General features: G+C 62.9%; 56 protein-coding genes, 6 tRNA genes and 1 pseudogene (2 of these 63 running past the window's edge). 31 read left to right on the top strand and 32 right to left on the bottom strand.

The genetic code is table 11. The features are described 5' to 3' along the window. On the top strand, positions 1-848 hold the 3' portion of the coding sequence (locus CKW22_RS28125; RefSeq protein ID WP_371856412.1) for a methyl-accepting chemotaxis protein. The gene continues 16 nt to the left of window position 1, outside the view; the window shows 848 of its 864 coding nt (coding positions 17-864); the start codon falls outside the window, past its left edge; its stop codon occupies positions 846-848. Positions 849-965: 117 nt separating this feature from the next. Here CKW22_RS28125 and CKW22_RS11540 read toward each other — a convergent pair whose 3' ends face one another. Next, a complete protein-coding gene (locus tag CKW22_RS11540; protein WP_095064140.1) occupies positions 966-2,156 on the bottom strand; it encodes a benzoate/H(+) symporter BenE family transporter in 1,191 nt (396 codons plus the stop codon). A 144-nt stretch (positions 2,157-2,300) separates the two neighbouring features. Between CKW22_RS11540 and CKW22_RS11545 the strand changes: the two genes are divergently transcribed. After that, on the top strand, positions 2,301-2,903 hold the full coding sequence (locus CKW22_RS11545) for a glutathione S-transferase family protein (protein WP_033700660.1): 603 nt from the start codon (positions 2,301-2,303) through the stop codon (positions 2,901-2,903). Positions 2,904-2,922: 19 nt separating this feature from the next. Here CKW22_RS11545 and CKW22_RS11550 read toward each other — a convergent pair whose 3' ends face one another. The 5 genes from CKW22_RS11550 to CKW22_RS11570 all read right to left on the bottom strand — a co-directional run bounded on the left by CKW22_RS11550 (position 2,923) and on the right by CKW22_RS11570 (position 5,621). Further along, complete coding sequence (locus CKW22_RS11550) at positions 2,923-3,288, bottom strand: glutaredoxin (RefSeq protein ID WP_033700658.1); 366 nt, start codon at positions 3,286-3,288, stop codon at positions 2,923-2,925. Positions 3,289-3,347: 59 nt separating this feature from the next. Next, a complete protein-coding gene (gene folE / locus CKW22_RS11555; RefSeq protein ID WP_033700657.1) occupies positions 3,348-3,893 on the bottom strand; it encodes a GTP cyclohydrolase I FolE in 546 nt (181 codons plus the stop codon). A 69-nt stretch (positions 3,894-3,962) separates the two neighbouring features. Next, entirely contained in the window at positions 3,963-4,523 is a 561-nt protein-coding gene (locus CKW22_RS11560) for a Smr/MutS family protein (protein ID WP_033700655.1), read from the bottom strand. A 96-nt stretch (positions 4,524-4,619) separates the two neighbouring features. Continuing rightward, positions 4,620-4,940 carry a hypothetical protein gene (locus CKW22_RS11565; RefSeq protein ID WP_033700654.1) on the bottom strand — a complete coding sequence of 107 codons (321 nt, stop codon included), beginning with the start codon at positions 4,938-4,940 and terminating at the stop codon, positions 4,620-4,622. Between the two features lie 90 nt (positions 4,941-5,030). Beyond that, positions 5,031-5,621, bottom strand: coding sequence for a cysteine hydrolase family protein (locus CKW22_RS11570; RefSeq protein ID WP_033700653.1), 591 nt, complete (start codon positions 5,619-5,621; stop codon positions 5,031-5,033). A gap of 179 nt (positions 5,622-5,800) precedes the next feature. On the opposite strand from CKW22_RS11570, the gene prmB reads away from it, so the two are divergent. After that, entirely contained in the window at positions 5,801-6,709 is a 909-nt protein-coding gene (gene prmB, locus CKW22_RS11575) for a 50S ribosomal protein L3 N(5)-glutamine methyltransferase (protein WP_033700652.1), read from the top strand. Between the two features lie 21 nt (positions 6,710-6,730). On the opposite strand, the gene CKW22_RS11580 is transcribed toward prmB, so the two are convergent. Continuing rightward, on the bottom strand, positions 6,731-7,519 hold the full coding sequence (locus CKW22_RS11580) for a hypothetical protein (RefSeq protein WP_033700651.1): 789 nt from the start codon (positions 7,517-7,519) through the stop codon (positions 6,731-6,733). A 191-nt stretch (positions 7,520-7,710) separates the two neighbouring features. Beyond that, positions 7,711-8,673: an alpha/beta hydrolase gene (locus tag CKW22_RS11585; RefSeq protein WP_033700650.1), complete on the bottom strand. Its 963-nt coding sequence runs from the start codon at positions 8,671-8,673 to the stop codon at positions 7,711-7,713. Between the two features lie 140 nt (positions 8,674-8,813). On the opposite strand from CKW22_RS11585, the gene aroC reads away from it, so the two are divergent. The 3 genes from aroC (at position 8,814) to CKW22_RS11600 (ending at position 11,673) form a co-directional block, all read left to right on the top strand. After that, a complete protein-coding gene (gene aroC / locus CKW22_RS11590; RefSeq protein WP_033700649.1) occupies positions 8,814-9,905 on the top strand; it encodes a chorismate synthase in 1,092 nt (363 codons plus the stop codon). Positions 9,906-9,982: 77 nt separating this feature from the next. Further along, entirely contained in the window at positions 9,983-11,137 is a 1,155-nt protein-coding gene (locus tag CKW22_RS11595) for an MFS transporter (RefSeq protein ID WP_047583834.1), read from the top strand. Continuing rightward, positions 11,137-11,673 (top strand): oxidase, encoded by a 537-nt coding sequence (locus CKW22_RS11600; protein WP_095064141.1) that lies wholly within the window; start codon positions 11,137-11,139, stop codon positions 11,671-11,673. Before CKW22_RS11595 ends, CKW22_RS11600 begins: the two co-directional genes overlap by 1 nt. Positions 11,674-11,731: 58 nt before the next feature. Here CKW22_RS11600 and CKW22_RS11605 read toward each other — a convergent pair whose 3' ends face one another. Next, positions 11,732-12,004 (bottom strand): DUF3509 domain-containing protein, encoded by a 273-nt coding sequence (locus tag CKW22_RS11605; RefSeq protein ID WP_033700646.1) that lies wholly within the window; start codon positions 12,002-12,004, stop codon positions 11,732-11,734. Positions 12,005-12,270: 266 nt separating this feature from the next. On the opposite strand from CKW22_RS11605, the gene CKW22_RS11610 reads away from it, so the two are divergent. Then, complete coding sequence (locus CKW22_RS11610) at positions 12,271-12,795, top strand: ankyrin repeat domain-containing protein (RefSeq protein WP_033700645.1); 525 nt, start codon at positions 12,271-12,273, stop codon at positions 12,793-12,795. 59 nt (positions 12,796-12,854) lie between these two features. Continuing rightward, on the top strand, positions 12,855-13,385 hold the full coding sequence (locus CKW22_RS11615; RefSeq protein ID WP_033700644.1) for a hypothetical protein: 531 nt from the start codon (positions 12,855-12,857) through the stop codon (positions 13,383-13,385). 122 nt (positions 13,386-13,507) lie between these two features. Here CKW22_RS11615 and CKW22_RS11620 read toward each other — a convergent pair whose 3' ends face one another. After that, entirely contained in the window at positions 13,508-14,446 is a 939-nt protein-coding gene (locus tag CKW22_RS11620; protein ID WP_095064142.1) for a ZIP family metal transporter, read from the bottom strand. Between the two features lie 127 nt (positions 14,447-14,573). On the opposite strand from CKW22_RS11620, the gene CKW22_RS11625 reads away from it, so the two are divergent. The 4 genes from CKW22_RS11625 (at position 14,574) to CKW22_RS11640 (ending at position 18,034) form a co-directional block, all read left to right on the top strand. Beyond that, on the top strand, positions 14,574-14,765 hold the full coding sequence (locus CKW22_RS11625) for a PLDc N-terminal domain-containing protein (protein ID WP_033700642.1): 192 nt from the start codon (positions 14,574-14,576) through the stop codon (positions 14,763-14,765). A 286-nt stretch (positions 14,766-15,051) separates the two neighbouring features. Then, a complete protein-coding gene (locus tag CKW22_RS11630; protein ID WP_033700640.1) occupies positions 15,052-17,124 on the top strand; it encodes an LTA synthase family protein in 2,073 nt (690 codons plus the stop codon). A 158-nt stretch (positions 17,125-17,282) separates the two neighbouring features. Continuing rightward, positions 17,283-17,519 (top strand): hypothetical protein, encoded by a 237-nt coding sequence (locus tag CKW22_RS11635; RefSeq protein WP_033700639.1) that lies wholly within the window; start codon positions 17,283-17,285, stop codon positions 17,517-17,519. A 182-nt stretch (positions 17,520-17,701) separates the two neighbouring features. Continuing rightward, entirely contained in the window at positions 17,702-18,034 is a 333-nt protein-coding gene (locus CKW22_RS11640) for a ribonuclease E inhibitor RraB (RefSeq protein WP_033700638.1), read from the top strand. A 38-nt stretch (positions 18,035-18,072) separates the two neighbouring features. Here CKW22_RS11640 and CKW22_RS11645 read toward each other — a convergent pair whose 3' ends face one another. Further along, entirely contained in the window at positions 18,073-18,873 is an 801-nt protein-coding gene (locus tag CKW22_RS11645; protein WP_095064143.1) for a c-type cytochrome, read from the bottom strand. A 528-nt stretch (positions 18,874-19,401) separates the two neighbouring features. On the opposite strand from CKW22_RS11645, the gene CKW22_RS11650 reads away from it, so the two are divergent. Continuing rightward, positions 19,402-20,133 (top strand): amidotransferase, encoded by a 732-nt coding sequence (locus tag CKW22_RS11650; RefSeq protein ID WP_033700636.1) that lies wholly within the window; start codon positions 19,402-19,404, stop codon positions 20,131-20,133. A 33-nt stretch (positions 20,134-20,166) separates the two neighbouring features. On the opposite strand, the gene CKW22_RS11655 is transcribed toward CKW22_RS11650, so the two are convergent. The 3 genes from CKW22_RS11655 to CKW22_RS11665 all read right to left on the bottom strand — a co-directional run bounded on the left by CKW22_RS11655 (position 20,167) and on the right by CKW22_RS11665 (position 22,691). Next, complete coding sequence (locus CKW22_RS11655) at positions 20,167-21,138, bottom strand: magnesium and cobalt transport protein CorA (RefSeq protein ID WP_033700634.1); 972 nt, start codon at positions 21,136-21,138, stop codon at positions 20,167-20,169. A gap of 63 nt (positions 21,139-21,201) precedes the next feature. After that, positions 21,202-21,921: a 1-acyl-sn-glycerol-3-phosphate acyltransferase gene (locus CKW22_RS11660; protein ID WP_033700632.1), complete on the bottom strand. Its 720-nt coding sequence runs from the start codon at positions 21,919-21,921 to the stop codon at positions 21,202-21,204. Positions 21,922-22,001: 80 nt separating this feature from the next. Further along, positions 22,002-22,691 (bottom strand): crotonase/enoyl-CoA hydratase family protein, encoded by a 690-nt coding sequence (locus CKW22_RS11665; RefSeq protein WP_047583832.1) that lies wholly within the window; start codon positions 22,689-22,691, stop codon positions 22,002-22,004. 289 nt (positions 22,692-22,980) lie between these two features. Between CKW22_RS11665 and CKW22_RS11670 the strand changes: the two genes are divergently transcribed. Further along, positions 22,981-23,070, top strand: a tRNA-Ser gene (locus CKW22_RS11670). Positions 23,071-23,196: 126 nt separating this feature from the next. On the opposite strand, the gene CKW22_RS11675 is transcribed toward CKW22_RS11670, so the two are convergent. The 4 genes from CKW22_RS11675 to CKW22_RS11690 all read right to left on the bottom strand — a co-directional run bounded on the left by CKW22_RS11675 (position 23,197) and on the right by CKW22_RS11690 (position 27,913). Continuing rightward, the gene (locus CKW22_RS11675) at positions 23,197-25,329 is read right to left on the bottom strand and encodes a TonB-dependent siderophore receptor (RefSeq protein ID WP_095064144.1); all 2,133 of its coding nucleotides are present in this window, start codon (positions 25,327-25,329) and stop codon (positions 23,197-23,199) included. Positions 25,330-25,418: 89 nt separating this feature from the next. Beyond that, positions 25,419-25,799, bottom strand: a complete 381-nt coding sequence (locus CKW22_RS11680; RefSeq protein ID WP_033700629.1) for a hypothetical protein — start codon at positions 25,797-25,799, stop codon at positions 25,419-25,421. Between the two features lie 61 nt (positions 25,800-25,860). After that, a complete protein-coding gene (locus CKW22_RS11685; RefSeq protein ID WP_095064145.1) occupies positions 25,861-27,072 on the bottom strand; it encodes an MFS transporter in 1,212 nt (403 codons plus the stop codon). A gap of 91 nt (positions 27,073-27,163) precedes the next feature. After that, entirely contained in the window at positions 27,164-27,913 is a 750-nt protein-coding gene (locus CKW22_RS11690) for a 3-oxoacyl-ACP reductase family protein (protein WP_033700627.1), read from the bottom strand. 118 nt (positions 27,914-28,031) lie between these two features. Here CKW22_RS11690 and CKW22_RS11695 point away from each other — a divergent pair, with 118 nt between their 5' ends. Further along, a complete protein-coding gene (locus tag CKW22_RS11695; protein ID WP_047583830.1) occupies positions 28,032-28,970 on the top strand; it encodes a LysR family transcriptional regulator in 939 nt (312 codons plus the stop codon). A 120-nt stretch (positions 28,971-29,090) separates the two neighbouring features. Here CKW22_RS11695 and CKW22_RS11700 read toward each other — a convergent pair whose 3' ends face one another. Both CKW22_RS11700 and CKW22_RS11705 read right to left on the bottom strand, forming a co-directional pair. After that, positions 29,091-29,561 carry a GreA/GreB family elongation factor gene (locus CKW22_RS11700; RefSeq protein ID WP_095064146.1) on the bottom strand — a complete coding sequence of 157 codons (471 nt, stop codon included), beginning with the start codon at positions 29,559-29,561 and terminating at the stop codon, positions 29,091-29,093. A gap of 2 nt (positions 29,562-29,563) precedes the next feature. Continuing rightward, on the bottom strand, positions 29,564-29,947 hold the full coding sequence (locus tag CKW22_RS11705; RefSeq protein WP_095064147.1) for a hypothetical protein: 384 nt from the start codon (positions 29,945-29,947) through the stop codon (positions 29,564-29,566). 131 nt (positions 29,948-30,078) lie between these two features. On the opposite strand from CKW22_RS11705, the gene earP reads away from it, so the two are divergent. Together earP and CKW22_RS11715 are read left to right on the top strand one after the other, a co-directional pair. Further along, a complete protein-coding gene (earP, locus tag CKW22_RS11710) occupies positions 30,079-31,212 on the top strand; it encodes an elongation factor P maturation arginine rhamnosyltransferase EarP (protein WP_095064148.1) in 1,134 nt (377 codons plus the stop codon). A gap of 48 nt (positions 31,213-31,260) precedes the next feature. Next, complete coding sequence (locus tag CKW22_RS11715) at positions 31,261-31,833, top strand: elongation factor P (RefSeq protein WP_095064149.1); 573 nt, start codon at positions 31,261-31,263, stop codon at positions 31,831-31,833. 57 nt (positions 31,834-31,890) lie between these two features. On the opposite strand, the gene CKW22_RS11720 is transcribed toward CKW22_RS11715, so the two are convergent. From CKW22_RS11720 to CKW22_RS11730, 3 genes are all read right to left on the bottom strand, one after another. Then, positions 31,891-32,319: an organic hydroperoxide resistance protein gene (locus tag CKW22_RS11720; protein WP_033700621.1), complete on the bottom strand. Its 429-nt coding sequence runs from the start codon at positions 32,317-32,319 to the stop codon at positions 31,891-31,893. 141 nt (positions 32,320-32,460) lie between these two features. Beyond that, positions 32,461-32,916 (bottom strand): MarR family winged helix-turn-helix transcriptional regulator, encoded by a 456-nt coding sequence (locus CKW22_RS11725; protein ID WP_033700620.1) that lies wholly within the window; start codon positions 32,914-32,916, stop codon positions 32,461-32,463. Between the two features lie 54 nt (positions 32,917-32,970). Then, on the bottom strand, positions 32,971-33,927 hold the full coding sequence (locus CKW22_RS11730; protein WP_047583828.1) for a LysR family transcriptional regulator: 957 nt from the start codon (positions 33,925-33,927) through the stop codon (positions 32,971-32,973). 113 nt (positions 33,928-34,040) lie between these two features. On the opposite strand from CKW22_RS11730, the gene CKW22_RS11735 reads away from it, so the two are divergent. Continuing rightward, the gene (locus CKW22_RS11735) at positions 34,041-34,790 is read left to right on the top strand and encodes a sulfite exporter TauE/SafE family protein (protein WP_033700618.1); all 750 of its coding nucleotides are present in this window, start codon (positions 34,041-34,043) and stop codon (positions 34,788-34,790) included. Between the two features lie 45 nt (positions 34,791-34,835). Here CKW22_RS11735 and CKW22_RS11740 read toward each other — a convergent pair whose 3' ends face one another. Then, a complete protein-coding gene (locus tag CKW22_RS11740; protein WP_033701497.1) occupies positions 34,836-35,687 on the bottom strand; it encodes a LysR substrate-binding domain-containing protein in 852 nt (283 codons plus the stop codon). 96 nt (positions 35,688-35,783) lie between these two features. Here CKW22_RS11740 and CKW22_RS11745 point away from each other — a divergent pair, with 96 nt between their 5' ends. Next, positions 35,784-36,002, top strand: coding sequence for a DUF1127 domain-containing protein (locus CKW22_RS11745; protein WP_033700617.1), 219 nt, complete (start codon positions 35,784-35,786; stop codon positions 36,000-36,002). 13 nt (positions 36,003-36,015) lie between these two features. Here CKW22_RS11745 and CKW22_RS11750 read toward each other — a convergent pair whose 3' ends face one another. After that, positions 36,016-37,362 (bottom strand): class II 3-deoxy-7-phosphoheptulonate synthase, encoded by a 1,347-nt coding sequence (locus CKW22_RS11750; protein ID WP_033700615.1) that lies wholly within the window; start codon positions 37,360-37,362, stop codon positions 36,016-36,018. Between the two features lie 116 nt (positions 37,363-37,478). Between CKW22_RS11750 and CKW22_RS11755 the strand changes: the two genes are divergently transcribed. Both CKW22_RS11755 and CKW22_RS11760 read left to right on the top strand, forming a co-directional pair. Next, complete coding sequence (locus tag CKW22_RS11755; protein WP_033700614.1) at positions 37,479-38,234, top strand: spermidine synthase; 756 nt, start codon at positions 37,479-37,481, stop codon at positions 38,232-38,234. A gap of 298 nt (positions 38,235-38,532) precedes the next feature. Beyond that, positions 38,533-40,249: pseudogene (locus CKW22_RS11760) on the top strand (DEAD/DEAH box helicase). Positions 40,250-40,402: 153 nt separating this feature from the next. Here the strand turns inward: CKW22_RS11760 and CKW22_RS11765 are convergent. Next, positions 40,403-41,170 (bottom strand): class III extradiol ring-cleavage dioxygenase, encoded by a 768-nt coding sequence (locus tag CKW22_RS11765; RefSeq protein WP_033700611.1) that lies wholly within the window; start codon positions 41,168-41,170, stop codon positions 40,403-40,405. A 111-nt stretch (positions 41,171-41,281) separates the two neighbouring features. Here CKW22_RS11765 and CKW22_RS11770 point away from each other — a divergent pair, with 111 nt between their 5' ends. Continuing rightward, complete coding sequence (locus CKW22_RS11770) at positions 41,282-41,932, top strand: thiopurine S-methyltransferase (protein ID WP_033700609.1); 651 nt, start codon at positions 41,282-41,284, stop codon at positions 41,930-41,932. Positions 41,933-41,989: 57 nt separating this feature from the next. Here CKW22_RS11770 and htpX read toward each other — a convergent pair whose 3' ends face one another. Together htpX and CKW22_RS11780 are read right to left on the bottom strand one after the other, a co-directional pair. Next, positions 41,990-42,877, bottom strand: coding sequence for a protease HtpX (gene htpX / locus CKW22_RS11775; RefSeq protein WP_016715101.1), 888 nt, complete (start codon positions 42,875-42,877; stop codon positions 41,990-41,992). A 308-nt stretch (positions 42,878-43,185) separates the two neighbouring features. Then, on the bottom strand, positions 43,186-44,397 hold the full coding sequence (locus tag CKW22_RS11780) for a pyridoxal phosphate-dependent aminotransferase (protein WP_033700608.1): 1,212 nt from the start codon (positions 44,395-44,397) through the stop codon (positions 43,186-43,188). Positions 44,398-44,564: 167 nt separating this feature from the next. Here CKW22_RS11780 and msrB point away from each other — a divergent pair, with 167 nt between their 5' ends. Continuing rightward, positions 44,565-44,960, top strand: coding sequence for a peptide-methionine (R)-S-oxide reductase MsrB (gene msrB / locus CKW22_RS11785; RefSeq protein ID WP_033700607.1), 396 nt, complete (start codon positions 44,565-44,567; stop codon positions 44,958-44,960). 13 nt (positions 44,961-44,973) lie between these two features. After that, positions 44,974-45,462 (top strand): glutathione peroxidase, encoded by a 489-nt coding sequence (locus tag CKW22_RS11790; protein ID WP_033700606.1) that lies wholly within the window; start codon positions 44,974-44,976, stop codon positions 45,460-45,462. Here the strand turns inward: CKW22_RS11790 and CKW22_RS11795 are convergent. Then, positions 45,452-47,809, bottom strand: coding sequence for a response regulator (locus CKW22_RS11795; RefSeq protein WP_047583825.1), 2,358 nt, complete (start codon positions 47,807-47,809; stop codon positions 45,452-45,454). The two genes, CKW22_RS11790 and CKW22_RS11795, sit on opposite strands and share 11 nt — an antisense overlap. A gap of 63 nt (positions 47,810-47,872) precedes the next feature. On the opposite strand from CKW22_RS11795, the gene CKW22_RS11800 reads away from it, so the two are divergent. Together CKW22_RS11800 and CKW22_RS11805 are read left to right on the top strand one after the other, a co-directional pair. Further along, positions 47,873-48,760, top strand: a complete 888-nt coding sequence (locus CKW22_RS11800; RefSeq protein WP_033700604.1) for an ATP-binding protein — start codon at positions 47,873-47,875, stop codon at positions 48,758-48,760. Next, positions 48,761-49,243, top strand: a complete 483-nt coding sequence (locus CKW22_RS11805; RefSeq protein WP_033700602.1) for a GAF domain-containing protein — start codon at positions 48,761-48,763, stop codon at positions 49,241-49,243. A 49-nt stretch (positions 49,244-49,292) separates the two neighbouring features. Here the strand turns inward: CKW22_RS11805 and CKW22_RS11810 are convergent, their stop codons facing one another. Beyond that, positions 49,293-50,060, bottom strand: a complete 768-nt coding sequence (locus CKW22_RS11810) for a hypothetical protein (protein WP_033700600.1) — start codon at positions 50,058-50,060, stop codon at positions 49,293-49,295. A gap of 354 nt (positions 50,061-50,414) precedes the next feature. On the opposite strand from CKW22_RS11810, the gene CKW22_RS11815 reads away from it, so the two are divergent. The 5 genes from CKW22_RS11815 to CKW22_RS11835 all read left to right on the top strand — a co-directional run bounded on the left by CKW22_RS11815 (position 50,415) and on the right by CKW22_RS11835 (position 50,976). Then, a tRNA-Glu gene (locus CKW22_RS11815) sits at positions 50,415-50,490 on the top strand. A gap of 3 nt (positions 50,491-50,493) precedes the next feature. Then, positions 50,494-50,569 (top strand) — tRNA-Gly (locus tag CKW22_RS11820). Between the two features lie 92 nt (positions 50,570-50,661). After that, positions 50,662-50,737: transfer RNA gene (locus tag CKW22_RS11825), tRNA-Glu, on the top strand. Between the two features lie 3 nt (positions 50,738-50,740). Further along, a tRNA-Gly gene (locus CKW22_RS11830) sits at positions 50,741-50,816 on the top strand. Between the two features lie 84 nt (positions 50,817-50,900). Then, a tRNA-Gly gene (locus CKW22_RS11835) sits at positions 50,901-50,976 on the top strand. Positions 50,977-51,079: 103 nt separating this feature from the next. On the opposite strand, the gene CKW22_RS11840 is transcribed toward CKW22_RS11835, so the two are convergent. Then, entirely contained in the window at positions 51,080-52,165 is a 1,086-nt protein-coding gene (locus CKW22_RS11840; RefSeq protein ID WP_033700598.1) for a fimbrial protein, read from the bottom strand. A 28-nt stretch (positions 52,166-52,193) separates the two neighbouring features. After that, positions 52,194-54,355, bottom strand: partial view of a fimbria/pilus outer membrane usher protein gene (locus CKW22_RS11845; protein WP_047583823.1) — the 3' portion only. The gene runs 355 nt beyond the window's last position; 2,162 of the gene's 2,517 nt are visible here — the last part of the coding sequence; its start codon lies off the right edge, out of view; its stop codon occupies positions 52,194-52,196.

Consider the following 54,355-nt stretch of genomic DNA (forward strand, 5'->3'; position numbering starts at 1 on the left):
CGGGCATTGTCAGCGGGTTGCAGCAGGGCATCGAGCAACTGGCCGGCAGCGCCCAGGCGTTGTCAGCGGTGACCGAGCAGACCAACCGCGAGGTGGGCAGCCAGAAGGAGGAGACCGAGCAGGTGGCGACCGCCATGCAGCAGATGACTGCCACTGTGCACGATGTGGCGCGCAATGCCGAGGAGGCAGCGCAGGCGGCCCAGTCGGCCGACGACAGGGTCGAGTCCGGGCAGCAGGTGGTGCGTCAGAGCATGCAGCGTATCGAACAGTTGGCGACAGCCGCAGAGGCGGCCAGTGCCGGCATCGACAGCCTCAGCGCAGAGATCCATACCATTGGTGATGTGCTCGAAGTGATCAAGAGCGTCGCTGAGCAGACCAACCTGCTGGCGCTCAACGCCGCGATCGAGGCGGCTCGTGCCGGCGAGCAGGGGCGTGGGTTCGCGGTAGTGGCTGACGAGGTTCGGGCGCTGGCCCGACGTACCCGGCAATCGACCGAGCAGATCGAAAGCCTGGTCGCCAGCCTGCGCGGCAATGCCCAGCAGTCGGTGGCACAGATCCGCGGCAGCACCGAGCTGGTGCGCCTGGCGGTGGCCGATGCGTTGCAGACCGAAAGCGCGCTGGGCAGCATCGCCGTGGCGGTTTCATTGATTCAGCAGATGAACCAGCAGATTGCGGCGGCGGCCGAGCAGCAGAGCTCGGTAGCCGAAGAGATCAGCCGCAGCGTCACGCAGATCCGCGGCAGTGCCGATCAGGCGGCGTTGGCGATGCAGGACAACGCCAGGTCGAGTGTCGAGCTGGCGCAGTTGGGCACTGATTTGAAAGGGATGGTGGGGCATTTCAGGTTGTGAGCCTGGCCCCTATCTCTGTTGCCTGTACTGGCCTCTTCGCGGGGCAAGCCCGCTCCCACAGGTGCCTGTGGGAGCGGGCTTGCCCCGCGAAGAGGCCGGCACAGGCTACAAAAACCTTCAGGCTCTACGTGGGTTGAGGATCAGCAAGGTCAACACCCCCGCCACGATCCCCCAGACCGCCGAGCCAATGGAGAACAGCGTCAACCCTGAAGCCGTGACCATGAAGGTGATCAACGCCGCCTCACGCTCACGCGCCTCACCCATGGCTACGGTCAACCCGTTCATGATCGAGCCGAACAACGCCAAGGCCGCAATTGACAGCACCAGCTCTTTCGGCAGCGCGGCAAACAATGCCGCCAAGGTCGCCCCGAATACCCCGGCAATGCCATAGAAAATCCCGCACCACACTGCCGCGGTATAACGCTTGCTCGGGTCTTCATGGGCGTGCGGCCCGGTGCAGATCGCCGCGCTGATCGCCGCCAGGTTGACCCCGTGCGAGCCGAACGGTGCCAGCAGCAACGAGGCAAACCCGGTAGCCGAGATCAGCGGCGAGGCGGGCACCTGGTAGCCGTCGGCACGCAGCACGGCCACGCCGGGCATGTTCTGCGAGGTCATGGCCACCACGAACAGCGGAATACCGATGCTGATGGTCGCCGCCAGCGAGAAGCTCGGCGTTGTCCATACCGGCGTTGCTACTTCCAGGCTGAACCCGCTGAAGTCCAGCAGGCCAAGGGCGCCGGACAGCGCGGTGCCGACCAGCAGCGCAGCCAGCACGCAGTAGCGCGGTGACAGACGTTTGACCAGCAGGTAGCTGAAGAACATGCCAAGCACCAGCAGCGTGCGGTGCTGGGCGGCGACGAAGATCTCGCTGCCGATCTTGAACAGGATGCCGGCCAGCAGCGCCGAGGCCAACGAGGCCGGAATACGCTTGACCAGCCGCTCGAAACTGCCAGTCAGGCCGCAGATCAGCACCAGCACGGCGCAGGTGATGTAGGCGCCGATGGCCTCACCATAACTCACCCCGCCCAGGCTTGTGATCAGCAGCGCGGCGCCGGGGGTCGACCAGGCCACGGTGATCGGCGTGCGATAGCGCAGCGACAGGCCAATGCTGCACACCGCCATGCCGATCGACAGCGCCCAGATCCAGGACGAAATCTGCGCGCTGGTCAGCCCTGCCGCCTGGCCGGCCTGGAACATCAGCACCAGTGAGCTGGTATAGCCGGTGAGCATGGCAATGAAGCCGGCGACAACCGCCGACGGGGAGCTGTCTGCCAGGGGCCGCAGGCGGGCGGAGGTGGCATCGGTCATGAAAAAAATCCTTGTAAAGGTGTAAGCAGTTTTTTCAGACTAACGCGAGCAAGGTTGATCCTTGCCATACAGCGGCCATTGCTTTTAGCCGTACAGTCGCCAACTATTGGGCACGAATGCACAACTGCATGGGAGGGGAGGGCGATGTACAAGGTCTATGGGGACTACCAGTCGGGCAACTGCTACAAGGTCAAGCTGATGTTGAGCCTGCTGGGTCGGCCGTATGAGTGGCACCCGGTGGATATTCTCAAGGGGGAGACCGAGACCCCCGAGTTCCTGGCGATGAACCCCAATGGCAAGGTGCCGGTGCTGGAGCTGGAAGACGGCACGTACCTGTGGGAGTCCAACGCCATCCTCAACTTCCTTGCCGACGGCAGTGACTTCCTGCCTACCGAGCCGCGCTTGCGCACGCAGGTGTTGCAGTGGCAGTTCTTCGAGCAGTACAGCCATGAGCCTTACATCGCCGTGGCGCGGTTCATTCAGTTCTACCTGGGGCTGCCGGATGACCGGCTGGAGGAATACCGCAAGCTGCACAAAGGTGGCTACAAGGCGCTCAAGGTCATGGAGCGGCAGTTGCAGATGACGCCGTACCTGGTCGGCGAGCGCTATTCGATTGCCGATGTGGCGCTGTATGCCTATACCCATGTGGCCCAGCAGGGTGGGTTCGACCTGGCGGACTACCCGGCGGTCAGGGCCTGGCTGGAGCGGGTGGCCAGCCACCCTCGGCATGTGCCGATGGTGGGCTGAGCCGGCCCGTGCCTAGAGGTCAGGCGAAGCGCTTGTCCAGGTAGGCAATGATCGCCTTGGACTCGTACATCCAGCTCACCTTGCCGTCTTCCTCGATGCGCAGGCACGGCACTTTGACCCGGCCTCCGCCTTCGAGCAGCGCCTGGCGATGCACCGGGTCGTTCTTGGCGTCACGCAACGCCATCGGCACATTCAGGCGGTGCAGGGTGCGGCGGGTCTTGACGCAGAATGGGCAGGCATGGAACTGGTACAGCGCGAGGCTACTGGCCGCTTGCTCGACGCGCGCCTGGGCGGCGGCATCGCGCTTGCGCTTGGCTGGGCGGCTGATCCAGTCGCCGAACACGATGAGCTGGCCGAGGCCAACCCGTAGGGCTTTGACGATCATGGGCAACTCCTGAAAAGAAAAAGCCGACCCCGCAGGGTCGGCTCGGGATCACCAGCCGATCACTTGATCAGGCTGAGGAACTCGCTGCGGGTGGCCGCGTTTTCGCGGAACTCGCCCAGCATCACCGAGGTGATCATGCTCGAGTTCTGCTTCTCGACACCGCGCATCATCATGCACATGTGCTTGGCTTCGATCACCACGGCCACGCCAGCGGCGCCGGTCACCTTCTCGACAGCTTCGGCGACCTGGCGGCTGAGGTTTTCCTGTATCTGCAGGCGACGGGCGTACATGTCGACGATGCGGGCAACTTTCGACAGGCCCAGAACCTTGCCCTTGGGCAGGTAGGCAACGTGAGCTTTGCCGATGAAAGGCAGCATGTGGTGCTCGCACATCGAGTACAGCTCGATGTCCCGGACCAGCACCATCTCGCTGTTATCGGAGGTGAACAGCGCGCCGTTGGTGACTTCTTCCAGCGTCTGCTCATAACCGCGGCAAAGGTACTTCATGGCCTTTGCAGCCCGCTTGGGCGTGTCGAGCAGGCCCTCACGGGAGACGTCCTCGCCGATCTGGCTGAGAATCTCGGTGTAGTTCTGTTCCAGGGACATGTATCTACCTGTGGGAAAAATCGCAAAAACGAAGGGTACGGCGGCAAGGGCGGCGCTGCAAGCGCGGCGTTACTCGTCGCGTCCTTCAAGCATGGTTCGTTTGAGCATCACGTAGACTGCGCCGGTGCCCCCATGGCGCGCATTGCACGAGGCAAAACCGAGCACTTGCGGGTGCTGACGCAGCCAGGTGTTGACGTGACTCTTGATCATCGGGCGCTTGCCGTCGAGGCGTGCGGCCTTGCCGTGGGTGACGCGCACGCAGCGCACTTCCAGCTTGGTGGCCTCGGCGATGAAGTCCCAGAGGGTCTCACGGGCTTTCTCGACGGTCATGCCGTGCAGGTCGAGGCTGCCCTCGAAGGCGATCTGGCCGAGTTTGAGTTTGCGCAGCTGGGTTTCTTGCACGCCGTCACGGCGCCACATCAACTCGTCTTCGGCGCCGACGTCGATGACGAACTGGTCGGACATGCCATCGATCACCAGTGCCTTGTCGCTGCGCACGGTGGCCGCCTGCCGCAGGCCGGCCAGTTGCTTGCGGTCGGCCTTGGGTTTGCCGACCTCGGCACGGTCGTGCTTGATCGGCTTGACGCCGCGCACTTCGGCATGGAACAGGGAAAAGTCGTTGTCTTGCATGATGCCTCCACGTGGGCGGCGTAGTTTACGCGACTGTGGGCGGCTGTGCAGCCATGTGTAGTCTGCGCGGGCTTCTTCGCGGCATCAGTGGAAACGTCAGTCGTGCTTTTTCATCAAATGCGGCGACAGGTTCAGCTCACGGCCACGGCGCAGGCGAATGCGGCTACGCCGCCAAAACCTCACGCCCAGCCACAGCAATAACAACCCCCCTGCCGTGAGGGTGGCCGACAGCGGCCGGTTGGCATTGAGTTCGGCCAGGGCCGGGTAATTGCCCAGCAGGCCGGCGATGCCGGCCATGGCCAGCAGCACACCCAGCGTTGCCAGCAGGGCCGACAGGCCGGCGGCCAGGCGAGCGCCCCAGTTGCGTGGTTCGCGCGGGCGCAGGCGCTTGGCGTCGAAACTGCCTTTGAGCTTCATTCCGATTTCCTCTGTGGATATCCGGAATTCGACCTGCGCTCGCCCGTTGGGTTCCGCCCGGCTGCCGGGCGGTAATTACCGGCCTTTGGATCAGATCAGGCTGGCGGTAGGGGCGACACAGGCGAAGTTGTCGGCCATCACGGCCATTTCACACTGGTGGATCTGCGCGGCCGGGATCACTCCGTCCTTGAACGCCAGGTCGCGGGTCGCCGAGGCGTCCTCCACCAGGGTGCACCGATAACCATAGTCCTTGGCGCGGCGCACGGTGGTGCTGACGCTGGAATGGCTCATGAAACCGCAGACGATCAGGTCCAGGTGGCCAAGCTCCTGCAAAGTGTCGTGCAGCTTGGTGTTCTTGAACGCGTTGGGCATGCGCTTTTCAATAACGATTTCGCCATCGTGCGGCTCCAGCCCGGGGATGAACTGGCCGCCGCTGCCTTGTGGGTCGAAGCGGCCACCGACAGTGCCCAGGTGGCGGACGTGGATGATCGGGCGGCCGCTCTTGCGCGCAGCGTCGAGCAACCGGGCGATGTTGGCCACGGCCTCGTCCATGCCCGACAGCGCCAGGGGACCACTCAGGTACTCCTTCTGCGCATCGATGATGATCAGGCTGGCGTGGCTCAACTTGGCCGGCGGGTAGTCGCGGCCAGTGAGGCGGAACATCGTGGTTGGAACGGACATCAAGGGCTCCTTGGAAGGGCTTTTGTATACCTATTGTCCCTTGCCTTGGCGTCAATGGGAATGGTTGACATCGCAAGCGGCGTAGTTACTGGCCTGTGGCTAGCCTTTGAGCGACCCGAAGGAACATTTGTGCGGGTTGGGCTGTTAGACTTTTGTACGGTCTGAATTAGGAGTACCCCGTGATCACATCCCGTCTGCGCACGCTGCGCGACTACATCCGCTGGGCGGTCAGCCGCTTCCACGAGCGCGAGCTGTTCTTCGGCCACGGTGCCGACAACGCCTGGGACGAAGCCCGCTTGCTGGTGCTGGGCGCCGTGCACCTGCCGTGGGAGGTGGCCGACAGCTACCTGGACTGCATGCTCGAGGACGACGAGCGCGTGCGCCTGCAGCACCTGTTGAAGCGGCGCATCGAAGAGCGTGTGCCAACCGCCTACTTGTTGGGCGAGGCGTGGTTTTGCGGCATGTCGTTCATCGTCGACGAGCGGGTGCTGGTGCCCCGTTCGCCCATTGGCGAGCTGATCGAAAAACGTTTCGAGCCGTGGCTGGCGTCAGAGCCTGCGCGCATTCTCGACCTGTGCACAGGCTCCGGTTGCATCGGCATCGTGGCGGCCGAAGTGTTCCCCGAGGCTGAAGTGGTGCTGGGTGACCTGTCGTTCGATGCCCTTGAGGTGGCGAACCAGAACATCGAACGGCATGGCCTGGACATGCGCGTCTACACCGTGCAGGGCGACGGCTTCGATGGCCTTCCAGGGCAGCGTTTCGACCTGATCCTGTCCAACCCGCCGTACGTCGACGCCGAAGACTTCGATGACATGCCGGCCGAGTACCACCACGAGCCCGAACTGGGCCTGGCCTGCGGTAACGATGGCCTGGACCTGGTGCGGCGCATGCTTGCCGAGGCGGCAGACCACCTCAACGACAAGGGTTTGTTGATCGTCGAAGTGGGCAACAGCCAGGTGCATGTCGAGTCGCTGTACCCCGAGGTGGATTTTGCCTGGCTGGAGTTCGAGCGTGGCGGGCATGGGGTGTTCATGCTGACGGCCGAGCAGTGCCGCCAGCATCAGGAGCTGTTCAAAGCCCGCGTTTGACTTGGGGCTGCAGCCACCCTTTCAGCGGGTTGCAATCCAGATCAGCAACCCGGCCTGAAACACCGCAAAGGCCACCAGGCAGGTGATGGTAAAACGCAACCCGCCGTCTTCGCGCCGGTACTTGGCCACCCGCTCATCCCGCTCACGCAGTTGGCCTTCCTTCTCTTGCAACTGCTGGTCGGCCTGCTGCAGCAGGTTGGCCGCGTCGAGAATCTCGACCCGCTGCAGCCGCTCGTTGCTCCAGGCGGCCTTGAGCTGGCCCACCGTGATTTCCACGGTGCGGCCCTTCAGGTGCTGAGGGTCTTCATATTCGACCTTGATGCCAACCCCATGCAGGAACTGGTCGCGGCGCAGGCGTGAATCCTCGCTCAGGGCATCCTTGTTCGGCAGTGCCATGCCTTCGACCTGGTAATGCGACCACTTGCGCTGCAACCATTGCACGGCCTGGGCCAGCATGAAGCGGCCGATGCCGCGGTTCAGCGGCTCCAGTTGCAGGCCCTGGTCGCTGCCAATGCGCACCCGGCGCTCGGCGTGGTCGACGCGGATGTCCAGGTGGTTCTGCTCTTTGCGCACTTTTTGCCCAGGCAGCTGGATTTCCATACGCAGCAGGCTGTGCGCCTTGTCGTGGCGCTCGGCATAGCCGAACTGCACGAACCGCAGCGGGCGGGCGCCGGTGGCGCGGTCGGTGGGCAGGGGCGCCAGGCGCAACAGCTGGAAGTGTTCGACGGCAAGGTCTGCCCAAGGCAGCGTGGCGCCGTCCTCGGGTTGTGGCTGTTCGGCCGGGTCTACGGCGGTAGGGGCAATGGTCATCAGGGCTGTCCTTATGTACGTGCTGGCAGCCTGAGGGGGCACTGCGTGCCCCTTTCGCGACGCAAGGCCACCCCTACAGGGCATCGCGTGCTTTTTTGTAGGAGCGGCCTTGCGTCGCGAAAGGGCTGCGCAGCGGCCCCGGATTCTCGCCACCACCCACGTTATCGGCAGCGGCGTTCAAGACCTGAGGGTCAGGCCGATGGCAAATGCTGGATGAACGTCACGATTCGCTCCCCCAGTTCGCGAGCCAGAGGCAGCTCTGGGTTGAGGTAGCTGTCACGTTGCTGGCTCATGCCCTTGGGGCTGATGCGCAGCATGTGGTTCATGCCATCGATCAAGACCAGTTGCGCATCAGGTTTAGCTGCCTTCAGGCGTTCGGCATCGGTCACGTCGACCTGCACGTCATTACGGCCCTGGACAATCAGCGCCGGCATCGGCAGTTGCGCGAACGCCGCCGCCGGGTTCTGCCGGAACAGCGAAATCAGGTAGGGCTGCACGCTGGGGCGGAACACCTGGCGCAGCGGAGCGGGTACGTCCAGGCTGGTCTGCCCAGCCTGCAGGCGGTCGAGCAAGGCACTGCCACGGGCCAGTTGGGCGGGCGGCAGGCGCTGGGCCAGCTGTTCGCGCAGCACCTCAGCCAGCGGCCGGCCGCTGCCGGCCAGGGTGATCACCGCGCTGGCGCCGGCCTGCTCGGCAGCCAGGCTGGCGATCAGCGCGCCTTCGCTGTGGCCGACCAGAATCAGTGGGCCGAAACGCGGGTCGGCCTTGAGCTTGCGGCTCCAGGCCACCACATCGGCGACATAGCGCTCGACGCTGAGGTCACGTTCGTCGGGCGTCGCCGGTTGGCTGGCGGCCACGCCACGTTTGTCGAAGCGCACGCTGGCAATGTGGTCGCCGGCCAGCAACAGGGCCAGCCGCTTGAGGTTGTCGATACGCCCCGAGGCCGGGTTGTTGCCGTCGCGGTCCGTCGGGCCGGAACCAGCGATGATCAACACCACGGGGGGCGGGGTGGCCTGCTGCGGCAACAGCAGGCTGCCGTGCAGCACGCCCTGGCCGGTGTCCAGGTCGATGGGGCGTTGCAGGACGGTGGGGGAGGCGGCCTGGGCGAGGCTGGCACAGAGCATGAAAAGCAGGGCGACGAGGCGCGGCATCATGGGGTACTACGGTGGGGAGGTGATGAATATGACCTAATGTTTGCGTGAAGGTTCGCAAGGCCAGTACAGACGACCATTCCTGTTGAAATTTTCCGTATACTGCCGCTTTCGTTCATCTCAGGCAGACTCGCGGAGCGTCCATGTCCGGCAATACCTACGGCAAGCTGTTCACTGTCACCACCGCTGGCGAAAGCCATGGCCCGGCGTTGGTCGCCATTGTCGATGGATGCCCACCGGGCCTGGAGATCTCCCTGGCCGACCTGCAGCATGACCTCGACCGGCGCAAGCCCGGCACCAGCCGGCACACCACCCAGCGCCAGGAGCCGGACGAGGTGGAAATCCTCTCCGGTGTGTTCGAAGGCCGTACCACGGGCTGCTCGATCGGCCTGCTGATCCGCAACACCGACCAGAAGTCCAAGGACTATTCGGCGATCAAGGACCTGTTCCGCCCGGCGCACGCCGACTACACCTACCACCACAAGTACGGTGAGCGAGATTACCGCGGCGGCGGGCGCAGCTCGGCCCGCGAAACCGCCATGCGCGTGGCGGCGGGGGCCATCGCCAAGAAGTACCTGGCCACCCAGGGCATCACCGTGCGCGGCTACATGAGCCAGCTCGGCCCGATCGAGATCCCGTTCAAGACCTGGGCATCGGTAGAGCAGAACGCCTTCTTCAGCCCCGACCCGGACAAGGTGCCGGAGCTCGAGGCCTACATGGACCAGCTGCGCCGCGACCAGGATTCGGTTGGGGCCAAGATCACCGTGGTCGCCGAAGGGGTGATGCCGGGCCTGGGCGAGCCCATCTTCGACCGCCTCGACGCGGAACTTGCCCATGCGCTGATGAGCATCAACGCGGTCAAGGGTGTGGAAATCGGCGCGGGCTTTGCCAGTGTCGCCCAGCGTGGCACCGAGCACCGTGACGAAATGACCCCGGAAGGCTTCCTCAGCAACAACGCTGGCGGCATTCTTGGCGGTATTTCCTCGGGGCAGCCTATCGTTGCGCACCTGGCGCTGAAACCGACGTCGAGCATCACGGTGCCGGGCCGCTCGATCGATGTGAATGGTAATCCGGTCGAAGTGATCACCAAGGGGCGTCATGACCCGTGTGTCGGCATCCGCGCCACGCCGATCGCCGAGGCGATGATGGCCATTGCGCTGATGGACCACCTGCTGCGTCACCGTGCGCAGAATGCCGAGGTCAAGGTCAGTACCCCGGTGCTGGGCCAGCTCTGATTCGTCGGTACCAGCCTCTTCGCGGGTTTAGCCGCGAAGAGGCTGGCACCGGCAACAACAAAACTGGCTGAGCCACCATGCCCCCGATTCCCTACTGGCGCCTGTCCAGCTTCTACCTTTTCTACTTCGCCCTGCTGGGCTCCACCGCCCCCTTCCTGGCGTTGTATTTCGACCACCTGGGTTTCTCCCCGGCGCGTATCGGCGAGCTGGTGGCCATCCCCATGCTGATGCGCTGCATCGCCCCCAACCTGTGGGGCTGGCTGGGCGACCGTACCGGCCAGCGCCTGCTGATCGTGCGCCTGGGGGCGTTGTCCACCCTGGCCAGCTTCGCCCTGATCTTCTTCGGCAAGAGCTACGCCTGGCTGGCGCTGGTCATGGCCTTGCATGCGTTTTTCTGGCACGCGGTGCTGCCGCAGTTCGAGGTCATCACCCTGGCCCACCTGCACGGGCAGACGTCCCGCTACAGCCAGGTACGCCTGTGGGGCTCGATCGGTTTCATCCTGACCGTGGTCGGCTTGGGCCGGTTGTTCGAGTGGCTGAGCCTGGACATTTACCCGGTAGCCCTCGTCACGATCATGGCCGGTATCGTCGCCGCCAGCCTGTGGGTGCCCAATGCCCAGCCGGTGGAGCAGGGCGAGCGCAGCGGCACGGGGGGCTTCGTGCAGCAGCTACGGGCGCCTGGGGTTATCGCGTTCTATGTGTGCGTGGCGCTGATGCAGCTCAGCCACGGGCCGTACTACACCTTCCTCACCCTGCACCTGGAGCACCTGGGCTACAGCCGTGGCGCCATCGGCCTGTTGTGGGCGCTGGGGGTGGTGGCCGAGGTGCTGGTGTTCATGGCCATGAGCCGGGTCTTCGCGCGGTTTTCCGTGCAGCGGGTGCTGCTGGCCAGCTTCCTGTTGGCCGCCGTGCGCTGGCTGTTGCTTGGCACCTTGGCGGATGACCCGGCAGTGCTCGTGCTGGCCCAGGTGATGCACGCGGCTACTTTCGGTTGCTTTCATGCCGCTTGCATTGCGTTCGTCCAGGCCAGCTTCGGCGCGCGCCAGCAAGGCCAGGGCCAGGCGTTGTACGCAGCACTGTCGGGCACCGGCGGTGCGCTTGGCGCCTTGTACTCGGGCTACAGCTGGAACCTGCTGGGGCCAGCCTTCACCTTTGGTATGGCCAGTGCCGCAGCCTTGGCCGCAGCCGTTATCATTGCCCTTTGTTCGCAATCGACCAGGACCCGCCACTGATGAGTATCCTCAGCGTTTTCCACCCGTCCAGCCCGGAGCTGCCGAACAAGCTGCTGACCCACCACGACGATATACAGGTCACGCTGGCCGAGCAGGGCGTGCGTTTCGTCCACCGCCCGCTTGAGCTAAGGGTTCGCCCCGGCAGCGCCACAGACGAGGTCATGGCCGCGTGCGGCGACTACCTCGATCAACTGATGACCGGCCATGGCAGTACGGTCTTCGCGGTACTCAACCGTGACGGCGCGGACCCGCTGCAGGCCGATGTGCGTGATGAACACGTGCATGACGCCGAAGAGGTGTTTGCGGTCGTCAGCGGGCGGGCGCAGGTGGGCTTGCGCCTGGGTGGGTTCGTGTATTCGGTGCTGTGCGAGAAGGGTGACCAGCTGGTGGTCCCGGCCGGCACGCGGCGCTGGGTAGAGCTGGGGGAGACGCCGTTCTGCGTGGCGTTGCGGTTGTTTGGCAGTGAGCAGGGGATGCAGGCGAGGCTTACTGGGGACGAGACTGCCCGAGCGTTCTTGGGCATCGACGAGCTGTGATACGTGTACCGGTTTCTTCGCGGAGCAAGTCTGCCCCGCGAAGAAATCGGCAAAAGAATCAGCGATAGGTCGGCAATGCAAACCGTTGCTGGCTCTGCAGCATGGTAATGACGGGCAGTTCGCTCGCCTGTTCAGCCAGGTCACGGCGAATGGCGCTGATCGCCCAGGACAGCTGCTCGGCGCTGTGCAGTTGCCCGTAGGTCAACACGCGGCGGGTAACCTTGCCATCAGCGGCACGCAGGGTCAGCAAGACACCACCATCGGGGCGGGGCTGGGTAGCGACCTGGTAGGCCGAAAACACCGAGACGAACTTTTCCTGGATGAGGTCCATATCAACTCCTGACTGTTGTGTGGCAGACGTGAGTTGATGGTTGCAGCGACCGTGCCAAAAAACTTTCTAGCTAAAAGTCCTTTAAAATCAATGTTTTGAGCTTATTTCGCCAAGGCTGCCTCGTGCAACCTGCATGGTCGTGCATTTTGCACAGTGCATTTTGCACGAGCCCTGAGTTAACTATCGGCTCGATAGAATCTGAACCTTTGACCCGCCGGGCTTGCCTGACAAAAAATTAGGCAATCATTTCTGCCAGGAGGTTCAACATGTCCACCCAACCCGCGCCCGCCGCCATGACCGATGACGAAACAGCGGCCTTTGCCGAGCAGGTCTTCGAGCGTGCCCGCCAAGGCGATGCCGACATGCTCGGGCGCTTGCTTGCCAGCGGTCTGCCGGCCAACCTGCGCAATCACAAGGGTGACACCCTGCTGATGTTGGCCAGCTATCACGGCCACCACGACGCGGTTCGCGTGCTGCTGGAACACAGCGCCGACCCGCTGCTTGCCAATGACAATGGGCAACTGCCGATTGCCGGCGCTGCGTTCAAAGGCGACCTGGCGATGATCCGCCTGCTGCTGGAGCATGGCGTGCCGGTGGATGCCGCCGCCCAGGACGGGCGCACCGCGCTGATGCTGGCGGCCATGTTCAACCGCCGCGAGATCATCGACTACTTGCTGGCCCAAGGTGCCGACCCGGCGCGCCAGGATGCCCGTGGCGCCACCGCGCTGATGGCCGCGCAAACCATGGGCGCAGTCGATGCGGTAGCGCGCTTGCAAGCGCTGGCCGGCTAACCCTGAGGGGGCGTTTGCGGCTATCCTTGGCGACTTTTCACCCGCCGCAGGCCCCCTACATGAAAAACCAGTTGCTCGAACTCATCACCCTCATTGGCGCCGGCTGCATGCGCGAGGAAGACATCGAGCGCATCGCCGACGAGGCCGCACAGGCCTACGCCGACCCTGCCGCCTTCCTGGCGGCCAATCCGGACATCAACTACGACGACAGCTTCCCCATTGCCTTGGGTGAGTGGGTCGTGCTCGGCAGCCTGCCGGACACCGTGTTGTTCCAAGCAGACAGCTACCAAGAGCTGTTCCAGAACATCACCGATTCGTTCGACAAGAGCGTGCCATTCACCCTCAAAGCCAAGCAGCTGGCGCGCACCGAGCCGCTGACCGCACTCAATCGTATCCAGGTGCAGATGGGGGCCTTGAACAAGGAGGCTGGTGGTTATGTGCTGCTCAATTTCAGCCAGTTGCTGGATGATGAGTTGCAGATGGTGATGGTGGGCCAGCACGACTTGGCACGGGTGCAGGAGCTGGGGGCCGAAGTCGGGATCAAGGTCGAGCCGGCTTTGGAGGCTTTGAAGGTCGCGGTTCACGTTTGACCTGATCGCTTGCTGTACCGGCCTCTTCGCGGGACAAGCCCGCTCCCACAGGTTTAGTGCACCTTCAGACTTGTGGGAGCGGGCTTGTCCCGCGAAGAGGCCGGCACAGACAACCGAGCGCTTCAGCCCAGCGCGGTATCCAGGAACATCATCACCCCGAACCCGCCCATCAACCCCAGGGTCGCCGCCGTCTGGTGGCCGTTGCGGTGGGTTTCTGGAATCACCTCGTGGGACACCACGAAGATCATCGCCCCCGCCGCCAACCCCATGCTAATCGGGTAGGCCAAGGCGAAGCCGGTGGAAATGCCCAGGCCGATGACTGCGCCCAGCGGCTCCATCAAGCCCGAACCGATCGCCACCAGCGCCGCCTTCATGTTCGACAGCCCCGTGGCCCGCAGGGCCAAGGCCACGGCCAGGCCTTCAGGGATGTCCTGGATGGCGATTGCGCTGGTCAGCGGCAGGCCGATGTTCATGTCGCCATTGGCGAAGCTCACACCAATTGCCATGCCCTCGGGCAGGTTGTGCAAGGTAATTGCCAGCACGAACAGCCACACCCGGTTGATGTGTTCTGCCTCTGGGCCGCATCGGCCAGTGCTTTCATGTTCGTGCGGGGTGAAACGGTCCAGGCCCAGCATCAGCAGCACGCCCAGGCCCATGCCCAGCACCACGGTGAAGGCCGCCGCCGGGCCGTTGCCGGTGATCTCGCGGGCGGCGTCCAGGCCCGGCAGAATCAGCGAGAATGAACTGGCTGCCAGCATCATGCCCGCAGCAAAACCGAGCATCACATCCTGGGTGCGCGCGCTGACATCGCGCAGCACCACGGCCAGGACTGCCCCCAGGGCGGTGGCAGCAAAACCGGACAGGCCGCCCAGCAACGCCAGGTGCAGGTTGTCGGCATGGTCACCGCTGACCGCGTTCCACAGGCTCGCCGCCAGCAGCACGACGACCGCTAGCAGGCTCAAGCCCAGGCCGGCGCTGAGCCAGGGGGTGTTCACCACCTGTTGTCGCCAGGCGCTCAGCAACGAAGGGGAAGTGGCCGTTTCGGTATGGGCGGGTGGCATGCGAACCTCGAATCAGTGAATACAGGCAGTCTAAGCAAGGACCCGCGCAATCGGCCAAGGATTCCCTTCTATCGACGTGATAGCTGGCTATGCTGTGCTGCAACGTCTTTGCAGGGGAGTAACGGGCATGGGGTCCACATTCAATGGCCTGGTTGGGCTGATCATTCTGGCGCTCGATATCTGGGCGATCCTCAATGTGATCAAGAGCGGCAGCGAAGTGGGGGTCAAGGTGCTGTGGATTTTGCTGATCGCGCTGCTGCCGGTGATCGGGCTGGTGATCTGGGCGATTGCCGGGCCCAGGGGCAATATACGCATCTGACGCCCTGTGTGTAGGAGCGGCCTTGCGTCGCGAACGGGTCGCGCAGCGGCCCCTGATATGTGCGGCACCGCCGAAATCGAGGGGCCGCTGCGCAGCCCGTTCGCGACACAAGGCCGCTCCTACACACACACACACACACACACAGGCAACGGTTGTGAAATAAGCAGAAATGCGGCCGTGACAAAATTTTCACATTGGTTTAAACAGAATCCGCACCCGCACAATGCTGCGTTGGTATAAGCCAGCGCCATCTCCGCAAACCCGCAATCCTAGGACCTTCCCATTCATGGCTAACACGGATGCCTTGAGACAGGGCGCGCGAGCGTCGTTCGCGCCGACCCTGAAATCCCACCTGGCCTACACGCTGCTCAGCGCCCTGGTCATCATGCTGATGCTCAGCCTCGTGCGCCTGGCGCTGTTGGTTTACAACAGCGACATGATCGGCGATACGCCCTATGCGACCGTCGCCGAAGGCTTCCTCAACGGGTTGCGCTTCGACCTGCGGGTGGTGGTGTACATCAGCATTCCGCTGCTGCTGGCCATTCTCAGCCCTTGGGCCATGGCCCGCCGTGGCGTGTTCCGGCTGTGGCTGACCATCGCCTCGAGCGTGGTGATGTTCCTCGGCCTGATGGAGCTGGACTTCTACCGCGAGTTCCACCAGCGCCTCAACGGGCTGGTGTTCCAGTACATCAAGGAAGACCCCAAGACCGTCATGAGCATGCTCTGGTACGGCTTCCCGGTGGTCCGCTACCTGCTGGCCTGGGTCGTTGGTACCTGGCTGCTGAGCCTGCTGTTCAAGGGCGTCGACCGCATGACCCGTGGCAGCCAGTCGGCCGGCGCTACCCTGCAGCGCCCTGCAGCAAAGTGGTACAACCGGCTGGCGGTGTTCATGGTGATCCTGCTGGTGGCCGTGGTTGCTGCCCGTGGCACCCTGCGCCAGGGCCCGCCGATGCGTTGGGGTGATGCCTTTACCACCGACTCCAACTTCGTCAACCAGCTTGGCCTGAACGGCACCCTGACCCTGATTGACGCAGCCAAGAGCCGCTTCGGCGAAGACCGCGCCAATATCTGGAAGCCTGTGCTGGACCAGCCGCTGGCCACGCAGACCGTGCGCGAGCAACTGCTGACCGCCCACGATACCCTGGTCGACGCCGACGAGGCTGCGATCCGCCGTGACTTCGTACCGCCAGCCGAGCGCACCCTGCCGATCAAAAACGTCGTGGTGATCCTCATGGAGAGCTTCGCCGGCCACTCGGTAGGCGCCCTGGGCAGCCCCAACAATATCACCCCGTACTTTGACAAGCTGGCCAAAGAAGGGTTGTTGTTCGACCGCTTCTTCTCCAACGGCACCCATACCCACCAGGGCATGTTCGCCACCATGGCTTGCTTCCCCAACCTGCCAGGCTTCGAATACCTGATGCAGACCCCGGAAGGCGGCCACAAGCTGTCTGGCCTGCCGGCACTGCTCAGCGCCCGCGACTACGACGATGTGTACGTCTACAACGGTGACTTCGCCTGGGACAACCAGTCCGGTTTCTTCGGCAACCAGGGCATGACCACCTTCATTGGCCGTAACGACTTCGTCAACCCGGTGTTCTCCGACCCGACCTGGGGTGTGTCCGACCAGGACATGTTCGACCGTGGCGCCGAGGAACTGGCCAAGCACGACGGCAAGAAGCCGATCTATGCGCTGCTGCAGACCCTGTCCAACCACACCCCGTACGCGCTGCCCAAGGACCTGCCGGTAGAGCCGGTCACCGGCCAGGGCCGCCTGGACGAGCACCTGACCGCCATGCGTTACTCCGACTGGGCTCTGGGCCAGTTCTTCGAGAAGGCGCGCAAACAGCCGTACTTCAAGGAGACGCTGTTCGTCATCGTCGGTGACCACGGCTTCGGCAACCACCAGCAGGTCACCGAACTGGACCTAGGCCGCTTCAACGTGCCGCTGCTGCTGATTGCCCCGGGCATCCAGGAGAAGTTCGGTGCGGTCGACCACACCGTCGGTACCCAGGTCGACATCGTACCGACCATCATGGGCCGCCTGGGTGGCCAGACCCGCCATCAGTGCTGGGGCCGCGACCTGCTCAACCTGCCTGAGGGCGACCAGGGCGTTGGCATGATCAAGCCGTCGGGCAGCGAGCAGATCGTTGGCCTGGTGCAGGGTGACCGCATCCTCATCGAGTCCAAGGACATGAGCCCGCGCATGTACCGCTACCAACTGGGCAGCGAGTTCAAGGCCGAGCTGATCGAAAGCCCGGACCAGCCGGAAATGCTGAAAAAGCTTGAAGCGTACATCCAGACCGCGACCAAGAGCCTGTTGGACAACACCGCAGGTGTCGTGCACGGCACACCGAAGTAACGCTGCAACAGGGGCCGCCGTGCGGCCCCTCGTCGGCAAGTGTGGAAGCGGCCCGAACGCCACCACAGAGTCCTGCCAACTGAACAATTGCCCCCGCCCAAGGTCAAGCTATACAGACGTCACACACCCGGCGTTGTTTGATTGAGAGGGCTCGTCCAATGAAAGAGTGGGAAGTCATCTTTGCCGACCAGAAAGGCGAACCGACGTCATTGAAGCTGCGGGCCGAGCAGTGCCCCAGCGAAGAAGACGCGGCCCGTGCTATTCGCTCGCAGCTGTTTCCGGTCATGGATGAGCTGGACCTCAACGACTTCCAGGACCGCACAGTATCCCCCACGGCACGCTGGCTCAAGGAGCAAACTGGCGTGACCATCACCGATATTCACGAAGCGCCCTGATCCGTGCGTTGACGTGGTGCCTGCCCAGGCACTACGCTGGAGCCAGGTGCCAGCCTTTTCTGCGGGCCGGCACCTTTCAATTCGCGTCTTGCATCAGCTCTATACAACTCGATCTGCCCGGCACCGCCGGCAGGTACGTAGTGCCCGGAAAGTCTATCCATTGCTTTGCAGGAGGACGATTCATGAGCAGCCAGAACGACGATATCAGCAGCAATGTCCTGCGCCAGATGAAAGCTGGCGGTTTCGATTTCACCCGTATCCATCCCATCGAGTTCTACGCAGTATTCCCAGACGAAGCCGGCGCACGTCGTGCAGCCGGGCAATTTCGTGGCGAGTCCCTCAACGCCCAGGTGCGCGAAATGAAAGACGGCGCCTGGTACCTTGAACTGAGCAAGGTCATGTATGCCACTTATGGAGGGATTGGCGACTTCGAAGATACGTTCGAGCAGCTCGTGTCACCCTACGGCGGCGAAGTCGAAGGGTGGGGTGTCAAGCACGAGCGGTTGTGCGCCTGACACTCATGGACCGGGGGCTGCCAAGCAGCCCCAGCATCTCAGCGCTTGCGCCCTGCCATATGCCCCAGATAAGCCAATAGCGCATCCAGCTCCTGGTCGCTCAGCACACCCTCTGTAAACCCCGGCATCTTCGCCTGTGGCCAGCGCCGCAGGCTCTGTGGGTCACGTATCAGCTGGCGCAGAAACGCCGGTTGGAAGTACTCGGTAGGGTTGTGCGGCAGGTTCAGGTCCGGCCCCAGCTGGGCGTCACCTGCACCATTGAGGCGGTGGCAGGCCAGGCAGTTCTGCTGGAACAGCGCAAAGCCCTGGCGCACCGGGTGCTCGACCGGCAGCTTCGGGTCTGGCAATAGCGCGGGGAAACGCTGTTCGACCGAGGCCAGGCGGCGGATGGTGGCGATCTGAAACGGCCATTGTTCCGGGCGTATGCTACTGGCTTGCGGTGCCGTCCATACCAGATAGAACGGCCCGGCACTCGGTTTGCCTTTGCCCAGCCCTGGCCACGGTTTGGCGGGGTCTTCGATCGCCAGCCAGGCACGTGCCGGCCCTTCCTGCAGCAGTGGGGCGGCGGGCATTTCGGCAGCAAAACCATCCAGGGCCACGGCTTGCAGGTGGGCGCTGGCGCCTACCCCCTGCAGCAACGCAGCCAGGGGTACGGCCCGATAGTGCATGGGGCGCTTATAGGAGACGTCCTGCTCGATGCGGATGTCCTGGGCCTGCGGGTGGCCAAGCAGTTCAGCGCTGCTCCACTGGCGCGAGTGTGCACCCAGCTCCAGGTGCAGCTGCGCCGCCGACAGTGGCAGGCTCAGTAGCAAGGCGAGTAGGGCAAGGCATTGGCGCATGGTTAATCTCCGACCATCAAGGCCGGCAGGTTACCTGTGCGTTGCCTGTTGGCGCCACAGCCGCCGTCAGCCGAACAAACGTGTCAGGTTCGGCAGGATCAGCAGTAAAGTCGTGGCAAAGACAATGAGCCCCGCTTGGCGTATTTTTGATTGTCTGAACATGGCGGACCGCCTTCTTGTTGTTATTCCTGAATACCCGTTGGCTTCCTTGTCGCGTCTCGGGTCGATCGCAGTGGCGACTGTTGTCGCCTGGTCTGCTTGCCTCTTGAACGTGCATATACAACCAACAGTAGGGTGTGTGGCATCCATGTTTGAGAACCCTTTGTTCTAATTGTAAGGTCAGTTAATTTCATTGCGTTATGAGGCCAATTGCCAGCTGGCTGGCATGCTCTCACTAGACCGCTGCGTTGGCGCCAACGATACGCCGGCAAAATATGACCGTTCGTCAGTGCGGCCTACTTGCTTGTACGTGCCTTTCGCGGCAGTCTCTACAGCAGATTCCCACCCATGTCGTTCAGGACTATCCCTATGTCGTTACGCATCTGCATCCTGGAAACCGATGTCCTGCGACCGGAGTTGACGGCGCAGTACCACGGCTATGGCAGGATGTTCGAGCAGCTGTTCTCGCGTCAGTCGATCGCCGCCGAGTTTCGTGTGTACAACGTGATGAACGGCGACTACCCCGCCGACGATGAAGTGTTCGATGCCTATCTGGTGACTGGCAGCAAGGCCGATTCGTTCGGTTCCGATCCGTGGATCCAGCAACTCAAGGCCTACCTGTTGAAGCTTTACGCACGCGGCGAGAAGCTGCTGGGCGTCTGTTTCGGCCATCAACTGCTGGCCCTGACCCTGGGTGGCAAGGCTGAACGGGCGGAGCAGGGCTGGGGGGTGGGTATCCACCGTTACTCACTGGCGGCACATGCGCCGTGGATGGACCCGCAGGTGTCCGAGCTGACCTTGCTGATCAGCCACCAGGACCAGGTGACCGAGTTGCCGCAAGGCGCTACCGTAATTGCCTCCAGCGACTTCTGCCCAAACGCCGCCTACCACATTGGTGACCAGGTGCTGTGCTTCCAGGGGCATCCGGAGTTCGTGCACGACTACTCCAAAGCGTTACTGGATGCGCGCCAGGCGTATCTGGGCGATGAGGTTTACCACAAGGCCGTGGCCAGCCTGGCCACCGAGCATCAGGGCGACCTGGTGGGGGAGTGGATGTTGCGGTTTATTGAGCAGCCGGTGAACAAGGGTAATCTGGCGTGAGGGGTTTGGGGTCGCCAAGCGGCCCCGGCAATCTCACAACCAACCCGATTTCTTGAAGCTGGCATACAACCCCGTGCACCCCAGCCCAATCACCCCCAGCACGCCAAAATACCCGTACTGCCACCCCAGTTCGGGCATGTTCTGAAAGTTCATCCCATAGATCCCGGCAATCGCCGTAGGGAAGGCCAGTATCGCTGCCCAGGCCGCGAACTTGCGCTGCACGATGCTCTGGCGCGACGACTCCAGCAACATGCCGATCTCGATGGTCTGGCTGGCGATATCGCGAATGCCAGCCAGGTCCTCCATCTGCCGCGTAACGTGAATTTGCACGTCGCGAAAGTAAGGGCGCATGTTCTTGTCGATGAACGGGAAGCTCAAACGCTGCAGTTCCTCGCTCACCTCCACCATCGGCGCCACGTAGCGGCGTAAGCGCAGAATATCGCGGCGCAGGCTGTGCAGGCGGCGGATGTCATCTTCCTGCAGCGAGCCACCGAGCACGCTCTGCTCCAGCTCCTCGATCTCGCCATGAATGGCTTCGCTGACCGGTTGGTAGTTCTCGGTCACAAAATCCAATAGCGCGTACAGCACGAAGTCCTCGCCGTGTTCCAGCAGCAAAGGCCGCGCCTCGCAGCGTTGGCGCACCAGGGCATAGGATTTGGAGTGGCCGTTGCGACAGGTGATGATGTAGCCATTGCCGGCGAAGATGTGGGTTTCGATGAACTCCAGCTTGCCCTCATGACGCACCGGCGAATAGGTGACGATGAACAGCGCGTCGCCAAAAGTTTCAAGCTTGGGCCGGCTGTGTTTTTCCAGGGCATCTTCGATGGCCAGCTCGTGCAGGTTGAACTGGCGCTGCAGGGTGGCCAGCTCCTCGGCGTTGGGCTCCTCCAGGCCGATCCAGACGAAGTGGCCAGGCTTGCACGCCCATTCGCTGCCTTCGTCGATGCTGATATTGGTGACTTTTCTGCCGGCGCTGTACACCGCCGATGCCACGACTCGACCCATGGTTGTCCACTTATTCGGTTGAACACGGTTTACAGCTTGGGCTGTAAGGCGCTTGAGGGCAACCTAGTGGCTCGCCAGTTCAGCTTCCATGCGGTCGATGCACTGCTGCATCTGGCTGCGGCACTGCTCGATCAGTGCGGGGATGTCCCGCTGGCTCAAGCCTGCCGTGGCAATCGGCGGCAGCGAGCGCACGATCACCGTTCGCCGCCGCCAGCTGTTCAGGCTCAGGCGCCGGGCATAACGGCTGACGCACACTGGCACGATCGGCACGCCGGCTTCGATGGCCATGTGGAAGGCGCCTTTCTTGAAGGCCAGCAGGTGCTCGTCCGGGTTGCGGGTGCCCTCCGGGAAGATCCAGATCGAGGTGTCGTTATGCAGAACGTGCGTGGTCTTTTGCAGTGCCTTGCGCGCCTGGTAGGGGTTCTTGCGGTCGACCAATACGTTGCCGCCCAGCCAGAACAGCTGGCCGAACAACGGGATCCAGCCCAGGCTCTTCTTGCCGATGGCCACGGTGCGCTTAGGCACCACCTGGCCAATGACGAACAGGTCGAAATTGGACTGGTGGTTGGCGACGATGACGCACCCGGGAGGGTGATCGAACAGCGGGCCGACTTCGGCCTTTAGCCGGATACGCATCAGCCAGGTGGCCGGCACGCTATAGAGCCGGGCGAAGAGCCGGCTGTTGTCGGGGTTGAAGGGGCGGCACAGGCCGATCACCAGGCCTATGCCGCCCACCAGCAGAAAATGCAGGCCTAACAGGAGCATGCGCAACGAATAAAGCATGACGAGACTCACACCAGACAGTCGAATTCCAGTGTACGACTGTACACTGGAAGAGGCAAATGTCGGGGTGGGTCTTTGGCTTAACCCATCGGGTTCTGGTCCAGCTCGATGGCTTTATCCAGGGCATCGAGCAGGCCCTTGCGCACCTTGAGCTTGGTGTTCTTGTGCGCGAGCATGTTCAGCTTCTTCAATTCACGGGCAGCGGCCAGCGCTGCTTCGTGCAGTTGCTCGGCCGGCACCACCTTGTCGAGGAAGCCGGCGTCCAGCGCCCCTTGCGGGTCGAAGATCTCGGCATTGATCACCGAGCGGTGGAAGGCCGAGCGGCGCAGGCGGTCACGGGCCAGCTCGATGCCGGCATGGTGCATGGTCATGCCGATCTGCACTTCGTTCAGGCACACCTTGTACGGCCCTTCGACGCCGATGCGGTAGTCGGCCGACAGCAGCAGGAAGGCACCTTTGGCCACGGCATTGCCAGGGCAGGCGACGATCACCGGGAACGGGTGCGACAACAGGCGGCGGGCGAGGGTGGAGCCGGCGGTGACCAGGCTGATCGCTTCTTTGGGGCCGGCGGTCATGACCTTGAGGTCGTAGCCGCCAGAGAGTATGCCCGGCTGCCCGGTGATGATGACCACTGCACGTTCCTGCTCGGCGCGGTCGAGGGCGGCGTTGAAGGCGATGATGACATCCGGCGAGATGGCGTTGACCTTGCCGTTGTTCAGGGTCAGGGTGGCGATGCCGTCTTCGGCGTGGTAGGTAATCAGCTCGCTCATGGCAGAGTCCTTTGGGTGGCGTGCTTGCGACGTTACCCAGCACTGCCTGCCAGGTAAAGCAGCAAGGCTGACTGGCCGGTCAGCGTTTGCCCGGCATGCCTTGGCGCGCCGGGGCAGGGCCTGTGCAGGCGGTAAAAGCGCAGGCGAGAATGGCAGCATTGCCTTGGCGACCTCGGGTTTTCAGTGAATTTGCATAAACGCATGAAATTTCTGAAAAAAATGCTTGCCAAAGAAAAGCTCTTCCACTAAATTAGCGCGCCTCGACAGGCTGAAAGGCTTGAAGAGAAACGGTGAAGTGTCCGAGTGGTCGAAGGAGCACGCCTGGAAAGTGTGTATACGAGAAATCGTATCAAGGGTTCAAATCCCTTCTTCACCGCCACATTCTACAAAAAGCCCCCGCGCTGAAAAGCTCGGGGGCTTTTTGTTTTCACAGCGCTAATGGCGCTGCTGCGTGGCCCCTTGCCATCCTGTGCGGGCGAGTAACCCCGCCCCCACAGAAGATTGATCAGAAGCTCACGGATGCCGACAAGCGTGCCGTGCGCGGCGCGCCCTGGAACAGGTAGTTGTCCCCCAGGTAATCCCCCACATCGCGCCAGTAGCGTTTATCGAACACGTTATCCACGGTCAACCGCAGCACCGTGTCATACCCTCCGATGCGCGTGCGGTAACGGCTACCCACATCAAAGACGGTATAACCTCCCACCTCGACATTGCCCGCCTGGCTGGCATATTTGCTGGCGCTGTAGCGCGCACCTCCGAGTAACGCCAGGCCCGGTACCGGCAGGCTGTATTCGGCCTGCAGGGCCGCACGCAGCTTGGGCACGTTGATGGCCTGGTGGCCTTCGTAAGCATCGGTCCCGCTGTTTTTTACCCGCGCGCGGATGGCGGCGGCGCTGGCCTGAACCTGCAGGTTCGAGGTCACCCAGCCGCTGGCACCCAGCTCCAGGCCGGTGTTCTTCTGTTGGCCTTGCTGGACGTAGGTGAAGTTACCCTCGCCATCCGGGCGTGCGTATTGGTACGCCTGGCGGATCTGGAACAGCGCGGCAGTGAAACTTAAGCCCTGCCAGTCACGCTTGATGCCCAGCTCCAGTTGGCGAGACAAGGTCGGGGCGAGGATCTCGGCAGCGTTGCTGGCAAACCAGGGGGCGGTGCCACCGGCCGACAAGCCTTTTGAGTAGCTTGCGTACAGCGTGGTGTCCGGGCTCGGCTTGTAGATCAGCGCGGCATTGGGCAGCAATTGGTACTGACGGGTATGGCGCCCGGCAACACCGGTTTCGTCCCAGGTTTTTTCGTCCAGGCGCACTTCGCGAGCGCCGATCACGGTCTGCCACTGCTCGTTGAAGCTGATGCGATCATTGACGAACAGACCGTACTGGCGGCTGTCCAGGCGTCGCTCGCTTGAGCCGATCGGCTTGTCGGAGGGGGCGAGGGCTGGCGCGCCGGTGTAGATGTTGCCGGTGCCCAGCCACTCGTTGTAATAGGGCCGTTGATCCACGGTACGGCGTTGGGCGCTGCCACCGACTGTCAGGTCGTGCCCCACGCCCAAGGCATCGAAGCGGCCATTGAGCGTGGCTTGTGCCTCATCGGTGCGGCGCGTGTCATCCGGGCTGCGGTAGTCATAGATGTCGTAGTCGCCATTGCTGGCGAAGAACGCGCCCTCGCTCGAGCCCCACGCAAACGCGCTGTAATCGTCGATCACCACCTTGCTGCGCGATGCACTCAACGTCCCGGTCCATGTCTCGCTGAAGCGGTATTCGAAGCGCCCACCCAGGTTCAGCGAATCGTTCTGCACCGGCTTGGCCCACTGTTGGTAGGCCAGGCGATCATCCGGGTCGATACCGTGGGGCACCTGCGTGCCGCCGAGCAACTGGTAACCGGGAACCGAGCGCTGCTCGCGGTGCTGGTACTCGGCGTCCAGCTGCAAGGTAGCATCCGGGTTGATCTGCCAGTCAAAGGCCAGCGAGGCGAAGTCGCGCTTGCCGTCGGCATGGTCGACATAGCTGCGGATGTCCTCATGGGCCAGGTTGGCGCGCAGGCCGAACTGCCGCTCACTGCCGAACCAGCCGCCCAGGTCGGTGGCCAGGTAGCGCTCGCCCTGTTCGTTGGTCGACACCGTCACGCTACGCACGTCTTCGGCGCGTTTGGTCACGTAGTTGATCAGCCCGCCAGGCTCCGAAACGCCACTCAGCAGGCCGGACAAGCCCTTGAGCAGCTCCACTTGCTGCTTGTTTTCCAGGGCCACGTTCTGCTCGCCAGCGAGGGTCTGGCCATTGATCCGGTAGCTGCTGGCGGCATTGAGCGCGAAGCCGCGTACGTTGAAGTTTTCGTAATAGCCGATGGGCGCATAGCTTTCACCCACCGAGGCATCGCTTTGCAGCACTTCGCTGAGCTTGCGCACCTGGCGGTCCTCCAGCAGTTGCTGGCTGAACACGCTGACTGAGGCCGGGGTGTCGAGCAGTGGCGCGGCCTGCAAGCCTGCTACCGACGCCTCGCGTACCTGGTAGCCGTCGTCGCCATAGCGGTCGGAAACCCGCAGTGGCTCCAGCATGACGCTGTCTTCGGCAAGACCATGAGGGCAATGCAAGGCCAGGCCCAGGCTGAGCAAGCTCAGGGGCAGGCGGGGGCGAAGCGGGGGCATGCGGGGCTCCTGAAGGCCGGTACGGGCCGTGAAAAAGGCGGCATCTTAACAGCCGCCTTCACCCTGAAACGATCAGGGCCTCGCGATATTCAGTGGTTGCTGGCCGGGCGCTTGTGCTGGCGCCAACTGTCGTCGATCTTCGACCAGGTCTTGCCATCGGTGACGGCCAACAGTTTGCGCCCATCCTTGAAGGTGGCAAGGAAGGTGGCTTCTTGCTCCTTGCCGCCCAGCCAGAGCCCGGCCAGCAACCCCACCGGGCCGGCCACCAGGGCGCCCGCCACACCCCAGCCGAGGGCAGTGCCCAGGCTGCGGCTGGACTCCAGGCTGGCCAACCTGAGGTCGCTGATGCGCGTGAGGGAGATCCGCTCGCCCGGCGAAGGGCTGCGCGGGGTCTTGAGTGTGAGCGATCCGTTGCGATACTCGCCTTCACCTTGCAAGAAATCGCCGGATTGCACCGTGAGTCTTGTCATTGGGTCGTCCTGTCAGAAGGGCATTGTCCAGCGCCTACTGAGCGCTGCCTGCCCTGGCAAGTCAACGGCCAAGCGACGGAGGGTAGTGCGTTGCAGTGTCGCGGCTCAAGCGCTTGCGCTCGGCCAGCGCCCAGGCCAGCAGCGCCACTGTACCGATCACCAGCCCGGCAACGACGATGCCGATCCAGCCTTGGCGCTGGAACAGTTGCGTGCCCAGCAGCGACCCCAGCGCACCGCCGATGAAGTAACAGGTGATGTAGCCGGCATTGAGCCGCGTGCGTGCCTCTGGCCGCAGCGCGATCACCGCATTCTGGTTGCTGACGTGCACCAGTTGCACTGCCAGGTCGAGCATCAGCACCCCCAGCAGCAGGGCCGGCAGCGAGTATTCGGCAAAGCCCAGCGGCACCCACGACAGCAGCAGTACCACCAACCCCACCGTGGTGCCCAGCGAGCCCTTGCCGCGGTCAGCGAGGCGCCCGGCCCAGTTGGCCGACAGTGCCCCCGCCGCGCCGGCCAGGCCGAACAGGCCGATTACCGCATCCGAGTAAAAGTAAGGCTCTTGTGCCAGCAAAAATGCCAGCGGTGTCCAGAACAGCGCGAACAGGCTGAACGCCAACAGGCCGAGCAACGCCCGCAGGCGCAGCACCGGTTCTTCGTAGAACAGGCGGAATATCGAGCCGATCAGCGCCGGGTATTTCAGCCCGGCAGGGTTGTGATGCTGCGGCAAGCTGCGGTACAGGGCCAGGGCAGTGATGGCCATCAGCACGGCGGCCAGTACGTAGATACTGCGCCAGCCCCCCAGTTCAGCCATGAAGCCGGCCGCCGTGCGGGCCAGCAGGATACCCAGCAACAAGCCGCTCATCAGGGTGCCGATCGCGCGCCCGCGCTGATGCGGCTCACTCAGGGTTGCGGCCATGGGTACCAGGATCTGCGCCACCACCGAGAACAGGCCGGTCAGCGCGGTGCCCAGCAGCAACCACGGCAGGTTCGGCGCGCAGGCGCTGATGACCAGGCCGAGGGTGGCGATGGCGGTCATCACAGTGATCAGGCGGCGCTGTTCGAACAGGTCGCCCAGCGGTGCCAGCAACAGCAGGCCGGCGCCGTAGCTGAGCTGGGCGGCGATGACGATGCTGCCGGCGCTGGCGGTACTCAGCCCGAATTGCTGGGCGATGCTGTGCAGCAACGGCTGGGCATAGTAGTTGCTGGCCACGGCCAGGCCGGTGGCGGTGGCCATCAGCAGAATCAGGGCGCGACTGAGGGTTGGGGTGTTCATGGGGATCTCGAGGGCAGGGGGCTTTATTCTAGGGCCGGTAGAGGTAGGGCAGTTGAGTTTTACTGCCCTGCACCCCGCCGCCTTCACCACATCAAGCCGCAAAGCCACCATCGGCCGTCAAACTGGCCCCGGTGATATACCCCGCCTCCGGCCCCGCCAGGTAAGCCACAAAACTGGCAATCTCATCCACCTGCCCATAACGCCCGATCGCCATCAGCGGTATCAGGCTTTCGGCAAACTCGCCGCTGGCCGGGTTCATGTCGGTGTCCACCGGGCCGGGCTGCACGTTGTTGACGGTAATGCCCTGCGGGCCAAGGTCGCGGGCCATGCCCCGGGTCAGCCCCACCAGTGCCGACTTGCTCATGGCATAGGGTGCGCCACCGGCAAACGGCATCCGCTCGGCGTTGGTGCTGCCAATATTGATGATGCGCCCACCCTGGCCCATGTAGCGCACGGCTGCCTGGCTGGCGACGAACACACTGCGCACGTTCACCGCCAGCATGCGGTCGAAATCGGCCAGGTCGAACTCGGCAATCGGTGCCACGGTCAGCACGCCGGCGTTGTTGACCAGGATGTCGAGCCCACCGAAGGCCTTGGCGGTGTCATCCACCGCCAACTGCACAGCTGCGGCGTCGGCGCTGTCGGCCCGCAGGGCCAGGGCCTGGCCGCCGTTGCCGATGATTTCCTGGGCCAGCTGTTCGGCCGGGCCGGCCGAGCTCACGTAGGTGAAGGCAACCCGTGCGCCTTCGCGGGCCAGGCGGCGGACGATGGCCGCGCCAATGCCACGGGAACCGCCTTGGACCAGGGCAACTTTACCGTCGAGTGGGAGTTGTTTGGACATGCTGATCTCCTGCTGGGAAGCAAGGCCGAATGCCTTGGATGGGCGCAGTATCGGTGGCTAATTACCTGCTGATAAGATGGCAATCACTATCAGCAGAGTAAACCTTTGGTTGTGAATCATGGCCATGGAGTCTTTCAACGCCCTCGAGTGCTTTATCCGTAGCGCCGAGGTTGGCAGTTTTGCCGAGGCTGCCCGCCGTCTGAGCCTCACGCCTGCCGCAGTCGGCAAGCATGTGGCCCAGCTGGAGGCCCGGTTGGGCGTGCGCCTGTTCCAGCGTAGTACCCGCAAGCTGACCCTGACCGAAGCGGGCCAGCGCTTTCTGGGGGAGGTGAGTGACAGCTTTCGCACCATCCAGTATGCCGTGGCCAACCTGGCCAGTGCCGAAGGCCAGCCGGCCGGGTTGCTGCGGGTGAGCATGGGCACGGTGTTCGGGCGGCTCTATGTGTTGCCGCTGCTGGGGGAGTTTTTGCGTCGTTACCCTGCTATCACCCCAGACTGGCATTTCGACAATCGCCAGGTCGATTTGATCGGCCAGGGTTTCGATGCGGCCATTGGGGGTGGTTTCGAGCTGCCACTGGGGGTGGTGGCGCGCAAGTTGACACCCGCCCATCGGGTGCTGGTGGCGGCGCCTGGCTATCTGGACCAGCGCCCACCCATCGATGGCCCGCAGGCGTTGCAGCGCCATGACGGAATCCTGATTCGCTCACCCCAGACCGGACGGGTGCGCTCCTGGCCGCTGACCAGCCGCTGGCAGGAGCAGCAGCCGTTGCTGCTGCGTCAGGCGATGACCATGAGTGATTCGGATGCGGCTTGTGCGGTTGCGCAGCAGGGTTTGGGCATCGCATTGGTCAGTCTGCCGTTTGCGGTACCTTACCTGCAGGCAGGGCGACTGCAGCGGGTGTTGCCGGACTGGTATGTGGACGATGGGCATATCAGCTTGTATTACGCCGAGCACAAACTGTTGCCGAGGAAGACGCGGGCGTTCATCGATTTTGTCGTGGAGCAGTTTGCGCAGCAGGGGTTGGCGGGGCAATTCGATGCGTTGCAGCGCCTTTAGATGAATGTTGCCTAGCCCGGCCTTTTCGCGGGGCAAGCCCGCGCCCACAGGTACCGCACAAGTCTTGGGTTAAGTGAAGATGATCTTGTGGGAGCGGGCTTGCCTCGCGAAGAGGCCAGCTCAGACGACCTCACTAATGAACAGAACCTGTGCCCCCAGGCTCACCTCATCATCGACCCGCTTGCCCATCAGCTGTTGCCCCAGCGGCGAGCGTGGTGTAATCACCGTCACCAGCTCGTCCCCGTCGCCAATCTTCAACCCCGCCGCCTCGGGTCCGAGAAACAGCCGGCGCTGCTGGCCATCCTCATCCTCAAGGGTCACCAGATTGCTCACCTGTATACCCCGCAGCGGGTCGTAGTCGCGCAGCAGCAGTTGCTGGTAGATCTGCAGCGCCTGGCGGATCTCGGCCGTGCGGCGCGCCTGGCCGGTGGCGAGGTACGAGGCTTCCAGGCCTAGCGTGTCGTACTTGTTCTCGGCGATGTTCTCTTCGGCGGTGGCGGCTTCGTACGCGGTCTGCGCCGCGCGGCTCAGCACGTCCACGTCATGTTCGAGGGTCGCGACGATGCGCGTGAGAAGCAGGGGCTTGTCCATCTTCAGTAACAGAACTCCAGCACATTGGCCTGGCTTTTATCGGTAGGTGCGGTGCGGTTCTGTTGCAGCCAGAACTGGCACTTGGGGCTGTTGAGGTTGCGCGGGTTACCCTGGGCGGCCTCGGCGGCCTGTTGCTGTTCCTGTTGTTGCAGGATGCCCTTGTAGCGCTCGAACATCTCACCCTGCGCATCCACCGGGGGCGCGGCGGGTTGGCCGAGGGCAGGGGCCAGGGCCTGGGCAACCGGCTGCACCTGCTCGGGCCACAGTTGCACTGCCAGCCACAGGCTCACGGCGATGGCCACGGCGCCCAGCCACAGGCCAATGGCCACGCACAGGGTCAGCTGCAAAGGCTTGAGGGTGATCTTCAGTTCGCGGTGGCGGGGCATGGCGGCCTCCTGGCAGGGTGGGGCGGCGTGCATTGTCGCACGCTGCTGGCGAATTTTACCCGCAGGTGCTTTTGTCGACGACAATTTATCCGCAGAATCCGCGGTTTTCCGCACCATGAGGGGGAGGGCACATGAAGGCCACCTGGGACATCTTTTGCACCGTCGTCGACAATTATGGCGATATCGGCGTGACCTGGCGCCTGGCGCGGCAACTGGTGGACGAGCACGAAATCGCAGTGCGCCTGTGGGTGGACGACCTGAATGCCTTCGTGCCGATGTGCCCCGGGGCCGATGCCGCAGCGTTGCAGCAGTGGCAGCAGGGCGTCGATGTGCGCCAGTGGCCGGCCGAATGGGTGCCGATTGAGCCCGCAGATGTGGTGATCGGCGCCTTCGCCTGCCAGTTGCCGGCGCACTATGTCGAGGCCATGCGCGCCCGGGCGAAGCCGCCTCTGTGGCTGAACCTCGAATACCTCAGCGCCGAGCACTGGGTGGAAGGCTGCCACGGCTTGCCGTCCCCCCAGGCCAACGGCTTGCGCAAGGTGTTCTTCTTCCCCGGCTTTACCGAGAAGACCGGCGGCCTATTGCGCGAGGCCACGCTGCTGGCGCGGCGCCAGGCCTTCGAACAGTCCGCCGAGGCCCGCCAGGCGTTCTTGCAACGGCTTGGTGTGTACCCCGAGGTGCAGGCGCGGCTGATCTCGCTGTTCGCCTATGAAAACACCCAGCTGGGCAATTGGCTGGATACCTTGGCGGCAGATAGCCAGCCGACCCACCTGCTGGTGCCGCAAGGGCGCATTCTGGCTGACGTCGGCAGCTGGCTGGGCCAGGCCCGGCTGGAGGTGGGCGATGTGCGCGTACGTGGGGCGCTGACCGTGCAGATTTTGCCGTTCGTCAGCCAGGACGATTATGATCGGTTGCTGTGGAGCTGCGATTTCAACGCCGTACGCGGCGAAGACTCGTTCGTGCGTGCGCAATGGGCCGGGCGCCCGATGCTGTGGCACATCTACGTGCAGGACGAGAATGCCCATTGGGAAAAGCTCGAAGCGTTCCTTGAGCATTATCGACACGGCCTGTCAGCCGATGCCTCTGCCGCCCTGGTGGCATTGTGGCGTGCCTGGAACATGGACCGTGACGTCGGCCAGGCGTGGCAAGCGGCCCAGCAACACTGGCCAGAACTGCAGCAACATGCCCGTGATTGGGCGGCCCGTCAGGCCACTCGGCCAGACCTTGCCATGGCGCTGGTACAGTTTTACCGAAATTGGCTATGATATGCGGCCTCGATTTTTATAAATCCATCCAGATTCGGATACTTCGCAATGAAAACTGGTAAAGAACTGAAACCCGGTACCGTACTGCGGATCGACAACGACCCGTGGCTGGTGCAAAAAGCTGAGTTCACCAAATCGGGCCGTAACAGCGCGATCATGAAGACCAAGCTGAAGAACCTGCTGACCGGCTACAAGACCGAAACCGTATACGGTGCGGACGACAAGCTGGACGACGTGATCCTGGATCGCAAAGAAGCGACCCTGTCGTTCATCAGCGGTGACACGTACACCTTCATGGACACCACCGACTACTCCATGTACGAGCTGAACGCCGAAGATATCGAAGCCGTTCTGCCGTTCATCGAAGAAGGCATGGACGACATCTGCGAAGCCGTCTTCTTCGAAGGCCGCCTGGTGTCGGTAGAACTGCCGACCACCATCGTGCGCCAGGTTGACTACACCGAAGGTTCCGCTCGCGGCGACACTTCGGGCAAGGTCATGAAACCTGCCAAGCTGAAGAACGGTACTGAGCTCAGCGTTGCTGACTTCATCGAAATCGGCGACCTGATCGAGATCGATACCCGCGAAGGCGGTTCGTACAAAGGCCGCGCCAAGAAGTAAGTGTTCTTGAGATGCAGCAAAAAACCCGGCCTCGGCCGGGTTTTTTTATACCTGTGTTCAGACCGTTACATGCAGCCTTACATCCACATTGCCGCGGGTGGCATTGGAGTAAGGGCAGACCTTGTGCGCCTTCTCCACCAGCCCTTCGGCATCGGCTTGGGCCAGGCCTGGCAGGTTGATGTGCAGGTCGATGTCCAGGCCGAAACCACCCTCAATCTGGCCAATGCCCACCTTGGCAGTGATCGAGGCATCTGCTGGCAGGGCTTTCTTCTCTTGCCCGGCAACAAACTTCAGGGCACCGATGAAGCAGGCCGAGTAGCCGGCAGCGAACATCTGCTCTGGGTTGGTGCCTTCACCCCCCGCGCCGCCCAATTCCTTGGGGGTGCTCAGCTTGACCTCCAGCTTGCCGTCGCTGGAGCGGGATTTGCCGTCGCGCCCGCCGGTGGAGGTGGCTTCGGCGATGTACAGCGGAGTGACCTTTTGCATCTTGAGCCTCGCTAACGTGCTGTGCGCGACCTGGGGTGAGGTGGCGCTGGGTGGGTATGGGATTTAAATTAGCGCGCAATTAGTTTGCGCGCAAGATAAATAATCACCGCTCATCCGAACGGCCATCTCACAGCATAGCGCTCAGAGGTTTTTCTGCAGGTTTTCGCGCAGGTCCAGCAGGTCGGCTTGCAGCTGTTGCAGGCGCTGCAAGCTGCGCCCGCTGGCCTTGAGGATGCACGGTGGCACCTGTTTGGCCTGTTGCTGCAGGTCGCGGCCCTTGTCGGTCAACTGCACCAATACCACCCGTTCGTCCTCGCGGCTGCGGGTGCGCTTGAGCAGGCCTTCGCTTTCCAGGCGCTTGAGCAGCGGGGTCAGCGAGCCAGGGTCGGTGAGCAGGTGCTGGCTGATCTCGCCCACGGTCAGGCCGTCCCGCTCCCATAGCACCAGCATCGCCAAGTATTGCGGGTAGGTCAGGCCCAGCGCCTGCAGCAGCGGTTTGTAGACCTTGGTCATCAGCAACGAGGTCGAATGCAGGGCGAAGCAGACCTGGTTGTCCAGCAGCAGCTCGTCACAGGAGGCTTGGGTGTCGGCGTTCATGCAGGTCCTTGGAATCATCAATGGGAAAATCTAGCACGCTGATCATCAGTGCGTTCACTGCCAGCGCAGTTCACTGCGCAGTGCCAGGTCCCAGGGTGGAATGGGGCTGAAACGGCTCTTGAGAAATTCGAGCAGCAAACGGCTGCGAGAGTTCGTTTCATGTGCAAGGCGCAGCGCATAAATACCGCTGCTCTCGGCTGCCGGCAGGCCGCCGTCGCAGAACAGCGCAATCAGTTCGCCGCGCAGCAGGTATTCGCTGATCAGCCAGGTGGGCAGGTGGGCGACGCCTAAACCGGCCAGGGCGCCAAACAGCAGGGTTTCGGCGTTGTTGGCGGCCATGCGCATGCGTGTTGGCCGATACAGTCGGGCCTGGCCCGCCACGTTGAAGCGCCAGGCGAAAGGTGGTGCCAGGCCGTCCCAGTCCAGGCCGTCATGTTCAGGCAGTTCGCTGGGGCACGCCGGTACGCCACGGCTGGCCAAGTAGGCTGGGCTGGCGCAGGCGATGCGCACCATGTACGCCAGCGGCGTGGCCACCAGGCGGGTGTCGGCCAGGGGACCTGCGCGCAACACCAGGTCGACCTCGCCCAGGTGGCTGCCGTGCAGGTCGACGAAGCTGTCGATCAGGCGCAGGTGCACGTCCAGCCCCGGGTACGCCACCAGAAAGTCGGCGATGGCCGGGGCCAGGTGGCGGCGGCCGAACGCGGCGGGGGCGTCGATGCGGATCAAGCCTTCCGGGGCGCTGCTCAGTGACACGGCTTCGGCGCGGGCCAGGCGCAGTTCCTCGATGATACGCCGTGCGCGCTCGGCAAAGGCATTGCCGGCCGGTGTAGCACGCACCGCGTGAGTGCTGCGGGTGAACAGGCGGCTGCCCACCGCGTTTTCCAGGTTGTCGATGCGCCGGGCCACGGCCGAGGGCGTCAGCGGGTGGCGCCGAGCGGCGGCGGAAAAACTGCCGGTTTCCAGCACATCAAGGAACAGGCTGAGTTGGTCGGTAAGGATGTCAGGGTTCATGGCGGCTCGGCTTTGCATAAAACGCACAGCCATTGTGCGCTGCTGTGCGTTTCCCCACCAGCCCCGACTCGGTAGCATGCGCCCATTGCTAAAGAACGGCACAAGAGGCCCTGATGATCGAGTGGTTGTTGTATATCGTGCTGGGCGCAGCCCTGGGCACCATGGGCGGTTTGTTCGGCATCGGCGGTGGGCTGATTGCCATCCCGGCGCTGGGCGTGTTGTTCGGGCTGGACCAACAGCTGGCGCAGGGCACTGCGTTGGTCATGGTGGTACCGAATGTGTTGCTGGCGCTGTGGCGCTACCACCAGCGCAATCGCATCGAACTGCGCCATGCGCTGCCGTTGGCATTGTGCAGTTTGCTGTTCGCCTGGCTGGGTTCGATCTGGGCGGTGGGCATAGATGCCCAGGCCATGCGCCTGGGGTTTGTCGGCTTTCTGGTGGCGCTGGCCATCTGGAACGTGGCGCGGATGTTCTTGAGGGTTGCGCCGCCAAGCCCTGAAATGCGCTATGCCTGGCCATGGCTGGGGGTGCTGGGCAGCTTTGCCGGAACCCTGGGTGGGCTGTTCGGGGTGGGGGGCGCGGTGGTTGCGACGCCGATACTGACCAGTGTGTTCGGCACCACGCAGGTGGTGGCGCAAGGGCTCTCGCTGGCATTGGCGGCGCCCAGTACGGCGGTGACTCTGCTGACGTATGGCGTGCACCAGAGTGTCGATTGGGCGGTGGGGATACCCTTGGCGGTGGGTGGGTTGCTCAGCATCAGCTGGGGCGTGAGGTTGGCGCATGCCTTGCCAGAGAAAGTGCTGCGGGCGATGTTTTGTGTGTTTCTGGTGGTGTGTGCGGTGATGCTGGGGTTTGAGCTTTGAGCTTTGGGGGCCGCGGTGCGGCCCTTTCGCGACGCAAGGCCGCTCCTACTTGAAGCCTTCGACGATGTAGTCGGCCATGCAATCGGTGATCGGCGAAGGGTTCTGCGTACTGCGTACCAACATCACATTGGCAACCGGTAACTGCGGCAACCCATCGTTTTCGCCGAGAATCCGGATATTGCCGCCCACCAGGCTCTGCAACTGCGCCGTTACTGCCAGCCCCGCCGTGACGATGGCAAAGATCGCCGCCAGGCTGGGGCTGGTATAGGCAATGCGGTAGTCGATGCCCTGTGCCTCCAGCGCATTGCAGGTCCAGGCGCGGCAAAAACAGTCGGTATTGAACAGCGCCACCGGCATGGGCCGTTGCTCCTGTGGGCAAAAACCTTCGGCCGCAGCCCACACCAGGCGCTCCTGGCGCAGCAACTGGCCAACTTCGTTGCCCGGCTCGCGGGTGACGATGGTCAGGTCCAGGTCCTGGCGCAGCATCAACTGCTTCGACGAGTCGCAATGCACCTCCACCTGCACCAGCGGGTAGGCCTGGGCAAAACTCGACAGGATGGTCGGCAGAAAGCGCATGGCGTAGTCGTCCGGCGTGCCGATGCGCACTACCCCGACCATGTGCGGCATGCGCAAGGTATTGAACACTTCCCCGTGCAGCTTGAGGATGCGCCTGGCGTAGCCGAGCAGTACCTGCCCCTCGGCGGTAAGGCGTACCTGGCGGCCATCGCGCTCGAACAGCTGGCGCTGCAGGATATCTTCCTCCAGGCGTTTCATCTGCATGCTCACCGCCGACTGGGTGCGGTTGACCACCTCGCCGGCGCGCGTGAAGCCGCCTTGTTCGGCAATGGCGACGAAAGTGCGCAACACGTCGGCATCGAGACTTTGATACTGGGACATAGCATCAATCTCCGAGATGCATGGCATCAGAAACATTCGTTGGATTGATCTTAAGCCCGGCGTGAGACTGGAGCCATCAACACGGAGGGCTTCACGATGAAAGGTCATGTCAGCAGCATTCAGCAACCAGTCGTCTCACTGAACCACCTGTGGCATGCAGCGCTGCAGCGCCCGGCGCGCTGGCTCGAGCTGTACCGTCAGCGTCGGGAACTGGCCCGGCTCAGCGATGCGACATTGCACGATCTGGGGTTGAGCCGGGCGGATATCCAGCAAGAGGCCGAGCGGCATTTCTGGGATGATCCGCTGCGTAAATGACGGCGCCCGAACCTCAGCGCCGAACCTGCTTGAGGGTTTCGGCAATCAGAAACGCCAATTCCAACGACTGGTCGGCGTTCATCCGCGGGTCGCAATGGGTATGGTAGCGGTCCGACAAGCCATCCTCGGTAATCGGCCGGGCACCACCGATGCACTCGGTGACGTTCTGCCCGGTCATTTCGATATGGATACCGCCGGCATGGCTGCCTTCGGCCTGGTGCACCTGGAAGAACTGCTTCACCTCATCGAGAATCTGCGCAAAGTCGCGAGTCTTGTAGCCGCTGCTGGCCTTGATGGTGTTGCCGTGCATCGGGTCGGAGCTCCACAGCACCTTGCGGCCTTCGCGCTCGACGGTGCGGATCAGCCCTGGCAGATGGTCGCCAACCTTGTTGGCCCCCATGCGCACGATCAGGTTCAGGCGGCCAGGGTCATTGCTTGGGTTGAGGGTGTCGATCAGGCGGATCAACTCCTCGGGGTTCATGCTTGGGCCAACCTTGACCCCGATCGGGTTATGCACGCCACGCAGGAACTCCACATGGGCGCCATCGAGCTGGCGCGTGCGGTCGCCGATCCACAGCATATGCGCCGAGCAGTCGTAGTAGTCGCCGGTCAGGCTGTCCTGACGCACGAACGCTTCCTCATAATTGAGCAGCAACGCTTCGTGGGCGGTGAAGAAGCTGGTCTCGCGCAGTTGCGGCGCGCTGTCCAGCCCGCAGGCCCGCATGAAGGCCAGGGTCTCGTCGATGCGGTTGGCCAGCTGATGGTACTTGTCGGCCAGCGCCGAGTTGGCGATGAAGTCCAGGTTCCATTTGTGCACCTGGTGCAGGTCGGCAAAGCCGCCCTGGGCAAAGGCGCGTAACAGGTTGAGGCTGGCGGTGGCCTGGTGGTAGGCCTGCAGCAGGCGGTCCGGGTCGGGGATGCGGCTTTTCTCGTCGAAACCGATGCCGTTGACGATGTCGCCACGGTAGGCGGGCAGGGTGACGTTGCCAATGGTTTCGTCGCCCGAGGAGCGTGGCTTGGCAAATTGCCCGGCCATGCGCCCGACCTTGACCACCGGGCAGCCGGCAGCAAAGGTCATGACAATGGCCATCTGCAGCAGCACCTTGAAGGTGTCGCGGATCTTCGCCGCCGAAAACTCGGCAAAGCTCTCGGCGCAGTCGCCGCCCTGCAGCAGGAAGGCGCGGCCTTCGGTCACCTCGGCGAACTGCCGGCGCAGCTCGCGCGCCTCGCCTGCGAACACCAGTGGCGGGTAGCTGGCCAGGGTCTGCTCGACCTTGAGCAAGTGCGCGGCGTCGGGGTAGGTCGGTTGCTGCTGGATCGGCAGGGCACGCCAGCTGTCAGGGCTCCACGGTGCGTTCATCTCGGGCTCGATGTTGTCGGTTATAGGCTTTTGGCCATGGTAACAGTTGCCGTCGTGCTTGTTGCATCGGGGGTGTTGGCGGACAATGCGCGTTTTTGCACGGGCGAGTGGCGAACATGACGGCGGAACGGGAAGAGCGGCTACTGGCACGGGTCGAAGATGCCTTTGGCGTCATCAGCGTGTACGAGGTGGACGACTACCGTTTTCTCGAATTCGGCGATGCCATCGAGCAGAGCTGCGTGTTCACCGCCGACCCGAGCTGGCTGGAATATGACTACACCCGCGCCATGCTGGTCGGTGCGCTGTGCCACGAGCAGCCAGAGAGTGCGCTGTTTCTGGGCCTTGGCGCGGGTACGCTGACGCAGGCGTGCATGAAGTTCCTGCCGCTGGAGGACATCGAGGCCATCGAGCTGCGCGCGGACGTGCCGCGCCTGGCCATGGAATACCTGGGCCTGGACGATGACCCGCGCCTTTACGTGCGGGTGGGAGATGCCCTCGAACTGCTGCCCAGCGCCGAAAAGGCCGACCTGGTTTTCGTCGACCTCTATACCGACCACGGCCCGGGTGTCGGGCACCTGGCCTGGACATTCCTGGAAAACTGCCAGAAGCAGCTCAACCCAGGCGGTTGGCTGGTGATCAACCAATGGGCCTGCGATGACGGCAAGCCGCTGGGCGCGGCGCTGCTGCGCGGGTTGTACCACCGCCATTACTGGGAGCTGCCGGTGAAGGAGGGTAATGTGATCCTGCTGGTGCCGGCGGACTTGGAACAGATGCTGGACCTGGACGGTTTGCGGGCGCGGGCCGAGGCGCTGACGCCGCAGTTGGGCTATAGCCTGGCCAGCCTGATCCGTGAGATCCGGCCGGCGACCTGAAGGCCGGTAGCGTAGGGTAGGCAGGAATCGATTCAGCCTGCGGTTGGCTGATGGCGCGATACTGGCCCTTGCCCCCGAAAATTTTCCTCACGTAACCCGTTAATTCGGGTATAGTACGCGCCGGTCTTTTAGCGGACCTCAAAATCAGGTGGTGCAAATCCTCCGAGTCCAGCTTCGGCTGTTCGTCCGCTAGGCGGACCTTCCCAAGTTTTTCTTTTTCAATCGTTTTCGCAAATCCCCGCCGCCAAAGCTGCCTGGGTGACCTTCTGGTCTTTCAAGGCATGTGCAGCTTTGGAGCATGGGTCTTTGCGGATGCACCTAGAGGCAGACCCATGACCCAGGAAACCGGCGGATTCGCCGCTCTCGAACTCAATCCGAATATTGTTGCTGCTGTGCTGGCTACCGGCTATGAAGAGCCGTCCGCCATCCAGCATCAGTCGATCCCGATCATCCTCGCCGGTCACGACATGATCGGCCAGGCGCAGACTGGCACCGGCAAGACCGCTGCCTTCGCCCTGCCGATCCTCAACAAGATCGACGTGAGCAAGCGCGAACCGCAAGCCCTGATCCTGGCGCCAACCCGTGAGTTGGCGCTGCAAGTTGCTACCGCTTTCGAAACCTACGCCAAGCAGATGCCGGGCGTTAACGTGGTCGCTGTTTACGGTGGCGCCCCGATGGGCCCACAGCTGCGTGCCATCCGTAACGGCGCACAAATCGTCGTTGCTACCCCGGGCCGTCTGTGCGACCACCTGCGTCGTGACGAAAAAGTCCTGTCGACCGTACAGTACCTGGTACTGGACGAAGCCGACGAGATGCTCAAGCTGGGCTTCATGGACGACCTCGAAGTGATCTTCGATGCCATCCCGGCCAGCCGTCAGACCGTACTGTTCTCCGCAACCCTGCCGTCGTCGATCCGTTCGATCGCCGAGCGTCACCTGCGTGAACCCAAGCACGTCAAGATCCAGAGCAAGACCCAGACCGTTACCGCGATCGACCAGGCTCACCTGATGGTGCATGCCGATCAGAAGATCCCGGCTGTGCTGCGTCTGCTGGAAGTCGAAGAGTTCGACGCGCTGATCGCCTTCGTGCGTACCAAGCAAGCCACCCTGGACCTGGCCGCCGCGCTGGAAGCCAAAGGCTACAAGGCTGCTGCGCTGAACGGTGACATCGCCCAGAACCAGCGTGAGCGCGTCATCGACTCGCTCAAGGATGGCCGCCTGGACATCGTCGTCGCTACCGACGTCGCTGCCCGTGGCCTGGACGTACCGCGCATCACTCACGTGTTCAACGTTGACATGCCGTACGACCCGGAGTCCTACGTACACCGTATCGGCCGTACTGGCCGTGCCGGTCGCGAAGGCCGTGCGCTGCTGCTGGTAACCCCGCGTGAGCGCCGCATGCTGCAGGTGATCGAGCGTGTTACCGGGCAGAAGGTTGCCGAAGCTCGCCTGCCCAATGGCCAGGCCGTTCTGGATGCACGCATCAAGAAGCTGACCTCGAGCCTGGCGCCGCTGGTGGCCGAATCGGAAGCCACTCATGGCGACCTGCTCGACCGTCTGACCGCCGACCTGGGTTGCAGCCCGCGTGCCCTGGCTTCGGCCTTGCTGCGCAAAGCAACCAATGGTCAGGCGCTGGACCTGGCTGCGGTAGAGCGTGAACAGCCGCTGGTACCGGGCGTTGGTGCTCCGCGTGAGCGTACCGGTGAACGTGCCGAGCGCAGTGACCGTGGTGACCGCGGTGACCGTGAGCGTCGCGCGCCAATGCCGCTGGCCGAAGGCCGTGTGCGTTGCCGTACTGCCCTGGGTGCCCGTGACGGCATCGCTGCCAAGAACCTGTTGGGTGCGATCCTCAACGAAGGCGGCCTGGCCCGTGACGCTATCGGCCGTATCCAGGTACGCGACAGCTTCAGCCTGGTCGAGCTGCCGGAAGACGGCCTGGAGCGTTTGCTGACCAAGCTCAAGGATACCCGTGTGGCTGGCAAGCAGCTGAAGCTGCGTCGCTACCGCGAGGATTGATCCTGGCGTAATAAAAAAATCCCCGGCATGCGCTGGGGATTTTTTTTGCCTGTGCCGGCTGCTTCGCGGGGCAAGCCCGCTCCCACAGGTATGGCATTGGGCTTGAAAGCACTATCCATATGTGGGAGCGGGCTTGTCCCGCGAAGAGGCTCGTCAGTCGAACCGATAGATATCCATCCCCAATGCGCCCAAGGTGAACCCCTGGTGCACCACGCCGAACCCGCCCCCAGCCCCCAGCGCAAAAAACAGCGGCAACAAATGCTCATCGCTAGGGTGGTTACGCACTGCAAACGGCGCCTGGCGTCGGTAATCCAGCAACGCCGCGCGGTCATCCTCGGCCAACCGCTGCACTACCCAATCCCGAAACGCCAACGCCCAAGGCTCGATCGCGTCCGGCCCGGCATGCCAGTCCAGCTCGCCGAGGTTGTGAGTGATACTGCCCGACCCAATCAGCAGCACGCCCTGCTGGCGCAACTCGGCCAGCGCCTGGCCGACCTGTAACTGCAAGGCAGGCCCCTGTTGGCTGGGCAGCGAAACCTGAATCACTGGGATGTTGGCGCTCGGGTACATCAAACTCAGCGGTACCCAGGCGCCATGGTCGAAGGGGCGGTGCGTATCGGTACGTGCCGGCAGGCCAGCAGCGCCCAGTAACGCACACACCTGTTCGGCCAGTGCAGGCTCGCCGGGTGCTGGGTACTGCACGGCGTACAGCGCCGGGGGGAAGCCGTGGAAGTCGTGCCAGGTCTCGGGCTGCTTGCTGCCGGTCACCACCAGCTCGCGGCTTTCCCAGTGCGCCGACACCACCACGATTGCCTTGGGCTGCGCCAAGGCATTGGCCAGCCCGGTCAACGCCGGCCCGCTGGCGCCCGGGTGCAGGGCCAGCATGGGGGAACCATGGGAAATGAAAAGGCTGGGCAGCATGGTGAGGTCCTGAGGGTTAAGATGCTGTCATCTTCGATCAGTTACCGATCGAAATCCAAACCAAGTTTTCTGCGCTTTCTATCGAAGCGCTCGATCAGTATAGGAGCAGTCATGGAGCCAGCGTTCTGGCACAAGCGGTGGGCCGACAACCAGATCGGCTTCCATCAAGCGCAGGTCAATCCCTACTTGCAGGCGCACTGGCCAGCGCTGGCGTTGGCGCCTGGCAGCCAAGTGCTGGTGCCGTTGTGCGGTAAGAGCCTGGACCTGGCCTGGTTGGCAGGGCAGGGCCATCGCGTGCTGGGCGTGGAGCTGTCGCGGCGGGCGGTAGAGGGCTTTTTCCGTGAGCACAGGCTTGAGCCCGAGGTGTTGCACAGGGGCGAATTCGAGGTTTGGCGCAGTGGCGGGGTAGAAGTGTGGTGCGGCGATTTCTTTGCCTTGCAGGCGCAGGACCTGGCCGATTGCGCGGGGTTCTATGACCGCGCGGCGTTGATTGCCTTGCCGCCCGAGATGCGCTTGCGGTACATGCAGTTACTGGCTGAGGGGTTGCCGTCGGGTAGCCAAGGGCTGTTGGTGACGCTGGGTTATGACCAGGCGCTGTTGCCCGGCCCGCCGTTTTCAGTGGCGGACGCTGAGGTTCGGCAGGGGTTTGCGGGTGGCGAGGTGCAGGCGCTGGAAGCCGTGGAAATTATCGAGCAGAGCGAAAAGTTTGTTCAGGCGGGTGCGACGAGCCTGCTTGAGCGGGTGTATCGCATACAGCTCTGATGGGGTAGCCGCGTAAAAAAGGGCGACCGAAGTCGCCCTTTGTTTTTAGCGGGTGGCTCAACCGCGGCGACGCAGCGCCTCGATGCGGTCTTCCAGTGGCGGGTGGCTCATCAGCAGGCCTGCCAGGCCGTGCTTGAGGCCGCCATTGATGCCAAAGGCCTTCATGGTGTCCGGCATGTGCACCGGCAGGCCTTGCTCCACGCGCAGGCGCTGCAGGGCGCCGATCATCGCGGCCGTGCCGGCCAGTTGCGCACCGGCTTCGTCGGCGCGGTACTCGCGGCGTCGCGAGAACCACATGACGATCATGCTGGCCAGGATGCCCAGGATCAGTTCGGCAACGATGGTCGCCACGTAGTAGGCGATGCCCTGGCCTTCTTCGTTCTTGAAGATGACCTTGTCGACGAAGTTGCCGATGATGCGGGCGAAGAACATCACGAAGGTGTTCACCACGCCCTGCACCAGTGCCAGGGTGACCATGTCACCGTTGGCCACGTGGCCGATTTCGTGGGCCAGCACCGCACGCACCTCATCGGGCGAGAAGCGCTCGAGCAGGCCCTGGGATACGGCCACCAGGGCGTCGTTACGGTTCCAGCCGGTGGCAAAGGCATTGGCCTCGTACGCGGGGAAGATACCCACCTCGGGCATCTTGATGCCGGCCTCGCGCGACAGCTCTTCGACCGTTTGCAACAGCCACTGCTCGTGGCGGGTGCGCGGCTGGGAGATGATCTGGGTACCGGTGCTCATCTTCGCCATCCACTTGGAGATGAACAGCGAGACGAGGGAGCCGGCAAAACCGAACACGGCGCAGAACACCAGCAGGCTGCTGAGGTTGAGGTCGACCCCGTTGGCGGCCATGAACCCGTTGAAACCGAACAGGCTCAGGGTAATGCTTGCAACCAGCACCACCGCGAGGTTGGTGGCTACAAACAACAGAATGCGCATCATGGTTGTTACGTTCTCCTGACGGATGAGTGTGTTGCTTACTGCGGGGTATATAAGGGGCAAGCCGTGCCGATTCAATCGGGCGACTATTTCAAACTGTGTACGGCGGAGTATGGCAGAGGAAAAGGCTGGGGCTGTGAGGCAGAGCGTTGCAGGATGTAAGAGACATCACATGGGATTGCGGGGGCTGCTTTGCAGCCCATTCGCGGGGCAAGTCGGATCGCCGCACCGCCGCTCCCACAGTAATTCCACAACCCTCAGGTACGGGGTTGCATCTGTGGGAGCGTGCTTGCCCCGGAACGCGCCGGAATTTACTGCGAATAACCCTTGAGGAAGTTCCCGATCCGCCCGATTGCCTGCTCCAGGTCATCTACCCGCGGCAAGGTCACCACACGGAAGTGGTCCGGCCACGGCCAGTTGAACGCCGTGCCCTGTACGATCAGCAGCTTCTCTGACAGCAGCAGGTCGAGCACGAACTTCTCGTCGTTGTGAATCGGGCACACTTTCGGGTCGATCTTCGGGAACGCATACAGCGCGCCCATCGGCTTCACGCAGCTCACGCCGGGGATCGAATTGAGCAGCTCGTAAGTGCGGTTGCGCTGCTCCAGCAGGCGGCCTTGTGGCAGAACCAGGTCATTGATGCTCTGGTAGCCGCCCAGGGCGGTCTGGATGGCGTGCTGGGCCGGCACGTTGGCGCACAGGCGCATGTTGGCCAGCATGTCGATGCCTTCGATGTAGCTCTGGGCGTGGTGTTTGGGCCCGGAAATGATCAGCCAGCCTGAGCGGAAGCCCGCCACCCGGTACGACTTGGACAGACCGTTGAAGGTCAGGCACAGCAGGTCTGGCGCCAGCGAGGCGGTGCTGATGTGCACGGCTTCGTCGTAGAGGATCTTGTCGTAGATCTCGTCGGAGAACACCACCAGGTTGTGCTGGCGTGCCAGCTCCAGCATGCCCAGCAGCAGCTCTTTGGAGTAAACCGCGCCGGTCGGGTTGTTCGGGTTGATGATCACCAGGGCCTTGGTGTTCGGCGTGATCTTGGCCTTGATGTCCTCAAGGTCAGGGAACCAGTCGGCCTGCTCGTCGCACAGGTAGTGCACCGGCTTGCCGCCAGCCAGGCTCACCGCAGCGGTCCACAGTGGGTAGTCCGGGGCCGGAATCAGCACTTCGTCGCCGTTATTGAGCAGTGCCTGCATCGACATGACGATCAGCTCGGACACACCGTTGCCCAGGTAGATGTCCTCGATGGTGACGCCTTCGATCTCTTTTTGCTGGCAGTACTGCATCACCGCCTTGCGCGCGCTGAACAACCCCTTGGAGTCGCTGTAGCCCTGAGCGGTGGGCAGGTTGCGGATCACATCCTGAAGGATTTCGTCCGGCGCCTCGAAGCCAAACGGCGCCGGGTTGCCGATGTTCAGCTTGAGGATGCGGTGGCCTTCCTCCTCCAGGCGTTTGGCGTGCTTGAGCACTGGGCCGCGAATGTCGTAGCAGACATTGGCGAGCTTGTTCGATTTGCTGAACTGCATGATGGGGTCCCGGTTGAGAATACGCGCAACGCCCCGTCGAAAGGTTTGAAAGGGCAGGGCGCGGGTGCCAGACTGAACGCCTGGCACACGAAGCCACCTAATATACGTGCCACCCGCGTTACGGAAAAGACGGCGCGGGGTGAAATTAAGCCTGCCGAGGTCCCTACATGCAAAAGATCGACAAGACACTTGAACAATGGCAGTCGATGCTCGACCCCGAGCAGTACCAGGTGTGCCGCCTGAAAGGTACCGAGCGCCCGTTCAGTGGCAAGTACAACAGCGAGCGCCGCGACGGCATCTACCACTGCATCTGCTGCAACCTGCCGCTGTTCGATGCCCAGACCAAGTTCGATTCCGGCTGCGGCTGGCCGAGCTTCTACGCGCCGATCGAAGACCGCGCGATGATCGAAATCCGCGACACTACCCACGGCATGATCCGCACCGAAGTCACCTGCGCCCGCTGTGATGCCCACTTGGGCCACGTGTTCCCCGACGGCCCACCGCCGACCGGCCTGCGTTACTGCATCAACTCGGTGTGCATCGACCTGCAACCGCGCGACTGACCGGAGCCCGAACATGGCTGGATCGATGCTGGATATCCCCTGCGTGACATTGGGCGGCGAGCACAAGAAACTCGGTGACTTCCCAGGCAAGGCCCTGCTGGTGGTCAACACCGCCAGCCAGTGCGGCTTCACCCCTCAATACAAGGGCCTGGAGCAGCTGTGGCAGCACTATCGCGAGCGTGGCCTGGTGGTACTGGGCTTTCCCTGCAACCAGTTCGGCAAGCAGGAGCCGGGCGAAGCGAGGGAAATCGCGCAGTTCTGCGAGCGCAATTTCGGCGTGAGCTTCCCGTTGTTTCGCAAGGTCGAGGTCAACGGGCCCGGTGCGCACCCGCTGTTCGTCGAGCTCAAGCAACGTGCCCCGGGCCTGCTGGGCAGCCAGAAGATCAAGTGGAACTTCACCAAGTTCCTGCTCGACCCGGCCAGCGGCCAGGTCACGCGCTATGCGCCGACCACCAAGCCGCAGGCCCTGGAAGCGGATATCGAGCGCCTGCTCAGCCGCTGACGGGCACCCAGTGATCGACCAGTGCCAGTAGCTCTTCGCGGCGAAACGGCTTGGCCAGGTAGTCGTTCATGCCTGCGGCGCGGCAGCGCTCACGCTCCTCGGGCATGGCGTTGGCGGTCAGCGCGACGATCGGCAGCTCAGGCCAGCGCCCGCTCTGGCGAATGCGTCGGCTGGCTTCGTAGCCATCCATCACCGGCATGTTGCAGTCCATCAGCACCAGGTCGAACTCGTCCTGCTCCAGGCATTCCAAGGCCTCGGCACCCTGGCTGGCCACTTGCACCTGGCAGCCGAGCTTGGCCAGCATGCCCTTGGCCACCAGCTGGTTCACCGGGTTGTCCTCCACCAGCAAAATCCGCGCGCGGCCTTGTTCCGCAGCCGTGCTCGGGTTGGCCAGCGGGTGCTCGGGCTCATGGCCTTGAAGGGTGCGCCGCAGGGTCTGGTACAGGGCGTTGCGGGCCAGTGGCCGGGCCAGTTGATGCAAAGGCGCCAGGCTGACGGACTGCTCGCTGGAGAGGAAATTACCATAGGCGGTCACCAGCAGGAGGGGCGTTTTCATCGCTGGGCGCAGCTCGAACAGATGCTCCAGGTCATCGGTGATCAGCAGGTCGATCTGCGTGGCATCCAGGCCTGCGCTGCTGTCATGGCGCTGGTACGCCAGGCCCCAGGCGGGTAACAGGTCTTGCAACAGTTCATGCAGCCCGCTGCCGGCATTGCTCAAGGCCACCACACGCCCCTGCAGCAGCGCGGGCGGGATAGCCTCGGTGTGGACGGTCAGCGGCAACTCTGCGCTGAACCGGCTGCCAAAGCCCGGCTCGGACTGAATATGCAGATGGCCGTGCATGGCCTTGCACAGGTTGCGCGTCAGGGCCAGGCCCAGGCCGGTGCCGCCGTACTGGCGGGTAATGCCGGCGCCTGCCTGGGTGAACGGCTGAAAGATCCGCGCCTGGGCCTCTTCCGGGATACCTATGCCGGTATCGCGAACCTCCAGGCGCACACCGCCGACGATCTTTGCCAAACGTATGTCGACGCGGCCGAAACGGGTGAACTTGAGCGCGTTGGACAACAAGTTGCTGACCACCTGGCGCACCCGTGTCGGGTCGCCGAGCACGCTGCTGGGGAAGTCGCGGGCGATCAGGCAGGTCAGTTCGACGCTTTGTGCGGTGTTCTGTGACAGCAGGTTGGCGGTGTCCTCGACCATCGAGCCCATGTCGAAGGCGATACGCTCCAGTTCCAGCTGGCCGGCATCGAACTTGGACAGGTCGAGAATATCGTTGAGCAGCTCCACCAGCACCTTGCCCGAGTCGTGGGCGATGGTCATCTGCTGGCGCTGCTCGTTGGGCAGCGGGCTGTCCAGGGCCAGGGCGATCATGCCGAGCATGCCGTTGAGCGGGGTGCGGATCTCATGGCTCATGTTGGCTAGGAAGGCCGCCCGCGCCTGGGCCATGTCGAGGGCGCGACGGCGGGCTTCTTCGAGCTCTTGATTGGACTGGCTCAGGCTGCTGTTGCTGGCCTTGAGCTGGTCGGTGCGCGCCGAAACGATGTCTTCCAGCTCGTTGAGGTACTGGGTCAGGCGGTTCTCGGCGGTGCGCCGCTGCTCGATCTCGGTGGCCATGCTGACGAACTGCTGGTTGGCGACCTTGACCAGCACGCCGATTTCATCGTGCTCGTGGCCGTGGGGGCATTCCAGCCGGGTTTGCCGTGGCTTGCGCGGGTCGCTGGCGCTGAGCGCACCGATCACGTTCACCAGCGGCTTGGTCAGCATCATGTAGAACAGCGCCAGCAGAATGCCGGTCAGCACCAGGCTGCGGGCAAAACCGGTGAGCAGGGTGACGCCGGCGCGGTCGAGGAAGCGGCTGCCGAAGGCATAAGTGTCGACATCCAGGTACAGGGTGCCAAGGTATTCTTCGGGCATGTGGGCAAGGAACAGGCGGTCCTGCAGCTGGCGCTGTTCGCCGAACAGAAAGTCGCTCAGCGGCCGGTAGCGGTCTTCCAGGCGCGGGCGCTCGACGTCGGCCAGCACGGTGTCGTTGTTGTCGATCAGCCGCGCGCGGACCACCGCCGGCGATTGCAGCAGGCCGCGGGTCAGCTCCAGGGCCAGTTCCGCATCGATGTTGTAGGCGATGCGTGAAGCCGGGTTGTGGCTGATTTGCAGCAGTGCACGCACTTCGCGGTTGATGGACGCGTCTTCGCTGGCATAATCGATGCCGATCTGGATGAGACTGAGCAATGTTCCCAGGATGAAGCCGACCAGGACTGTCAACCGGGCTTGCTTGTATGACAGGCGATTGGTGAACTTTATATCCATGAGTCCCGAGCCGGTTTCTCGTCCCTTGCGCTGCGCAAGCATAGCCGATCAACCCCGGCTGCTGGCGGCTATTGCCGCCCCGAATCTGAATGTGTAGGAGTCGTCATGGACGCCCGCTTGATTGCTTTCCTGGACCGCGCCGAATCGGTATTGGCGCGCCTCGAACCCCTGTTGCCGGCACTGCGCCCGGACATCGACTGGCACACCACTCTGGCCGCCCGCTGGCAGCGCGATGGCCGCAGCGGTTACCTGATGCCGCTGGAAGTCAGCCTGGACATTCGCCTGTCCGACCTGATTGGCGTCGACCAGCAGCGTGACCAGTTGGGCCGTAACACCCACCAGTTCATCAACGGCCTGCCGGCCAACCACGCGCTGCTGTGGGGCTCGCGCGGCACCGGCAAGTCGTCGCTGGTGCGCGCCCTGCTGGCCGAGCACGCAGGTGCCGGCCTGCGCCTGATCGAAATCGAACGTGACCATTTGGCCGACCTGCCGCGGGTAGTCGAGCAACTGCAGAAACTGCCGCAACGCTTCATCCTGTTCTGCGACGACCTGTCGTTCGAAGCCGGTGAGGGCGACTACCGGGTGCTCAAGAGCGTCCTCGACGGCTCGCTGGAGCAGGCTCCGGACAATGTCCTGTTGTACGCCACCTCCAACCGCCGCCACCTGGTGCCCGAGAAAGAGAGCGACAACGAGAACTGGAAGCGGGTCGATGGCGAGCTCCACCCCAGCGAGGCGGTGGAAGACAAGATCGCCTTGTCTGACCGTTTTGGCCTGTGGCTGTCGTTCTACCCCTTCACCCAAGACCACTTCCTCAACGTGGTCGAACACTGGATCGGCCAGTTGGCGCGCCCTGCCGGGCTGAGTTGGCAGCGTGACGAAGCCCTGGACATCCTCGCCGTGCGTTGGGCCACCGGCCGCGGCAACCGTAATGGCCGTTGTGCCTATCAGTTCGCCCGCTACTGGGTCGGGCTGCAATTGCTGGAGCAGAAATAAATGATCGACCTCAATGCCAGTGGTACCGGCCTTGACGGCTACCGCCTGCTGGCTGCGCAAGTGCAGGCGCTGTTTGCCGACGAGCGTGACTTCATCGCCAACGCCGCGCAGTTTTCGGCGTTCTTGTATAACCAGGTGGATGACCTGAACTGGGCGGGGTTCTACCTCAACCGTAACGATGAGCTGGTGCTCGGGCCGTTCCAGGGGCAGGTGGCCTGTGTGCGGATTCCGTTCGGCAAGGGTGTGTGCGGTGCAGCGGCGGCTACGCGGCAAACCCAGCGGATCGAGGATGTGCACGCGTTCCCGGGGCACATTGCCTGTGACAGTGCGTCCAACAGCGAGCTGGTGATCCCGTTGGTGAAAGAGGGGCGGTTGATTGGCGTGCTGGACCTGGACAGCCCGAAGCTTGGGCGTTTCAGTGAGGATGATCAGCAAGGTATGGAGCGCCTGGTGGCGATCTTCCTGGAATTGACCGACTGCTGAGTGGGTTTGCCTGTACCGGCCCCTGTGGGAGCGGTACAGGATTACCGAATCAGTCGTACATTGCTTTTTTCTTCCAGGTCTCTTCCTCATCGGTCTTGAGACCTTCATTCAATTCATTCTGCTCGTTCTGTGCCGGCTCCATCTGGTCCAGCACCTGCGCATTGGCGCGGGCCAGCAGTTTCTCCAGGTAGGTCAACTGCTCTTCATACACTTTCGGCTCCGGCTGCTTGCGCAGGTACTGCACACCACGCTCGAAAGCCAGGCGCGCCTGGCCCGGCTGGCCCTTCTGCAGGGCCTGCTGGCCAAGGTTGTTGAAGAACTCGATGTGCAACAGCACCAGGATATGACGGACTTCCTTGACCCATTGCTTGGCCTCGCTGGCGGGCAGGAAGCCTTCCTGGGCGGCGCGGGCTACCTGGTTGTGCAGCGCTTCAAGCAGAAAACGCACGTCCTTGGCCTTGGCCTCGGCCTGGATCGGGTTGGGGGGGTTGTTCACCGGGATCTTTTCGCCCAGGGCAATCAGGCCTTCGAGTTCGGCAATCCGCGCCTTGAGCTCGGCGTTGTGCTTGTCCACCGCCAACTGCCGCTGGTTGAGGTTCAGCTCCAGGCGGGTCAGCAGCAGTTTGAGCGCCGGGGTCATGAACTGGCCGGGAAAGGTCTCGGTGATTTCGCCACAGCGACGCAAGCGATCGGCCAGCTCGACTTTCAGCCGCGCGCGTTCGAGCTTGCTGTTTTCGACCACATTGTTGAGGTAGCCGATCACGATCAGTAACGCGATACCCGCCACGATGAGCAGGGTGATCAGAAGTGGTGTCACCGTTAATGCCTCATGAAGAAGTTATGCATCAGTGTAGGAGCAGGCTTGCCCGCGAGAGGCCCTGGCAGGCAAATCTCTTTTTATATCGGCCACGTGCCCTATAACTACAATAGCGCTACCGGATGCCGGCACATTGATACCGAGCTTGCCGAGGTGCCGTCAGAAAATCAACGCCAAACCTCGGGTACTCCTTGGCAGGGGCACTCAGATGGACCGAAGTCATTGATTTAAATAAATTTCTACAAAGGGGTTGACGGCTCCCCGTCGCATCCATAGAATGCGCGCCACTTGCAGCGTAAAGCACACAGCGGAACGCGGCAGGAAGTGAAAGCAGCATGTAAATGCTTGCAGCGTGTCCCCTTCGTCTAGTGGCCTAGGACACCGCCCTTTCACGGCGGTAACAGGGGTTCGAGTCCCCTAGGGGACGCCATTTGCGGGAATAGCTCAGTTGGTAGAGCACGACCTTGCCAAGGTCGGGGTCGCGAGTTCGAGTCTCGTTTCCCGCTCCAGTTTCTCCGGCAACGCTTAACGGCGGGGCAGGAAAAGAAAGCCCAGGCTGAATCGTGAGGTTCAATACCTGGCGCACTGAAAAGTGTTGTGTGTCCCCTTCGTCTAGTGGCCTAGGACACCGCCCTTTCACGGCGGTAACAGGGGTTCGAGTCCCCTAGGGGACGCCATTTGCGGGAATAGCTCAGTTGGTAGAGCACGACCTTGCCAAGGTCGGGGTCGCGAGTTCGAGTCTCGTTTCCCGCTCCAGTTTAAATACTGTGGCGTCTATGCGGTACAGTGGTGGTGAAGGTCTTCAGTGCGTTCACGCCGGTAGCGGTAAAGCTTCACAATGCGGGAATAGCTCAGTTGGTAGAGCACGACCTTGCCAAGGTCGGGGTCGCGAGTTCGAGTCTCGTTTCCCGCTCCAAACACGTAAACGACAGAAGGGACGAAAGTCCCTTCTGTCGTTTTTGTCGTTTGGGTTTTTATCCTGTCCGGTGCTGCCTGGCAGCACTGGACAGGGGGCGCATTTACTTGTAGCTGATGGTGAAGTTCAGTGCGCCTTCAGCCAGGCCAGGCTCAACTTTCGAATCTGTTTGATAGTAGCGAGCCTGGAAGTCCAGGCGAGTCTCGCCGATTGCCAGCCTCTTCACTGGCACTTCCTCTTCCAGCAGCATGCTCGACCCGTCATCGCGTAGCAGCTGAATACCAATTCCCTTGGCTGTCGAGTTGCTGGTCAGGCTGAACAAGCCCTGGCTCCGGTCCAGGCTGCTCGATCCTCGGGCGCCGTCCAGGCGAATATGCGCCATGGCCACACTGCCTGAGCTGTCATCCTGGCAGTCGTTCAGGCGAATGTGAAAGGGCACTTTCACGGTGGTCGAGCCCGTCCCGGTGAAGTCGGCCAGCGTATGGTCACCGAGTTGCACGGGGTCGGCACTGACCGCATCGGGCCTGAGTGTGCACTGGGCATGATTGATCGTGGCCCTGAGCCTGAAATCCATGACATCGCCTCGCATATCGATGATGCCGCGGAACATTTCTTCGTCGATACGCTGTGGCCCGGGTGCGATGGGGCCAATCTTGATCAAGGTTACCGTTGGTTTGAACCAGTACATCTGCGCGGGGCTGGGCGTGCGTTTGCGCATGGCGCCGGAGTAAGGAATGGCGTTCGGCGTGCCTGGGTCGGCGCTGAATCGATTCGAGTAGCTCACCGCGTTGCCATCGAAAGGTTCACCTACCTCAATCGTTGCCCCAATACCGGGAATCTTGGTTTGCAGAATAGGGATCTGCCGGGCGCTATTGCCCGCCAACGGCGTGGACAGTACGGCGATAGGGGCAGTATTGGTCAATATGGCGAACACTTCTCTGCCACTTTCAAAGTGGCACATCAGGCGGGTGCGCGCCTCCAACAGTGGGCTTGCAGTGGCAATGACCGTGCCATTCGGTGCATCGCGGGGCATCCATACTGATCCCATGTCCACTTCATAGTTTATCGGGCCAGAATGGCCGGGATCATAGGTGCAGTCAGCCAGCGCAACCTGTGCGAACGGCCACAGCAGGAGCGCGTAAGCTGCCAGGGATACGGGGCGAAAACGTGGGCGTGAAGTAATGTGCATGGGAGTCTATCCGCAGAGCGTGATCGGGTCATTGAGGCTGGCACTGCACGGTTTGCAGGTAATAACCGCCATCCTGGTGCATGTCTTCGAGATTGATGTGTATCTGGCAGTGCGGCGTCTGCTGGTTGGTCCAGCTCACGTGCAGTGTCTGCTGCGGCGCCTCGATGGCGACCAGGGCCTGGCCTGCCTGGCCGACTACCGCCAATGTCTGGTCTTGCTCATCCTTGACCACCGAACCGAAGGGCATTGGGCGCCCATCGGGCTGTTGCAAGGTAAGCACCAGGCGGGTCACCCGCCGTGCCTCGAAGCGTGCCTTGACCAGCGCGCCGCGCTGCGGCACCACTTGCAGGGTCCCGGTTTCGATGATCGCGTCCGGGCCCAGATCATCGGTTTCGAGGATCAGCGTGTTGCTGCGGTAGGGCCGCAAGTGTGGGACCAACAGGTAGCCATCGCTATTGGTGCGCGCCTTGCCGGTGTTCTGCACGCCAACGCCGGCGATGTCCGGGACATGCACCAAGGCAGCCGTTTCGCCCAGATAGTTGCCCAGTGTCAGCCCTTGGCTATGGGCCAGCAGGGCGCCACTGGCATTCACCGATACGCTGCTGTAGTCGGCACCTTGCGTGTAACCGGCGCCAAGGCTGACTTGTTCGCCCAGGTAGCCGAGTGACAGTTCGGCGCTTTTGCGTTGCTGCTCGTCGTTGCTGGCCGAGAGGCGATAATCCAGGTTCTTGTCGTTGAGGCTGCCCCCCAGGCTTGCGCGCTGGTTATAGGCGCCATTGGAACGGCGCACGTCGAAGGTCGCGCTGCGATAGCGTGGTGAATCCAGCGGCAGTGAAAAACTCACGCCGAACAGCCTGTTTTCGGCGCGGTTGCTGCTTAAAGTCTGGGAGGCAAAAAAGTTGATGCCCAAGTTGCTGTACTGGGTGTTGTACTGCAGCTGGTACTGGCGTCGCTGGAAGTTACTGTTCCAGTAATCGTCCTGGGTCAGGGTCAGGCTCAACGAGCCACGCTTGCCCAGGTTCTGATAGACAGAGGCCTCGAGGCGGCTGCGGCGGTTGCCCAGGTAATCGGCGGCGGCGTAGCGTTGTTGCACGGCTTCGTCGAAGTCTCTGTACCCTTCGGTGGAATAGCGATACCCAGCAAAACGTAGGTTGGTGTTGGTCTGGAAGCTTTTGCCGTAGCGCATGGCGAAGCTGTTGCCGGTAACCTGGCCGAGGCTGCTGCCCAGGTCACTACGGGCATGGGTGACATCCAACGACAAGCCGCCTATCGAACCGAAATCGCGTGCCAGGCCGAAGGCTCCGGCGCGGTAATAGTCGCTGTTCATCGCGCCGCCGTACAGGGTGGTGTCCCAGGCACCGCCGCGGGCAAAGGTGCCTTGCCAGAATTTGGGGGAGTCGATGTGTTCGGCGCCGTTGTAGCGGCCGAGGCTGGCGGTATAGCGCCAGATGCCTTCGCGCAGCAGGTTGCCCAGTGACGAATAGGGTTGGGTGAAGCGGCTCACCTGGCCATCGCTTTCGGTGAGAACGATCTCTAGCTCACCGTGGCCGGCGCCGACGCTCAGGTCGTCGATTGCATAGGGGCCTGGCGCGACGTAGGTGGCGTAGATCGGGTACCCGTTGTGCAGCACTTCCAGCTTGGCGCGTGTTTGTGCCACGCCGCGGATGACCGGCGCATAGCTCTGCATGGCATCGGGGAGCATTTCGTGGTCCGAAGCCATCTGCGCGCCCTTGAACGGTAGGCTGCGGAATACTTCGCTGTTGGTGAAGGTTTCGCCGAGGGTCAGGCTGGCGCGCAAGGCCGGCAAGTCGCGGCGGGCATAGGTGCTGCTGCGGGTCCAGCTGTGTTGGCCAGTGTGGTCCTGGCGCAATGCCTGGTTGCTGCGCAACTGCCAGGCGCCCAGGTTCAGGCCGCTGCTCAGGTACAGGTCCTGGCTGCTGCGGCTGCCACCTCGACCGCGGCTGTGCTGGGCGGACGCCTGGTAGTTGACGAAGGCTGCGTTGATGCCAGGGTCCCAGCGCTCTACGGGCACCTGCCCGCTGATGTCGCGGCGCAGGGCGATTTGTGGAATCGATATGCTCAAGCGCAGCAGCGCGGGGTTGAAGTCCACCTCCGCTTGCGGCACCAGGCTTGGCAAGTCGATGCAACTCGCGTCGCTGGGCAGTGGCACCTCCAGGGCCTGCTCGCGCA

It is taken from the genome of Pseudomonas sp. Irchel s3f19 (genome assembly GCF_900187555.1).
Lineage (GTDB): Bacteria > Pseudomonadota > Gammaproteobacteria > Pseudomonadales > Pseudomonadaceae > Aquipseudomonas > Aquipseudomonas capeferrum.

Bases quoted from the DNA above. Each gene is read 5' to 3' on its own strand.
- CKW22_RS11540 (WP_095064140.1), bottom strand. From the start codon at position 2,156: ATGACCGATGCCACCTCCGCCCGCCTGCGGCCCCTGGCAGACAGCTCC.
- CKW22_RS11545 (WP_033700660.1), top strand. From the start codon at position 2,301: ATGTACAAGGTCTATGGGGACTACCAGTCGGGCAACTGCTACAAGGTC.
- CKW22_RS11550 (WP_033700658.1), bottom strand. From the start codon at position 3,288: ATGATCGTCAAAGCCCTACGGGTTGGCCTCGGCCAGCTCATCGTGTTC.
- folE (WP_033700657.1), bottom strand. From the start codon at position 3,893: ATGTCCCTGGAACAGAACTACACCGAGATTCTCAGCCAGATCGGCGAG.
- CKW22_RS11560 (WP_033700655.1), bottom strand. From the start codon at position 4,523: ATGCAAGACAACGACTTTTCCCTGTTCCATGCCGAAGTGCGCGGCGTC.
- CKW22_RS11565 (WP_033700654.1), bottom strand. From the start codon at position 4,940: ATGAAGCTCAAAGGCAGTTTCGACGCCAAGCGCCTGCGCCCGCGCGAA.
- CKW22_RS11570 (WP_033700653.1), bottom strand. From the start codon at position 5,621: ATGTCCGTTCCAACCACGATGTTCCGCCTCACTGGCCGCGACTACCCG.
- CKW22_RS11580 (WP_033700651.1), bottom strand. From the start codon at position 7,519: ATGACCATTGCCCCTACCGCCGTAGACCCGGCCGAACAGCCACAACCC.
- CKW22_RS11585 (WP_033700650.1), bottom strand. From the start codon at position 8,673: ATGATGCCGCGCCTCGTCGCCCTGCTTTTCATGCTCTGTGCCAGCCTC.
- aroC (WP_033700649.1), top strand. From the start codon at position 8,814: ATGTCCGGCAATACCTACGGCAAGCTGTTCACTGTCACCACCGCTGGC.
- CKW22_RS11595 (WP_047583834.1), top strand. From the start codon at position 9,983: ATGCCCCCGATTCCCTACTGGCGCCTGTCCAGCTTCTACCTTTTCTAC.
- CKW22_RS11600 (WP_095064141.1), top strand. From the start codon at position 11,137: ATGAGTATCCTCAGCGTTTTCCACCCGTCCAGCCCGGAGCTGCCGAAC.
- CKW22_RS11605 (WP_033700646.1), bottom strand. From the start codon at position 12,004: ATGGACCTCATCCAGGAAAAGTTCGTCTCGGTGTTTTCGGCCTACCAG.
- CKW22_RS11610 (WP_033700645.1), top strand. From the start codon at position 12,271: ATGTCCACCCAACCCGCGCCCGCCGCCATGACCGATGACGAAACAGCG.
- CKW22_RS11615 (WP_033700644.1), top strand. From the start codon at position 12,855: ATGAAAAACCAGTTGCTCGAACTCATCACCCTCATTGGCGCCGGCTGC.
- CKW22_RS11620 (WP_095064142.1), bottom strand. From the start codon at position 14,446: ATGCCACCCGCCCATACCGAAACGGCCACTTCCCCTTCGTTGCTGAGC.
- CKW22_RS11625 (WP_033700642.1), top strand. From the start codon at position 14,574: ATGGGGTCCACATTCAATGGCCTGGTTGGGCTGATCATTCTGGCGCTC.
- CKW22_RS11630 (WP_033700640.1), top strand. From the start codon at position 15,052: ATGGCTAACACGGATGCCTTGAGACAGGGCGCGCGAGCGTCGTTCGCG.
- CKW22_RS11635 (WP_033700639.1), top strand. From the start codon at position 17,283: ATGAAAGAGTGGGAAGTCATCTTTGCCGACCAGAAAGGCGAACCGACG.
- CKW22_RS11640 (WP_033700638.1), top strand. From the start codon at position 17,702: ATGAGCAGCCAGAACGACGATATCAGCAGCAATGTCCTGCGCCAGATG.
- CKW22_RS11645 (WP_095064143.1), bottom strand. From the start codon at position 18,873: ATGCGCCAATGCCTTGCCCTACTCGCCTTGCTACTGAGCCTGCCACTG.
- CKW22_RS11650 (WP_033700636.1), top strand. From the start codon at position 19,402: ATGTCGTTACGCATCTGCATCCTGGAAACCGATGTCCTGCGACCGGAG.
- CKW22_RS11655 (WP_033700634.1), bottom strand. From the start codon at position 21,138: ATGGGTCGAGTCGTGGCATCGGCGGTGTACAGCGCCGGCAGAAAAGTC.
- CKW22_RS11660 (WP_033700632.1), bottom strand. From the start codon at position 21,921: ATGCTTTATTCGTTGCGCATGCTCCTGTTAGGCCTGCATTTTCTGCTG.
- CKW22_RS11665 (WP_047583832.1), bottom strand. From the start codon at position 22,691: ATGAGCGAGCTGATTACCTACCACGCCGAAGACGGCATCGCCACCCTG.
- CKW22_RS11675 (WP_095064144.1), bottom strand. From the start codon at position 25,329: ATGCCCCCGCTTCGCCCCCGCCTGCCCCTGAGCTTGCTCAGCCTGGGC.
- CKW22_RS11680 (WP_033700629.1), bottom strand. From the start codon at position 25,799: ATGACAAGACTCACGGTGCAATCCGGCGATTTCTTGCAAGGTGAAGGC.
- CKW22_RS11685 (WP_095064145.1), bottom strand. From the start codon at position 27,072: ATGAACACCCCAACCCTCAGTCGCGCCCTGATTCTGCTGATGGCCACC.
- CKW22_RS11690 (WP_033700627.1), bottom strand. From the start codon at position 27,913: ATGTCCAAACAACTCCCACTCGACGGTAAAGTTGCCCTGGTCCAAGGC.
- CKW22_RS11695 (WP_047583830.1), top strand. From the start codon at position 28,032: ATGGCCATGGAGTCTTTCAACGCCCTCGAGTGCTTTATCCGTAGCGCC.
- CKW22_RS11700 (WP_095064146.1), bottom strand. From the start codon at position 29,561: ATGGACAAGCCCCTGCTTCTCACGCGCATCGTCGCGACCCTCGAACAT.
- CKW22_RS11705 (WP_095064147.1), bottom strand. From the start codon at position 29,947: ATGCCCCGCCACCGCGAACTGAAGATCACCCTCAAGCCTTTGCAGCTG.
- earP (WP_095064148.1), top strand. From the start codon at position 30,079: ATGAAGGCCACCTGGGACATCTTTTGCACCGTCGTCGACAATTATGGC.
- CKW22_RS11715 (WP_095064149.1), top strand. From the start codon at position 31,261: ATGAAAACTGGTAAAGAACTGAAACCCGGTACCGTACTGCGGATCGAC.
- CKW22_RS11720 (WP_033700621.1), bottom strand. From the start codon at position 32,319: ATGCAAAAGGTCACTCCGCTGTACATCGCCGAAGCCACCTCCACCGGC.
- CKW22_RS11725 (WP_033700620.1), bottom strand. From the start codon at position 32,916: ATGAACGCCGACACCCAAGCCTCCTGTGACGAGCTGCTGCTGGACAAC.
- CKW22_RS11730 (WP_047583828.1), bottom strand. From the start codon at position 33,927: ATGAACCCTGACATCCTTACCGACCAACTCAGCCTGTTCCTTGATGTG.
- CKW22_RS11735 (WP_033700618.1), top strand. From the start codon at position 34,041: ATGATCGAGTGGTTGTTGTATATCGTGCTGGGCGCAGCCCTGGGCACC.
- CKW22_RS11740 (WP_033701497.1), bottom strand. From the start codon at position 35,687: ATGTCCCAGTATCAAAGTCTCGATGCCGACGTGTTGCGCACTTTCGTC.
- CKW22_RS11745 (WP_033700617.1), top strand. From the start codon at position 35,784: ATGAAAGGTCATGTCAGCAGCATTCAGCAACCAGTCGTCTCACTGAAC.
- CKW22_RS11750 (WP_033700615.1), bottom strand. From the start codon at position 37,362: ATGAACGCACCGTGGAGCCCTGACAGCTGGCGTGCCCTGCCGATCCAG.
- CKW22_RS11755 (WP_033700614.1), top strand. From the start codon at position 37,479: ATGACGGCGGAACGGGAAGAGCGGCTACTGGCACGGGTCGAAGATGCC.
- CKW22_RS11765 (WP_033700611.1), bottom strand. From the start codon at position 41,170: ATGCTGCCCAGCCTTTTCATTTCCCATGGTTCCCCCATGCTGGCCCTG.
- CKW22_RS11770 (WP_033700609.1), top strand. From the start codon at position 41,282: ATGGAGCCAGCGTTCTGGCACAAGCGGTGGGCCGACAACCAGATCGGC.
- htpX (WP_016715101.1), bottom strand. From the start codon at position 42,877: ATGATGCGCATTCTGTTGTTTGTAGCCACCAACCTCGCGGTGGTGCTG.
- CKW22_RS11780 (WP_033700608.1), bottom strand. From the start codon at position 44,397: ATGCAGTTCAGCAAATCGAACAAGCTCGCCAATGTCTGCTACGACATT.
- msrB (WP_033700607.1), top strand. From the start codon at position 44,565: ATGCAAAAGATCGACAAGACACTTGAACAATGGCAGTCGATGCTCGAC.
- CKW22_RS11790 (WP_033700606.1), top strand. From the start codon at position 44,974: ATGGCTGGATCGATGCTGGATATCCCCTGCGTGACATTGGGCGGCGAG.
- CKW22_RS11795 (WP_047583825.1), bottom strand. From the start codon at position 47,809: ATGCTTGCGCAGCGCAAGGGACGAGAAACCGGCTCGGGACTCATGGAT.
- CKW22_RS11800 (WP_033700604.1), top strand. From the start codon at position 47,873: ATGGACGCCCGCTTGATTGCTTTCCTGGACCGCGCCGAATCGGTATTG.
- CKW22_RS11805 (WP_033700602.1), top strand. From the start codon at position 48,761: ATGATCGACCTCAATGCCAGTGGTACCGGCCTTGACGGCTACCGCCTG.
- CKW22_RS11840 (WP_033700598.1), bottom strand. From the start codon at position 52,165: ATGCACATTACTTCACGCCCACGTTTTCGCCCCGTATCCCTGGCAGCT.